At 65.8% G+C, this 56,558-nt stretch carries 52 protein-coding genes (1 of these 52 running past the window's edge); 12 read left to right on the forward strand and 40 right to left on the reverse strand.

Annotated elements, in window-relative coordinates; all coding sequences use genetic code 11:
• Nucleotides 1-1,881, reverse strand: the 5' portion of a protein-coding gene (locus tag QCE63_RS25795; RefSeq protein WP_404990177.1) for a hypothetical protein. 342 nt of this gene lie to the left of the window's left edge; the window shows 1,881 of its 2,223 coding nt (coding positions 1-1,881); it begins with the start codon at nt 1,879-1,881; its stop codon lies off the left edge, out of view.
• A gap of 249 nt (nt 1,882-2,130) precedes the next feature.
• Here QCE63_RS25795 and gmd point away from each other — a divergent pair, with 249 nt between their 5' ends.
• Together gmd and QCE63_RS25805 are read left to right on the forward strand one after the other, a co-directional pair.
• Entirely contained in the window at nt 2,131-3,174 is a 1,044-nt protein-coding gene (gene gmd / locus QCE63_RS25800) for a GDP-mannose 4,6-dehydratase (RefSeq protein WP_309837036.1), read from the forward strand.
• A 6-nt stretch (nt 3,175-3,180) separates the two neighbouring features.
• Nucleotides 3,181-4,098: a GDP-mannose 4,6-dehydratase gene (locus tag QCE63_RS25805; RefSeq protein ID WP_309837038.1), complete on the forward strand. Its 918-nt coding sequence runs from the start codon at nt 3,181-3,183 to the stop codon at nt 4,096-4,098.
• 51 nt (nt 4,099-4,149) lie between these two features.
• On the opposite strand, the gene QCE63_RS25810 is transcribed toward QCE63_RS25805, so the two are convergent.
• The 10 genes from QCE63_RS25810 to QCE63_RS25855 are packed head-to-tail and all read right to left on the reverse strand — an operon-like array spanning nt 4,150 to nt 16,842.
• Nucleotides 4,150-5,316, reverse strand: a complete 1,167-nt coding sequence (locus tag QCE63_RS25810; RefSeq protein ID WP_309837040.1) for a glycosyltransferase family 4 protein — start codon at nt 5,314-5,316, stop codon at nt 4,150-4,152.
• A 22-nt stretch (nt 5,317-5,338) separates the two neighbouring features.
• Complete coding sequence (locus tag QCE63_RS25815; protein WP_309837042.1) at nt 5,339-6,523, reverse strand: glycosyltransferase family 4 protein; 1,185 nt, start codon at nt 6,521-6,523, stop codon at nt 5,339-5,341.
• Nucleotides 6,486-8,012, reverse strand: a complete 1,527-nt coding sequence (locus tag QCE63_RS25820) for a glucose-6-phosphate isomerase (RefSeq protein ID WP_309837044.1) — start codon at nt 8,010-8,012, stop codon at nt 6,486-6,488. The genes QCE63_RS25815 and QCE63_RS25820 overlap by 38 nt, the downstream gene beginning before the upstream one ends.
• Nucleotides 8,009-9,142 (reverse strand): glycosyltransferase, encoded by a 1,134-nt coding sequence (locus tag QCE63_RS25825; RefSeq protein ID WP_309837045.1) that lies wholly within the window; start codon nt 9,140-9,142, stop codon nt 8,009-8,011. The genes QCE63_RS25820 and QCE63_RS25825 overlap by 4 nt, the downstream gene beginning before the upstream one ends.
• Nucleotides 9,139-10,110: a glycosyltransferase family 2 protein gene (locus QCE63_RS25830; protein ID WP_309837342.1), complete on the reverse strand. Its 972-nt coding sequence runs from the start codon at nt 10,108-10,110 to the stop codon at nt 9,139-9,141. Before QCE63_RS25830 ends, QCE63_RS25825 begins: the two co-directional genes overlap by 4 nt.
• A gap of 19 nt (nt 10,111-10,129) precedes the next feature.
• Nucleotides 10,130-12,343 (reverse strand): polysaccharide biosynthesis tyrosine autokinase, encoded by a 2,214-nt coding sequence (locus tag QCE63_RS25835; protein WP_309837344.1) that lies wholly within the window; start codon nt 12,341-12,343, stop codon nt 10,130-10,132.
• Nucleotides 12,344-12,376: 33 nt separating this feature from the next.
• On the reverse strand, nt 12,377-13,561 hold the full coding sequence (locus tag QCE63_RS25840) for a polysaccharide biosynthesis/export family protein (RefSeq protein WP_309837047.1): 1,185 nt from the start codon (nt 13,559-13,561) through the stop codon (nt 12,377-12,379).
• Nucleotides 13,540-13,983: a low molecular weight protein-tyrosine-phosphatase gene (locus QCE63_RS25845; RefSeq protein ID WP_309817800.1), complete on the reverse strand. Its 444-nt coding sequence runs from the start codon at nt 13,981-13,983 to the stop codon at nt 13,540-13,542. Before QCE63_RS25845 ends, QCE63_RS25840 begins: the two co-directional genes overlap by 22 nt.
• A gap of 7 nt (nt 13,984-13,990) precedes the next feature.
• Nucleotides 13,991-15,397 (reverse strand): UDP-glucose/GDP-mannose dehydrogenase family protein, encoded by a 1,407-nt coding sequence (locus QCE63_RS25850; RefSeq protein ID WP_309837048.1) that lies wholly within the window; start codon nt 15,395-15,397, stop codon nt 13,991-13,993.
• Between the two features lie 47 nt (nt 15,398-15,444).
• The gene (locus QCE63_RS25855; RefSeq protein WP_309837049.1) at nt 15,445-16,842 is read right to left on the reverse strand and encodes an undecaprenyl-phosphate glucose phosphotransferase; all 1,398 of its coding nucleotides are present in this window, start codon (nt 16,840-16,842) and stop codon (nt 15,445-15,447) included.
• 355 nt (nt 16,843-17,197) lie between these two features.
• Between QCE63_RS25855 and QCE63_RS25860 the strand changes: the two genes are divergently transcribed.
• Nucleotides 17,198-18,709, forward strand: a complete 1,512-nt coding sequence (locus QCE63_RS25860) for a mannose-1-phosphate guanylyltransferase/mannose-6-phosphate isomerase (RefSeq protein ID WP_309837050.1) — start codon at nt 17,198-17,200, stop codon at nt 18,707-18,709.
• 43 nt (nt 18,710-18,752) lie between these two features.
• Here the strand turns inward: QCE63_RS25860 and QCE63_RS25865 are convergent, their stop codons facing one another.
• Nucleotides 18,753-19,586, reverse strand: a complete 834-nt coding sequence (locus tag QCE63_RS25865; RefSeq protein WP_309837051.1) for a transposase — start codon at nt 19,584-19,586, stop codon at nt 18,753-18,755.
• Nucleotides 19,587-19,916: 330 nt separating this feature from the next.
• Nucleotides 19,917-21,047 (reverse strand): acyltransferase, encoded by a 1,131-nt coding sequence (locus tag QCE63_RS25870; RefSeq protein WP_309837054.1) that lies wholly within the window; start codon nt 21,045-21,047, stop codon nt 19,917-19,919.
• A 253-nt stretch (nt 21,048-21,300) separates the two neighbouring features.
• Here QCE63_RS25870 and QCE63_RS25875 point away from each other — a divergent pair, with 253 nt between their 5' ends.
• Entirely contained in the window at nt 21,301-22,422 is a 1,122-nt protein-coding gene (locus QCE63_RS25875) for an acyltransferase (protein ID WP_309837055.1), read from the forward strand.
• A gap of 55 nt (nt 22,423-22,477) precedes the next feature.
• On the opposite strand, the gene QCE63_RS25880 is transcribed toward QCE63_RS25875, so the two are convergent.
• Nucleotides 22,478-23,194 (reverse strand): DUF899 family protein, encoded by a 717-nt coding sequence (locus tag QCE63_RS25880; protein WP_309837346.1) that lies wholly within the window; start codon nt 23,192-23,194, stop codon nt 22,478-22,480.
• A 29-nt stretch (nt 23,195-23,223) separates the two neighbouring features.
• A complete protein-coding gene (locus QCE63_RS25885) occupies nt 23,224-23,883 on the reverse strand; it encodes a glutathione S-transferase family protein (protein ID WP_309837056.1) in 660 nt (219 codons plus the stop codon).
• A 555-nt stretch (nt 23,884-24,438) separates the two neighbouring features.
• Between QCE63_RS25885 and QCE63_RS25890 the strand changes: the two genes are divergently transcribed.
• Nucleotides 24,439-24,591, forward strand: coding sequence for a hypothetical protein (locus QCE63_RS25890; RefSeq protein WP_309837057.1), 153 nt, complete (start codon nt 24,439-24,441; stop codon nt 24,589-24,591).
• 70 nt (nt 24,592-24,661) lie between these two features.
• Nucleotides 24,662-25,369, forward strand: coding sequence for an MgtC/SapB family protein (locus QCE63_RS25895; RefSeq protein WP_309837058.1), 708 nt, complete (start codon nt 24,662-24,664; stop codon nt 25,367-25,369).
• On the opposite strand, the gene QCE63_RS25900 is transcribed toward QCE63_RS25895, so the two are convergent.
• A complete protein-coding gene (locus QCE63_RS25900) occupies nt 25,370-26,074 on the reverse strand; it encodes a glutathione S-transferase family protein (protein ID WP_309837059.1) in 705 nt (234 codons plus the stop codon).
• A gap of 175 nt (nt 26,075-26,249) precedes the next feature.
• Here QCE63_RS25900 and nudC point away from each other — a divergent pair, with 175 nt between their 5' ends.
• Nucleotides 26,250-27,173, forward strand: a complete 924-nt coding sequence (gene nudC, locus QCE63_RS25905; protein ID WP_309837060.1) for an NAD(+) diphosphatase — start codon at nt 26,250-26,252, stop codon at nt 27,171-27,173.
• A 112-nt stretch (nt 27,174-27,285) separates the two neighbouring features.
• Complete coding sequence (locus QCE63_RS25910) at nt 27,286-27,870, forward strand: histidine phosphatase family protein (protein WP_309837061.1); 585 nt, start codon at nt 27,286-27,288, stop codon at nt 27,868-27,870.
• Here QCE63_RS25910 and QCE63_RS25915 read toward each other — a convergent pair.
• The 8 genes from QCE63_RS25915 to QCE63_RS25950 form a co-directional block, all read right to left on the reverse strand.
• Nucleotides 27,848-28,603 (reverse strand): ribonuclease activity regulator RraA, encoded by a 756-nt coding sequence (locus tag QCE63_RS25915; protein WP_309837062.1) that lies wholly within the window; start codon nt 28,601-28,603, stop codon nt 27,848-27,850. The two genes, QCE63_RS25910 and QCE63_RS25915, sit on opposite strands and share 23 nt — an antisense overlap.
• A 7-nt stretch (nt 28,604-28,610) precedes the next feature.
• Nucleotides 28,611-30,344: an L-arabinonate dehydratase gene (gene araD, locus QCE63_RS25920; RefSeq protein ID WP_309837063.1), complete on the reverse strand. Its 1,734-nt coding sequence runs from the start codon at nt 30,342-30,344 to the stop codon at nt 28,611-28,613.
• A 39-nt stretch (nt 30,345-30,383) separates the two neighbouring features.
• Complete coding sequence (locus QCE63_RS25925) at nt 30,384-31,055, reverse strand: MarC family protein (protein WP_309837064.1); 672 nt, start codon at nt 31,053-31,055, stop codon at nt 30,384-30,386.
• Nucleotides 31,056-31,165: 110 nt separating this feature from the next.
• Nucleotides 31,166-31,627: a hypothetical protein gene (locus QCE63_RS25930; RefSeq protein WP_309837065.1), complete on the reverse strand. Its 462-nt coding sequence runs from the start codon at nt 31,625-31,627 to the stop codon at nt 31,166-31,168.
• A gap of 13 nt (nt 31,628-31,640) precedes the next feature.
• Complete coding sequence (locus tag QCE63_RS25935; protein WP_309837067.1) at nt 31,641-31,982, reverse strand: hypothetical protein; 342 nt, start codon at nt 31,980-31,982, stop codon at nt 31,641-31,643.
• Between the two features lie 83 nt (nt 31,983-32,065).
• Nucleotides 32,066-32,824, reverse strand: coding sequence for a flagellar brake protein (locus QCE63_RS25940; RefSeq protein WP_309837068.1), 759 nt, complete (start codon nt 32,822-32,824; stop codon nt 32,066-32,068).
• Nucleotides 32,825-33,038: 214 nt separating this feature from the next.
• Nucleotides 33,039-34,031, reverse strand: coding sequence for a hypothetical protein (locus tag QCE63_RS25945; protein WP_309837069.1), 993 nt, complete (start codon nt 34,029-34,031; stop codon nt 33,039-33,041).
• 229 nt (nt 34,032-34,260) lie between these two features.
• Nucleotides 34,261-35,346: an alpha/beta fold hydrolase gene (locus QCE63_RS25950; RefSeq protein ID WP_309837071.1), complete on the reverse strand. Its 1,086-nt coding sequence runs from the start codon at nt 35,344-35,346 to the stop codon at nt 34,261-34,263.
• A gap of 189 nt (nt 35,347-35,535) precedes the next feature.
• On the opposite strand from QCE63_RS25950, the gene QCE63_RS25955 reads away from it, so the two are divergent.
• Nucleotides 35,536-35,973: a DUF2000 domain-containing protein gene (locus QCE63_RS25955; RefSeq protein WP_309837072.1), complete on the forward strand. Its 438-nt coding sequence runs from the start codon at nt 35,536-35,538 to the stop codon at nt 35,971-35,973.
• Between the two features lie 2 nt (nt 35,974-35,975).
• Here the strand turns inward: QCE63_RS25955 and QCE63_RS25960 are convergent, their stop codons facing one another.
• Nucleotides 35,976-36,803 (reverse strand): AraC family transcriptional regulator, encoded by an 828-nt coding sequence (locus QCE63_RS25960; RefSeq protein WP_309837073.1) that lies wholly within the window; start codon nt 36,801-36,803, stop codon nt 35,976-35,978.
• Nucleotides 36,804-36,811: 8 nt separating this feature from the next.
• Nucleotides 36,812-37,444 (reverse strand): TetR/AcrR family transcriptional regulator, encoded by a 633-nt coding sequence (locus QCE63_RS25965; protein ID WP_309837074.1) that lies wholly within the window; start codon nt 37,442-37,444, stop codon nt 36,812-36,814.
• Nucleotides 37,445-37,618: 174 nt separating this feature from the next.
• On the opposite strand from QCE63_RS25965, the gene QCE63_RS25970 reads away from it, so the two are divergent.
• Complete coding sequence (locus tag QCE63_RS25970) at nt 37,619-37,891, forward strand: hypothetical protein (RefSeq protein ID WP_309837076.1); 273 nt, start codon at nt 37,619-37,621, stop codon at nt 37,889-37,891.
• A 37-nt stretch (nt 37,892-37,928) separates the two neighbouring features.
• Here QCE63_RS25970 and QCE63_RS25975 read toward each other — a convergent pair whose 3' ends face one another.
• The 8 genes from QCE63_RS25975 to QCE63_RS26010 are packed head-to-tail and all read right to left on the reverse strand — an operon-like array spanning nt 37,929 to nt 44,772.
• Nucleotides 37,929-39,218 (reverse strand): MSMEG_0569 family flavin-dependent oxidoreductase, encoded by a 1,290-nt coding sequence (locus tag QCE63_RS25975; RefSeq protein ID WP_309837078.1) that lies wholly within the window; start codon nt 39,216-39,218, stop codon nt 37,929-37,931.
• Nucleotides 39,219-39,241: 23 nt separating this feature from the next.
• Nucleotides 39,242-39,526 carry an MSMEG_0570 family nitrogen starvation response protein gene (locus tag QCE63_RS25980; protein WP_309837080.1) on the reverse strand — a complete coding sequence of 95 codons (285 nt, stop codon included), beginning with the start codon at nt 39,524-39,526 and terminating at the stop codon, nt 39,242-39,244.
• Nucleotides 39,505-40,716 (reverse strand): MSMEG_0565 family glycosyltransferase, encoded by a 1,212-nt coding sequence (locus QCE63_RS25985; protein WP_309837081.1) that lies wholly within the window; start codon nt 40,714-40,716, stop codon nt 39,505-39,507. Before QCE63_RS25985 ends, QCE63_RS25980 begins: the two co-directional genes overlap by 22 nt.
• The gene (locus QCE63_RS25990; RefSeq protein ID WP_309837083.1) at nt 40,704-41,654 is read right to left on the reverse strand and encodes a sll0787 family AIR synthase-like protein; all 951 of its coding nucleotides are present in this window, start codon (nt 41,652-41,654) and stop codon (nt 40,704-40,706) included. The genes QCE63_RS25985 and QCE63_RS25990 overlap by 13 nt, the downstream gene beginning before the upstream one ends.
• A complete protein-coding gene (locus tag QCE63_RS25995; RefSeq protein WP_309837084.1) occupies nt 41,651-42,211 on the reverse strand; it encodes an MSMEG_0567/Sll0786 family nitrogen starvation N-acetyltransferase in 561 nt (186 codons plus the stop codon). The genes QCE63_RS25990 and QCE63_RS25995 overlap by 4 nt, the downstream gene beginning before the upstream one ends.
• Before the next feature lie 2 nt (nt 42,212-42,213).
• Nucleotides 42,214-43,284 (reverse strand): MSMEG_0568 family radical SAM protein, encoded by a 1,071-nt coding sequence (locus QCE63_RS26000; protein ID WP_309837348.1) that lies wholly within the window; start codon nt 43,282-43,284, stop codon nt 42,214-42,216.
• Complete coding sequence (locus QCE63_RS26005) at nt 43,277-44,284, reverse strand: Nit6803 family nitrilase (RefSeq protein ID WP_309837085.1); 1,008 nt, start codon at nt 44,282-44,284, stop codon at nt 43,277-43,279. Before QCE63_RS26005 ends, QCE63_RS26000 begins: the two co-directional genes overlap by 8 nt.
• A gap of 5 nt (nt 44,285-44,289) precedes the next feature.
• On the reverse strand, nt 44,290-44,772 hold the full coding sequence (locus tag QCE63_RS26010; RefSeq protein ID WP_309837086.1) for an MSMEG_0572/Sll0783 family nitrogen starvation response protein: 483 nt from the start codon (nt 44,770-44,772) through the stop codon (nt 44,290-44,292).
• 27 nt (nt 44,773-44,799) lie between these two features.
• Here QCE63_RS26010 and QCE63_RS26015 point away from each other — a divergent pair, with 27 nt between their 5' ends.
• Nucleotides 44,800-45,129: a hypothetical protein gene (locus tag QCE63_RS26015; RefSeq protein ID WP_309837087.1), complete on the forward strand. Its 330-nt coding sequence runs from the start codon at nt 44,800-44,802 to the stop codon at nt 45,127-45,129.
• Between the two features lie 30 nt (nt 45,130-45,159).
• On the forward strand, nt 45,160-46,551 hold the full coding sequence (locus QCE63_RS26020) for a PLP-dependent aminotransferase family protein (protein WP_309837088.1): 1,392 nt from the start codon (nt 45,160-45,162) through the stop codon (nt 46,549-46,551).
• Between the two features lie 12 nt (nt 46,552-46,563).
• Here the strand turns inward: QCE63_RS26020 and QCE63_RS26025 are convergent, their stop codons facing one another.
• The 6 genes from QCE63_RS26025 to QCE63_RS26050 all read right to left on the reverse strand — a co-directional run bounded on the left by QCE63_RS26025 (nt 46,564) and on the right by QCE63_RS26050 (nt 56,123).
• On the reverse strand, nt 46,564-47,490 hold the full coding sequence (locus QCE63_RS26025; protein WP_309837089.1) for a hypothetical protein: 927 nt from the start codon (nt 47,488-47,490) through the stop codon (nt 46,564-46,566).
• 49 nt (nt 47,491-47,539) lie between these two features.
• Nucleotides 47,540-48,289 (reverse strand): hypothetical protein, encoded by a 750-nt coding sequence (locus QCE63_RS26030; protein ID WP_309837091.1) that lies wholly within the window; start codon nt 48,287-48,289, stop codon nt 47,540-47,542.
• Between the two features lie 157 nt (nt 48,290-48,446).
• Nucleotides 48,447-49,316, reverse strand: a complete 870-nt coding sequence (locus QCE63_RS26035) for a hypothetical protein (RefSeq protein ID WP_404990178.1) — start codon at nt 49,314-49,316, stop codon at nt 48,447-48,449.
• Nucleotides 49,317-49,342: 26 nt separating this feature from the next.
• Entirely contained in the window at nt 49,343-51,772 is a 2,430-nt protein-coding gene (locus tag QCE63_RS26040; RefSeq protein WP_309837092.1) for an NfrA family protein, read from the reverse strand.
• Nucleotides 51,769-53,949, reverse strand: a complete 2,181-nt coding sequence (locus QCE63_RS26045) for a glycosyl transferase family protein (RefSeq protein ID WP_309837093.1) — start codon at nt 53,947-53,949, stop codon at nt 51,769-51,771. Before QCE63_RS26045 ends, QCE63_RS26040 begins: the two co-directional genes overlap by 4 nt.
• Nucleotides 53,946-56,123, reverse strand: a complete 2,178-nt coding sequence (locus QCE63_RS26050) for a cellulose biosynthesis cyclic di-GMP-binding regulatory protein BcsB (protein ID WP_309837094.1) — start codon at nt 56,121-56,123, stop codon at nt 53,946-53,948. The genes QCE63_RS26045 and QCE63_RS26050 overlap by 4 nt, the downstream gene beginning before the upstream one ends.
• Nucleotides 56,124-56,558: the final 435 nt, after the last annotated feature.

Below are 56,558 nucleotides of genomic sequence, written 5' to 3' on the forward strand. Positions count from 1 at the left end.
CAGACGTCGGCCCACTTCCTTCCAGTAACGGCGGTCGTAGGGCGCGTCGGCCGTGTAGCCCGTGATGTACATCGTGTCCGTGGCCGCGTCGTACACCGCGCGGCGCAGCTCCGTGAACGGCGCGGGCACCGGATAGGTCTGCATGCGCGCGTAGTCGTAGATGGGATTGCCGTGCGCATCGAGGCCGCCGAAGCGGATGCGGTGAATGCCCTTCACGTCGCTGGTGCGCCAGATATCGCCCTTCGCATCGACCCACCAGCCCCAACCGCCCGTGATGCGCGCGGCGCCCGGATTGCGCTGGAATTCGCCGGCTTCGAAGCGGCCATCGCCGTCGAGATCCCGCCAGATCCATTCGCCGCCTTCCGGCCGGTTCGGCACGTTCTGCACCGGACGCGGCCGCCCGGCGATGAAGCCCGAAGGAATCGCCAGTTCGCCGTCGTGCGTCGCGTCGAAGCGATAGATCTTCAGGTGATCCGCGACCATGTCCGTCAGGTACAGGAAGGTGCGGCCTGCGAGGCGGCGTGCGATCGGCAGGCCCGGCCATTGATCGACGTGAAACACCGGGTCGTCGGGATACTTGAAACGGCCTGACAGAAAGCCCGCGTAGCGCCATTCCTGCCCCGGCGGCTTCGACAGATCCAGCTCGAAGCGCTTGTTGCCCGTGTACACGCTGTCGGGCCGGGCGGGATCGATCCACGCGCCATCGACGAACAGCAGACCCTGCATCTGCCAGCGCAAGGCGCCGGCCGGGGAATAGCTCTCGAGCGTTGCGCCAAGACCCGCGCCGATGCTGCCGTCGCGCGTACCGATGCCGTTGCCCGACACATAGACGTTGCCCGAAGCGTCCACACCCACGCCTGTCAGGCCATTGAAGCGCAGCGGTCCCGGCTTGCCCGGCACGCCCGAAAAGATGCCGCCGCGTTCGCCCAGCGCGCCCGTTTCGCGATACGTCCCGCCCTGCTTCGCGAAGAACAGCACTTGCTGACGTGGACCGTTATCGGCGACAAGCAGACGACCTTGAAGGTCGAGCGCGATATCGACGGCGACAGTCTCTTCGGCCATACGCGGCGCGTCGGTCAGCAACGCGCCCGACGCACTGAAATGCGCGATGCGCGGATGCGCGCCGAGACTCTCGACGATGCCCCACAGCGAGCCGTCCTGCGCCAGCGCGATGCGCCCCGGCTGCGGCGCGTTCCATTGCGACTTCCGCTGCATGGAGCGCGCGTCGTAGCGCTCGATGCGATCCCGCGCCGTATTGGCCACATACAAAAGCGCATCGTTCGCCGCAAGCCCGCCAATGTCTCCGCGCGCGGCATCGTCGGTGGTGTCGTCGATCTTCAGGAAACTGCGGGCGAGCGTCGCGGCCGGGTCCTTGGCGCTTACGAGCGCACGATCCGCATCGGGCGCGCCATCGAAGGGCATGGCACGCTTCGGGTCGTCGATGTCACGCCGCGACACGCCAATCCAGTACCGCCCCGCAGGCGGCCACACGCCTGACCTGACGAGCCGTCCTTTTTCATTGCCCACGCCCACCGCGACGAACACGCTGCGCGCATTCACCGCCACCGCGTTGCCGCCGGATGCGCCCCAACCATGCGTGCCGCCTGCATAACCGAGCATCTTGCCGTCGCGGTACACGCTCGCTTCGGCGCCGCTTTCGTCCCACGGCGAATTGGTGAACACGCGGCCATCGGGCGCAACGGCGATCGCGGTGATATTGATCTGCGTCCAGGTGCCGTCGCCGAAACCGGAGGTATTGCCGATCCACGACGTTCTGGCATCGAGCACGCGCGGCGCCGCAGCCCCGGCATGCGACCCGGTCAATGCGGACGCGATGCAGAGGACCGTGCAAGCCAGTTTCGACGACACAATGCGCGGCAATCTTCCCTCCCTGAACACGGCCTGGACGACCCGTTTCGACGACTGGAGGTTAGAGGCCAAATAAAGCTAAAAAAACGAAAATATTGTCCGCACGGCGACGACCGCTTTAATCCGCCTGGCGTATCGCCATCGTCAAAAAAAGATCTCGCGCAATTAAAAAACACGCATGCCGCAAATGAAAATCGCGCGGATATTTTTTCGATTTCTTTTCCCTAGAATCGGCTCATGACATCTTCAGGAGTGGAACTCATGGCCTCGCAGCTCAAAGCGATCATCACCGGCGTGTCAGGACAGGACGGCGCATATCTCGCCAAGCTCCTGCTCGAAAAGGGATACGAAGTGGTCGGCACGTATCGCCGCACGAGTTCGGTGAACTTCTGGCGCATCGCCGAACTCGGTATCGACCGTCATCCGAAACTCAGCCTCGTCGAACACGACCTGACCGATCTCGGCTCCAACCTGCGTCTGCTCGAAACGGCCGAAGCCAGCGAGTTGTATAACCTCGCCGCGCAGAGTTTCGTCGGCGTGTCCTTCGATCAGCCTTCGACGACCGCGGGCGTCACCGGTCTCGGCGCGCTCAATCTGCTGGAAGCGATCCGCGTGATCGATCCGAAAATCCGCTATTACCAGGCGTCCACGTCCGAGATGTTCGGCAAGGTGCAGGCCATTCCCCAATGCGAGGAAACGCCGTTCTATCCGCGCAGCCCCTATGGCGTCGCCAAGCTGTTCGCGCACTGGACCACCATCAACTACCGCGAGTCGTATGGCATCTTCGGTTGCAGCGGCATTCTGTTCAATCATGAATCGCCGTTGCGCGGGCGCGAGTTCGTGACCCGCAAGATCACCGATACCGTCGCGAAGATCCGCCTCGGCAAGGAAGAACTGCTCGAACTCGGCAATCTCGATGCGAAGCGCGACTGGGGCTTCGCGGCCGAATACGTCGAGGGTATGTGGCGCATGTTGCAGGCGAGCGACCCCGATACCTATGTGCTCGCGACGAACCGCACGGAGACCGTGCGCGACTTCGTGCGCATGGCGTTCGGCGCGGCGGGCTATCAGCTGGAGTGGGCGGGCAAGGGCGAACGCGAGCGCGGTATCGATGTCGCGACGGGCCGCACGCTGGTGCGGGTGAATCCGAAGTTCTATCGTCCGGCTGAAGTGGACCTGTTGATCGGCAGCGCGGACAAGGCGCGCGAGAAGCTCGGCTGGCAACCGAAGACCACGCTGGAGGAACTGTGCAGGATGATGACCGAGGCGGACCTGAAGCGCAACGAAACCCAGACCGGCTTCTGACGCGCCATGGCGAGACGCGCACTCATCACCGGCCTCAACGGCTTCACCGGCCGGCACATGGCCGCCGTCCTGACGCAGTCGGGCTATGACGTCTGGGGCACGGTCACGTCGTCGCCGGAAGAGGACGTGCCGAACGCCATCGGCATATCCGTCGATCTGCTCGACATGGACGCGCTCAAGTCCTTCGTCGCCGATGCCCGTCCCGATGTCGTCGTGCATCTGGCCGCCGCCGCCCATGTCACGGCCAATGCGCCGGGCAAGACGTATATGGTGAATATCGTCGGCACGCGCAACCTGCTCGCCGCGCTCAGCACGCTCGACAAGAAGCCGCGCGCGGTGTTGCTGGCGAGCACCGCGAACGTGTATGGCAATGCGGCGGTCGAGACCATCGACGAAGAGGTGTCGATCCAGCCCGCCAACGATTACGCCGTCAGCAAGCTGGCGATGGAACACGCGGCCCGGCTCTGGCTCGACCGTCTGCCGCTGGTGTTCGTCAGGCCGTTCAACTACACGGGCGTCGGGCAAAGCGAGGAATACGTGCTGCCGAAGATCGTCGGGCATCATGCGCGGCGGGAAGCGCGCATCTCGCTCGGCAATCTCCACGTGAGCCGCGATTTCTCGGATGTGCGGGATGTCGTCGCAACTTACGGGAAGCTGCTCGACGCCGCGCCCGCCGGTCAGACTTTCAACGTCTGCTCCGGCCACAGCCATTCGCTCGGCGAGATGTTGCAGATGCTCGCGCGCATCGCGGGCTACGAGATCGACGTGTTCGTCGATCCGCGCTTCATGCGGCGCAATGAGATTGCGCGGCTGGTCGGCTCGAATCGCAGGCTGCGGCAGGTGATCGGGCACGTGCCGCATACGCCCATCCACGACACGCTCGAATGGATGTACGACTCGATGAGCGCGCAGGTCGCGGCTTAGTTGGTGCTTCAAGCTTCAGGCCGGCCTTTCACAACGCCGGCCTGAAGCACATCAGTGCATCGGTCCTTCCGCAATCGCTTCCTCATAGACCGCCGCCACACGCTTTGCAATCACCGAGCGGTCGAAGTGCTCCCATGCATAGCGCCGGCAGGCCGCCTCGTCCGGCAGGTCGAGCGTGCCGTCGAAGGCCGCGATCAGGCCATCCGCAATCGCATCGACACCTGTGGACGCCAGCACCAGATCTTCCGACAGCCCCCGCACCGCCTCCGGCAAACCGCCCACCGGCGTCACCAGCACCGGCGTTCCGGAAGCCAGCGACTCCACCGTGATCAGCCCGAAGCCTTCGAGCGCCACCGTCGGCACGATACTGATGTCCGCCGCGCGATACAGCGAAGCCAGTTGTTCGTCGGGCACGAAACCGAGCAGGCGGACGTTGTCGTCGAGACCGGCGGCATCGATGCGGGCCTGCAACTCTTCCGCGAGCCGCCCCTTGCCCGCGATCAGCAGCAGCACGTCCGGCACCTTCTGCTTGACGCGCGTGATGGCCTCGATCAGCGTTTCGAGCCCCATGCGTCGCACCAACCGCCGCACGGCGAGCACGATCGGCCGCCCCGCCGGCAACTGCAACTTCCTGCGGGCTTCGGCGCGGCTCAGCTTCTGGTCGAACTGCGCAACATCGACACAACCCGGCACCACGCGGATCCGTTCTTCCGGCACGCCGTAACGCGCGCTCAGAATCTGCCCGAACGCCTCCGAGAGCACGATCAGCCGCGACGAACGCGCATACACGCGCCGCTCCAGCATGAGCTTCGCGCGCTGACCGAGGGTATCCGCGCCTTCGACATGACTCTCGTCGGCCCACGGCCCCTGGAAGTGGGAGACCTGCGCGATGCCGCGCGTCACGTCGAGGCCGGGAAACGTGTACAGCGCGAAGTGCGACGAAACGACGTCGGGCCGCTCCATCTCGAGACTGGCGCGCAAGGCACTGCGCGCGTTCATGAGGCGGCGCGGCAGCGACTGCGCTGCCGGGCCGAAGCCGCGGATGGCGCCGCCCGAATCGACCGCCACGCGCGGCGAGCCGGCCACGACGCCGCGCACCTGGACGCCCGCCGCCGGCAGCGCGCCGACCAGCGTGTAGTACATGCGGTCGAGACCGCCCGCGCGTTCCGGAAACCAGTGCATGCCGATTTGCAGAGACTTGATGGATGGGGTGCTCATGTCTGTTTCCTTCATGTTGATTTCAGACGCGCGATTGCGCTGACGCCGTGTTCAGCGACGCCACCGTGCCGTTGCGCTCATGCCGCGCAAAGCTGCGATAGAGATCGAGATAACGCCGCGCCATGCGCGCCCAGTTGAAGTCCGCCGCGAGCGCGCGCGCCGCCACGCCCATGCGTACGCAGCGTTCGCGCGACGCCGCCAGTTCACCGATGGCGCCCGCCAGCGCGACGGCATCGTCGGGATCGGCAAGCACGATGCCGCAGTCCTCGCCGATGATCTCCGCGCCGCCCGCCGTGCGCGCCGTGATGACCGGCAGGCCGGCGGCGAGCGCCTCGAGCAGCGAAAGACTCATGGCTTCGTAGCGCGACGGAAAGACGAAGGCATCGACGGAATGCATCAGCGTCGGCATGTTCTTGACGAGCCCGAGAAAATGCACGCGATCCGCAATGCCGAGCGCGCGCGCCTGCTCCGGGTAGGGGCTGCCGGGCAGATACCCCGCGACCACGAGCTGCACATGCGGCGGCAGCGACACCAGCGCGCGCAGCACCGTTTGCAGGTTTTTGCGCGGCGTGCGCAGGTCGCCGACGAACAACAGCAGGAACGCGTCGTCCTGCAGGTTGAACGCCGCGCGTTCAGCAGGGGCCGCCGCGAACGCCTGCGTATCCACGCCGTTGTAGACCACCTGCACGCGCTGACTCTCGATGCCGCCCGCGCGGATCTCTTCCGCCACCTTCTCCGATACCGCCGCGATCACCCGCGAACGCCGGTACGCCCAGCCTTCGAGCCACGCATTCAGGCGGCTGTAGATCACCTGATACGCGGACCACGCGCCGCCGCGCAGCCGGAACGGGTAATACGGGCTGCGGGTCCAGCCGCCATGCACGAAATGCGCGGTGTTGACCTCGGCGCGCGCCCAGGTGATGAAACCGTTCACGTGCAGCACGTCGTAGGCATCGCGATGCGCGCGCAGCCACAGCGCGCTCTTGATCGCGAAGACCTGTTGCTTGACAAGGCGCGTCGGCCAGAAGCGCCCGGCGATCACGGGCACCCAGCGCAGCCGCGCATGATCGAGCAACTCGGGCGCGACGTGCGATGCCACGAGAATCACCTCGTGCCCCTCGGCCAGCGCCGCGCGCGCGATTTCATAGTTGACGCGGCCCTGGCCGTCGTTATGCCGCACTACGTGGGTGACGATCGCGATTCTCATTGGCTAGCCTTTGATGTTGAAAGAAGAGAGCTTCGCGGCGGCGCACGAGCTTCGCATGATGGCGCGCGGCGATGATCGCAAACAGGCTCGTGAACAACAGCGATCCGCCCGTGCTGACGAAGGTGTTGGCGAACAGCAGGATGCCGATCATCGAAAAGGCGAGGCTCAGCGCGGCCTGCGCGAACTTGTCGTCGCGCAGCGAGAACGACGCGCGCCACGCCCGCACCAGCAACAGCACCACGCCCGCCATGTAGAGCAGTCCGCCCGGCCAGCCCAGCACGAAGGGCACATTCATCACGCCGCTGTCGAAGCTGCCGTATTTGCCGAGATCGCCGTTTGCGCTGGCCAGCTTGGTTGAGGTGCCGGTGGCGCCGAAGCCCTCGCCGGTGACGTCGGTGAACGCGGTCACCATGAAGTTCGTGTAGAACTCGTTGCGCGCGGCATAGCTGCTGTCGTTGCTCAGGTTGGTCATGGTCTGGAGGCGTGTGCCGAGCTTGTCCGCCACCGGCCCGACGGTCAGCAGCGGCACCGACAGCCCCACGAGCACCACCGCGCCGAGCACGATACGCAGCCGCACGCGGTTGCTCGCCTTGAGCAGTTGAAGCAGCATCGCGATGATCCAGCCGCCCCATGCCGAGCGCACCATCGACAGGGCGAACGAGACGAAGCCGAGCGCGCCCGCCAGCCAGCGCGCGCGCTGCGTGCCGGCCATCACGAAGGTGAGCCCCGCCATCACGACGAGCGCGAACGGGCCGGACGAGTTCATCGTGCTGAAGACGCGCACGCCGAGCGGCACCGGTTCGCCTTGCGAGGCCATCTGCGAGCCGATCATCCACATCGCGTCCCAGGCCGGCATGACGAAGAACTGCACGATGCCGTATGCGCCCATCAGCAGCAGGCCGTAGACGAAGGTATCCAGCAGCACCTTGCGGTACTTCGGATAATCATGCGCGTTCACCATGATGTGAAAGCCGATGAGCACCGGATACAGCCAGTTCGCGAGGTCGTAGGTGGCCGCCATCGGGCCGCTGGACGCCACGCCGATCAGGTACGCATACGCGATGCCGAGCAACATCAGCAGCATCGGCAGGCCGCGCCGCTGCGCCAGCACCTTGTACTGGCGCAACAGCGTGAGCCCGCAGATCATCGTGACGACGAGCGGCGCGATCTGGATCAGGCTCGTCGGCGTGAACGCGCCGCGGCCCCAGTCCGCGAGACGCCGAATTTCCGGGCTCAGGAACCAGACCCACCACATGAAGCCGACATAGCGCGCCGGACTGCGGAAGTAGAGGTAGAGCGCCGCGGACGTCGCCAGCAGCGGAAAAGCCAAGGTCAGCACCGTACCCTGGCGCGCCAGCACCAGCAGCGCGGTCAGCCCCCAGACGACCGCCTGCGCGGTCCATTCGGGCGGTCCCTTGCGCGTGCGGCGCGCGGTCTTGGTCCGGCCAGCGAGGTCGCGTGGCGCGTGAGGCAGCGGCGCGGCGTTCATCTCGTCAGCTCGCGCGGCGCGAACACCGTCTGCCCGTTCGGCGCGGCCTCGCTCGCGCCCTGCGCGTGCTCCAGCGCCGCGCGCGTCAGCCGCACATGCTGGAGCGCGAACTCGCGTGTCGTGTAATCGCGGGCCTTGAAATGGCGCATTGCGGCCTGCGCCCGCGCCAGCGCGAGCGCGGGGTTGCCGCGCAGTTCGTCGAGCGCGCGGCGCAGCGCCGGCGCATCGTGCGCGGGCACGTAAGACACATGTCCAGTGCCGAAGTAATCGCGCAGACCACCGACATCCGTGACGATCACCGGCTTGCCGAGCGCGACGGCTTCGAGCAGCACCGTCAGCCCCGAAGCATGCGTGTTCGCACGCAAGGGCACGACGATCACATCGGCCCAATCGTACAGTTCGCGCGCCGCGTTCAGCCCGATGGCCGGCGCAATGCACACGTTGTCCGCGTGCAGCGAGGCCGGCACGCGGCGGCGCGTCGCGATGCGCACGTCATAGCGTGCGTCGTCGCGCAGGGCCGTGGCGAGCGTGTGCCAGTCGCGATCGCGGTCATTGCCAATCGCCCCGACGCGCAGCGGCGCGTGCGGCGTCCATGCACGCGGCTCGGCGAGCGCGAAGTCCTGCAGGTTCAGGCCGTAGAAGACCTGCGCCGCCTCGCGGCCGAAGTATTCGCGCACCAAAGCGGCGTTCACGCTGGAATGCGTCGTGAGGATATCGGCACGCGCAATCAGCTTGCGAAACGCCCAGCGACGCACCGCCCCATAGCCCGGCCATTTGTCGAGCAGCCAGATCGACTGCGCGAGCAGCAACGGCCGGCCCATCGCGCGGCGCTTGAGCAGCAGCAACAGCGCTGCGGACAGATACTCCTGTTCCGTATGGGTCCATACGGCATCGCACCCGAGTATGGCCTCGCGATTACGCCACGTATGAATGAAATCGAAGCCGAGCGCGGCCTTCAAGGCACGGCGCAGGAAGCGCATGGGCTTGCGCTCGTCGGCGTCGCGTGAATAGGTCAGCGTGAATTCCGCCGACTCCGCATGGTGATAGCCATACAGGCAGCCGATGTTGTCGCCCTGCCGATACCGCGCCGGATCGGCGCCATGGAAGAGATGCACATGCACGTTCGTCATAGTGTCCTCGCAGCAGCAAGCGCGGGCGCGGCCGCCATGCGCGCACGGCGGGCCTCGCGGCGCGCCTCCCGGGCGCCGCTGCGCACCGCGCGCCAGCGCCGCCATGCATGCCCCGCGCCGCCGCGCATCGCGAGCAGCGCCTGCGCGATGCCCGGATAGACCTTCGTGCCGATCAGCGCATACCACCACCACGCCAGCTCGCGATGTCCCGCATCGAGCTGCTCGCTCAGGATCAGATGGAAGTTGTAGGCGGCGTCGCTCAAGGCGCCGAGGGTCTGCGCGTCGCGCCGGTCTTCGTCGAAACGCTCGGCGGGAAAGTGATCCACCGCGACCAGCGGGTCGTAGCGCACCGTCCAGCCCGCGCGTCGCACGCTCATGCTGAACGCCATGTCGTTGTGAACCTGGGCGCCCGCGCCGCGCAATCGCGTATCGAAACGCAGCGCGCATACCGCCACGCGCCGGTAGCTCATGTTGGCGCCCTTCAGCATGCGTACATCCCGCGCCGGTCCCACGCCGAGATGATGGTTGCCCACGATCCGGCCCGTGCGGCGCACCACGCCCACTTCTTGGCGCGCGCCGTCCAGCACGCGGCCCTTCTCGTGGACCCAGTCGCGCCCGCCGATTGCACCGAGGCGCTCATCCTCCACGAACGCGCGGGCGATGCGCGCGACCCAGTCGGGGTGCGGCGCGGCATCGTCGTCGGTGATCGCGACAATCTCGCCTTGCGCCGCCTCCAGCCCGCGATTGAGCGCCGCCACCTGACCGCCCGCGCCGGTCTCGATCACCCGCAACGTGAAGCCTTGCGCGCCCTTCATTTCGATCGCCAGACGCCGCGCCGTTGCTTCGTCCTCGGGACGCGCGATCACGAGCACTTCCTCCGGCACGCGCGTCTGCGCCCGCAACGCCGCCAGGCAGCGCTTCAGGTCCGCCGGTCGGCGATAAGTCGGCACCACCACCGAAATGCGCAAGCTCATGGTCTGTTCTCCGTCAGTGGCCCGCATACTCTTCCACCGCAGCGTAATGAGCGCGCCCGTAACCGCGCGCGCGCTGTGGCGTGCCGTTCAGGATTGCGCCCTGCACGGCGATGCCCGCCGTGCGCAGACGCCGCGTCGCCTCGCTGATCTCGCCTTCGTTGTGCGCACCCGAGCGCAGCACGAGGAAGTTCGTGCCCGCCAGCTTGCCGACGATCAGCGCGTCCGTGACCGCGAGCACGGGCGGCGTGTCGATCAGGATCGCGTCGTATTTGCGGCCGAGCGCGTCGAGATAAGGTTGAAGTCGCGGCGACATCAGCAGCTCCGACGGATTGCCCGGACGCTTGCCAGCCGCGATGAAATCGAGTGAGGGAATACGCGTCGCGCGGATCGCTTCCTCCACGCCGATCGATCCCGCCAGCAATTCCGCAAGCCCCGGCTCGCGCCCGCCGCTCAACGCGCGTTCGAGCTTGCCGCGCCGCATGTCGCCGTCGATCAGCAGCACGCGCTTGCCGGTGGCCGCGAGCAGCACGGCCAGATTGGTCGCGAGAAAGCTCTTGCCGACGCCCGACGCCGGCCCGGTCAGCATCACCACGCGATTGCGCGCTTCCATCAGCGAGAACTGGATCGAGGTGCGCAGGCTGCGCATGATCTCGACGCAGACGTCGTTGGGACGCAGCATCGCGAGGATCGGCGCTTCGGGGTCGTCGTGGCGGCGACGCTTCACATCGGTATCGAAGCGGGTTTGCTCGGCGCTGTGCGGCACGAGCGCGAAGATCGGCAGCGACGAGACGCGTTCAAGGCGCTCCGGATCGTCGATGCCCTTGAAGATCGCGCGGCGCGCGAACACGAAGCCCGTGCCGAGGATCAGCCCGAGAATCACCGCCGCCGACATGATGAGCACTTTCTTCGGCTTGACCGGATCGCCGGGACGCAGCGCGGCATCGACGATATGCACGTTGCCGCCCGTACCGGCCCGCTGCACCGACAGCTCCTGCACGCGATTCAGCAGCAGCACGTAGATGTCTTCCGCCACCTTCGCGTCACGCTGCAACGCCACCGCCTTCACTTCCGATTGCGGCAGATCGCGGAAGCGCGACGCATAGCGCTCGCGCTGCGCTTCGAGTTGCGCGAGTTGCTCGCGCGCCGTCGTGAGCGCCGGATGCAGATTGCCGTAGCGCTGTTCGAGCGTCGTGATTTGCAGGCGCAGCGCGGAAATCTGCGCTTCATAGCCGATGCTGCCTTCGAGATAGACCTTGGCTTCGTCGCTTGCGTTGATGACGCCCGCCTGGCGCTGATACTCGGTCAGCGCGGCTTCCGCATTGTGCAGGTCCGCCTTGAGCCGCGGCTCTTCGGTGCGCAGGAAGTCGAGCATCTTGCCTGCATCGGCCTGCTTGGTCTCGATGTGCTGACGCAGATACGACTGCGCGAGCGCATTCGCGATCTCGGCGGCCTTGTCCGGGTTCTGGTTTTCGAGCGAGATCTGGATCACGCCGGTCTGCTTGCCCTGTTCCGTCACCGTGATGCCCGACTGGAAGCTCGCAATGGCCGAGAGATCGTTCGCGCGCATCACCTTGAAGCGCGTGCCGGGCCGCGCCACGAGCTGCTTCACGAGCAGCGTGACGCCCTGACCGCTCGCCTCCGTGCCGGCCTGCCCCTGAAGCAGCGCGCGTCCCTGCGGATCCGCCAGCGCATAGCGCCCGTCGCCGAGCGCCGTGAGCATCAGTTCCTTGCCTTCCCACTGCGGTTCGACCTCGATCGAATCCAGCTGGATGATCTCGCCGCCCCACGCATACGACGCCATGCCGAACCACGGTTTCGCGGGCACGCCGGGCGTCGCGAAGCGCGCCGCGAGGCTGCCGAGCAACGGCAGCGTCACCGGCGCAACGGAGAAGTTGAGCTTGCATTGCGCCACCACCGGCGCCACCACGCCGCGGCTCTTGATGATCTCGATCTCCGCGTCGGTGGGCAGCGCGCTCGATCCCGAGTTGATCGCCTGGCCGGTTTGCGTCTGCGTGAGCGCCTGCGACGTGTTGTCGTTGGTCTCCACGCGCACGTGCGCATCGGCGGAATACACCGGTCTCGCCAGATAGCAATACACGGCTGCGCACAGCACCACGAAGGCGAAGACGCCGATCAGCCAGCCGATGTCATCGATCACGGCCTGGATCAGATTGCCGAGCACGACGTCTTCCTCGGCAGGCTTCTGCATGAAGGGATGCACTTGCATGTTCACGTTACGACTCCCTCTTTTCGATGCCCGCTAGCGCGTCAGCTGCTTCAGATAGAAGAGCGTCTGCAAGGTCGGCAACACCTGGTTGATCAGGCGGTTGAACTGCACCGCGCCCGCCGTGCCCACGTAGACCACGTCCTGCGGACGCAGCTGGAATTGCGTCGAGAGCAGCAGCGAGTCTGGCTGCGACATGTCGAGCCGGAAGATGTCGGGCCGCGCCGGATTGCTGCGCGCGCCGCGCACCACGTAGATCTGGCGCACGTTGGCGTCGGTGTCGAGCACGCCGCCCGCCAGCGTCAGCGCATCGGCGATCGACGCGCGGCCGCGCACCATGTTCACCGGCATCGGCGTCTTGACTTCGCCCATCACGAAGATGCGGCTGTCGTAGCGGTCCGGAATGTTGATGATGTCGCCCGATTGCAGCATCACGTTCTGCGAGATGTCGCCGCGGTCCAGCACGCTGTTGGCGTCGAGCACGTACAGCTTGCCGCCGCGCGTCAGCCGCACGCGCTGGAGGTCGGCCTCGGACGTCGTGCCGCCCGAGCGCGTGATGGCGTCCACCAGCGTCAGCGGGACGTCGCTCACGGCGAGCGGACCGGGCTGCTTCACTTCGCCCGTCATCGCGATCTTCTGGCTGCGATACGCCAGCACGCGCACGTCGAGTTGCGGGTTCTTGATGTACGGCGCCAGCGCGGCCGCCAATTGGTCGCGGATCTCGCCGGTCGTCTTGCCCGCCACGCGCACGCTGCCGACGAACGGAAAGAAGATAGTGCCGTTCGGCGACACGGTCTGGCCGTAGGGGTCCGCCTGTCCCGGCAGCGCCTGCGTGTAGGGCTGCCGCAGCGCGCCCGCGACCGTCTGCGTAGTGTTGCCGCCGGTGGAAAGCGTGCTGCCTTGCGGCGTCGTCAGTTCCGGGTGATCCCACAGCGTCACGCCGAGAATGTCCTGCGGTTCGATGCGATACACGTACTGCGCTTCATCGGCGAAACGCGCGGGCGGCAGCGGCTGCGTGACGTCCGGCGCCGCCTGTTCCTGCGCGATGACGTCCGCCGTGATGAGATGCACCGGATAGGTCGCGGTGGGCGTCAGATCCTTGTCTTCGAGCCGCGAGGTATTGAGGAAATTGCCTGGCGCCGTGCTGCACGCCGACAACAGCGCCGACATGAAAGACGTCAGCAAAAGAACACGGGGTATTAGCATATTTTGTCGAGCCATCCAAGCACCAGCCGTTCGATCAATCCAAAGCTCTCGCGATAGACCGCGTCATGCGCGCCGTAAGGGTCGGCGACTTCCGCGTCTTCCCATTTGCCGAGCAGATGCACCTTGCCGCGCGTGGTCGGCGCGAGTTGCGTAACCGCGCGCATCTGGCTGCGCTCGGGCACGAGGATCAGGTCCGCGCCGCGCGCCATGCCGCGGTCGAAGCGCCGCGCGCGATGCTGCGACGAATCGAGCCCCTGCTCCGCCAGCAGCCGCTGCATGGCCGGGTCGATGTCCTCGCCTTCGTGGGCGTAGAGCCCGGCCGAACGAAACTCCATCGGCCGGACGCCGCGCCTTGCCAGATGCGCGCGGAACAGCACCTCCGCAGTCGGGCTGCGGCAGATGTTCGCGTGACAGACGATCAGGACGCTTCCGAACATCGGCGCGTTATGCCAAGCCCGCCACGCTTGCCGGCACGGCGGCCTGGCTCATGCGCGTGCCGCGTCCGATCGCGTGATACTCGATGCCCATCTCGCTCAGCGTCTCCGGTTCGTAGAGATTGCGGCCGTCGAAGATGACGGGGTGCCGCAGACGGCGCTTGATCGCATCGAAATCCGGGCTCTTGAACACCTTCCATTCGGTGACGATCACGAGCGCATCCGCGCCGTCGAGCGCATCCTTGTGGTTCGCCGCATAGGAGAGCCGCGCGCGCGCTTCGGGCTGGCCCTGGAGGTCGAGTGCGAAGACGCGGCGGGCTTCGTCGGTCGCCACCGGGTCGTATGCGACGACCTTTGCGCCGCGCGCCAGCAACGCCGCCGCGAGCACGCGGCTGGGGGCGTCGCGCATGTCGTCGGTATTCGGCTTGAACGCGAGGCCCCACAGCGCGAAGGTGCGGCCCGTGAGGTCGTCGCCGAAGCGCCGCACGATCTTGTGCGTGAGCGTGTCCTTCTGCGCCTCGTTGACGTCCGACACCGCCTTCAGGATGCTCATGTCATGGCCGAACAGCGACGCCGTCTGGATCAGCGAACGCACGTCCTTCGGAAAGCACGAGCCGCCGTAGCCGCAGCCCGCATAGAGAAAGTCATAGCCGATGCGCGGATCCGAGCCGATGCCGCGCCGCACGGCCTCGATGTCCGCGCCGACGCGGTCCGCGAAATTCGCCAGCTCGTTCATGAAGGAAATGCGCGTCGCGAGCATCGCGTTGGCGGCGTACTTGGTGAATTCGGCGGACTGCACGTCCATATACAGCGTGCGTTCGTGATTGCGGTTGAATGGCGCGTACAGGCGCTTCATGCGTTCGCGCGCGCGTTCGCCGGGCACGTCCTCGTCGCAGCCGATCACGATGCGGTCCGGCCGCGTGAAGTCCTCGATCGCCGCGCCTTCCTTCAAAAACTCCGGATTCGATACGACCGAGAACATGTGCTCCACGCCGCGCGCGTCGAGCTCGTACTGGATCGCGGCCTTGACGCGCCGCGCGGTGCCCACGGGCACGGTCGATTTGTCGACGATGGTCTTGAAGCCGTTCATGTAGCGGCCGATGTCGCGCGCCGCCGCGAGCACGTATTGCAGGTCGGCGGAACCGTCTTCATCCGAAGGCGTGCCGACCGCGATGAACAGCATCTCGCCGTGCTCCACGGCCTGCTGCACGTTGGACGTGAACGCGAGGCGGCCGGCTTCGCGATTGCGGTCGATCACGTCCTGCAGGCCCGGCTCGTGAATCGGCATGCCGCCGCCGTTGAGAATGGCGATCTTGCGCTGGTCGAGGTCGAGACACAGCACGTCGTTGCCGATGTCCGCGAGGCACGCGCCCGTCACGAGCCCCACGTAGCCGCTGCCGATGATCGTCAGTTTCATGATCCAACTCCAGGTGTTGATGATTAGGCCGGTTGCACGGACCGGACTCAGTAGGCGTTCGCGCCCGCGAAGCCCTTCCACAGCGTCATCGCGACAATCTTCATGTCGAGACCGAAGGTCCAGTGCTGCATGTAGTAGAGATCGAGCTTCACGCGGCCCGACATCTTCTCGATGCGGTCCGTCTCGCCGCGAAAGCCGTTGACCTGCGCCCAGCCCGTGATGCCCGGCTTGATGCGGTAACGGTGCATGTAACCCTTGACGAGGTCCTTGTAGATGTCGTCGTGCTCCAGCGCGTGCGGGCGCGGACCCACCACCGACATCTCGCCCTTCAGGACGTTGATGAATTGCGGCAATTCGTCGAGACTCGTGCGGCGCAGGAACGCGCCGATCTTCGTCACGCGCCGGTCGCCGCGCTGCGCCTGCGTGATCTGGCCGGCGGCTTCGTGATGCAGCCGCATCGAGCGAAACTTGTAGATCCTGAATTCACGGCCGTCGATGCCCTTGCGCCGTTGCCGGAAGAACACCGGTCCCGGCGAAGACAGCTTCACGCCGATGGCGATCGCCGCCAGCAGCGGCGCCAGCGCGATCAGCACGCAGGCGGCGAAGACGCGGTCGAACACGCGCTTGGGCAGCACCTTGACGTCGGTGATGGGCGAGGCGGCGAGGTTGATCGCGGGCACGCCGAGCAGATCGACCACCGCATGACCGAAGAACGACAGGCTGCGCACATCGGGGATGAAGCGCACGTTGACGAAGTCGTCGCGGAACTCGGTCACGATGCGGTGAATCGTCGGCTCCTGCGAGATGGGCAACGCGAGCCACAGTTCGCGGACGGCGCGCTCGCGCACATGTTCCGCGAGCAGGCCGAAATCGCGTTCGATGCGCACGCCCAGCAGCGCGTCGCCTTCCATCGCGGCATGCGAGGCGGCTGGGCCTGCGCCCGGATCGAACACGCAGACCGGGCTGAAACCCGCGTCGGGACGGCCGCGCATCTGCTCGATCAGGAACGTCGCATACGGCGCCGAGCCGATGATCGCAACCGTCTTCTGGTTGAAGCCTTCGCGCCGCAGCAGCTTGAGGGTGGTATGCACCAGCGCCTTCGAGACGATCAGCAGGCCCACCGTGCAAGCCGCCCAGTAGGCGAGCCAGCCGCGCGACAACGAGTCCGCGCGATGAATGCTGAAGGTGAGCAGCACGCCCGCGCTTTCCACCAGCAGCCACGCGAAGGTCGCGCGCAACAGCAGGTCGTAGACCGGCTTGCCGCGCCAGGACTGATAAATCCCGAGCGCCGGAAACGTCATGATGCTCAGCACGCAGGAAAAGCCGAGCAGGGTGCGTTCGACGTCGTCGAGCCAGACGAACTCGCCTGAAGCGAGCGCGGCGGCAAGCAACGCGCCGAACACTGCCATGGCCAGATCGGCGACTCTCGATATCACACTCAGCATTGCATTCCCCTCGGGACGAAAGCACACGTTTATCTGTTGTGCGCGTCATGTCGGTTCGCATGACGCAGTGCATGCGTGATATGGAACTGGAATAAATATGGCGCTGCAACACACAAAATATGCGGCTTCAATCAGGCGGATTTATTTGCGGTTTTTTTATGGGTGAGCGCCTTTGTCCGTGGCGGTTGCGAGCGATATCGGCATGGGGGAGAAATAAATCGCGCATGCCATTGAGATGCTTGTGCGCATCACGAAGAACGCGGATTTTTGATTCGTTTTTTCCTTTTAACGCGCGGTTTTCTCCATGCTAAATATGGCGGGTCCGCTTTTGCGATCACGCGCCAGGAGGCAAACCATGAATGCAACAGACACCGCGCTTGCGAGCGCATCCACGATCGACGCCGGCATCGGCGTACGCCTCAGCATTCAGCCCGTGATTCTCGCGGGCGGTTCCGGCACCCGCCTATGGCCGATGTCGCGCGAACACTTTCCGAAGCAGCTCATCGGGCTGATCGGCGAACAGTCGCTGCTGCAGGCCACCGTCAGCCGGCTCGACGGTCTCTCCGCCGCCGGATTGCGCGTCGCCGATGCGGTGGTCGTCTGCAACGAGGAACATCGCTTCACCACCGCCGAGCAGTTGCTCGGCCAGGGCCGACGCGCGCGGCTCGTGCTCGAACCGGTGCCGCGCAATACCGCGCCCGCGCTCACGGTCGCCGCCATGCACGCGCTTCGTGAAGGCGAAGACGCCGTGCTCGTCGTGATGCCGGCCGATCATGTGGTCGCCGATCAGGACGCGTTCCATCGCGCCATCGGCGAAGGTGCGCGCTGTGCGGAAGCGGGCGCGATCGTCACGCTGAGCGTCGTGCCGACCCACGCCGAAACCGGCTACGGCTACATCAGGATGGGCGCCGCGCTGCCGGGCCAGCGCGCGTGCAGTCTCGAACGCTTCGTGGAGAAGCCGCATCTCGAACTCGCGCAGCACTATCTGGCTTCCGGCGAATACGGCTGGAACGCGGGCATTTTCATCGTGCGCGCCTCGACCTGGATCTCGGCCATCGAGCACTATCAACCGGCCATGTATGCGGCCTGCGTGGCGGCGTTCGAAGGCGGCGACGACGATGGCGAATGCCTGCGTCTAGAACGCACGGCGTTCGCGTCGTCGCCGTCGGATTCAATCGACTATGCCGTCATGGAGCACATCGCCAGCGAGCGTGGCGACGACCACTTCATGGGCGCGGTCGTGCCGCTGGATGCAGGCTGGTCGGACGTGGGTTCGTGGGACGCGATCTGGAACATCCTGCCGAAGGACGATGCCTCGAACGTGGCGCGCGGCCGCGTGATGTTCGAAGGCGCGACGTCCACCTATGCGCATTCGGAAGGTCGGCTGATCGCCTGCGTGGGCACGCGCAATCTCGTGGTCGTGGAGACGGCGGACGCCATTCTCGTCGCGGACAAGTCCTGCGCGCAGGACGTCAAGGCCATCGTGGGACGCATCAAGTCGGAGCGCGGCCGTGAAGCCGCCGATCATCGCAAGGTGCACCGGCCGTGGGGGCATTACGATTCGGTGGATCAGGGCGACCGCTTCCAGGTCAAGCGCATCGTCGTGAAGCCGGGCGCGCGCCTGTCATTGCAGATGCATCATCATCGCGCGGAGCACTGGATTGTCGTGCGCGGCACCGCGCTCGTCACGCGGGGCGGCGAGACCTTCATCCTCGCGGAGAACGAGTCCACGTATATTCCCATCGGCGTGCAGCACCGGCTGGAGAACCCGGGCAAGATGCCGCTCGAAATCATCGAAGTGCAGTCGGGAACGTATCTCGGCGAAGACGATATCGTGCGCTTCGAAGATACGTATGGGCGTCAGTGAAGTGACTTTTTGAGGACGCGCGGGGCGCGCCGGTGGATGCGGGTCAAAGCCCGCTTTCGGCCGCCACGCGCTCCTCGCCGGCATGGACTTCGCGCGCCGCCCGCGCCACGTCCGCGCGCGTGGCTTGCGCGGCGATCCAGCGCCGCGCCCATTCCAGCGCATAGCCCCTTGCCTCTTCCCTCGACTTGAAGCGCGGTCCGATGAGCCCCGAACGCTCGACCCGGCGACCGTCCTTCACGATCTCCGCCCAGCCGCGATACATGCCGCCGGACACGTCGCGCGCGATCGGATAGATGCTGTAGCCGCGCGGGTCGCCGACCGGCGCGCAGGCCGGCTCGAACGGCGCCGGGGTTTCATATGGCCGCGCGGGACGCGGCGCGCGAACGCGCGGCACGATGGCCGGCGACGCGCTGGCCTGAGCGACATCGCGCGCTTCAGGCAAACGGCGCGGCACGCCCGCGACCCGGCCGGGCGGCAGGACATCGCGCGACTGCCACGACTCGGGGTTCTGCCAGAACACGCCTCTCAGACGGTCGCAGTCGTACGTTGGCGCGACCGGGCGCGGCGCGGTCTCCACGACGGGCTGACGCGGCACGTAGGCGAAGGAGCGGCCGGCATTGGCCAGCACTTTGACGATTTCGATCAGCGTGCCGTTCATCTGCCAGTCGACAAAGCGACGCCGGCACGTAGGCACGGTCGGATAGTGACTGGGCAACTTCGACCAGGTTTCGCCGGTCGTGAGAATCCACAACACCGCATTGACGATGGTTCGCGGATGCGCCCGGGGGCGGCCGCGACGGTGTTCGCGCACCTCGCTTTCGCCGATCAGAACCGAGACCATCGCCCATTCGTCATTGCTGAGTTCATTGAAAAACATTGCTTTGCTCCATGCAGTCGGACTTCGCTGCGGATATCGGACGTCGCGCTGATGAAATCAGAGGAAAGCCGCACAAGTCCGGCTCCCTGCACACTCTGCCCAAGGATCTCGAGGGTCTCGCAAACGTTTGCTCAAACAACAAAACGGTGCACCCGGTGAATGGTCAATCTCTCATGGTGCAGGAGATGACTCAATTCGGCGCACGATGCCTGGTCTCGCTCGTGTATGAAGATATAGTGCAGGAAGCATACCATTACTAAGGTTTGCCCGAATATGACAAACACCTAGGTTTCCGTCGACGTTAAGATTTTTTTCGCTTAACACTACTCTTTAGCGAATAAGCGACCCGGGACGGGACTCGGCGGGCCGGTTTTCTTGCGCCGGGAGACGGTTCTTGAGCCGCAGAACAGGCGCTTCGATGAACCGCCAGGACAGTTTGGCAAGCATCAGCGTTAGCAGAAACGAAGCGGCGAAGCTTGCCGCATGCGCCCATCCCGGTGTGCCGGACGACCCGAACAGGGCGGCCACCCGGGTGTTGCGGGTGAAGTCCGGCATGAAGCCGTGATAAAGATAGAAGCCATAGCTGATCTTCCCCAGCGCCGCCAGCGGCTTCCATTCGAGACATCCCAGCAGCATGGCGCTTCGGCTGCATGCAACGGCGCACACAAAGGCTGCGATGCATGCCCCATAGGTCACATAGAGCGCGGTGAAGCGCAGCGGGTCGGCCATGCGCTCCCACGCGGGCTCGACGCCGCACATGAACGCGATGCCTCCAGCCAGCGCCAGCGCCACGGGCAGCGAGCCCAGACAGTGCCTGATGGTCGCGTTCCGGCGCACCCATGCCCCGCCGATACCGCCGAGCGCGAACAGCCAGAAGTTCGCGAGCGGATGCGTGTAGATCACGATGTCCGGCGTTTGCACCGCCTTCATCCATAGCAGCGTGACGACGCCCGCGGCGCAGATCGCGCCGCAGATCCGCGTGTGCCATTTCGCGCCGATGGCCAGAAGCAGCGGTGCGAAGAACACATAGAACTGCTCTTCGACCGACAGGCTCCACAGATGCGAATAGCGTCCGGGCCAGTAGTGCAGAATATCGGCGATCCAGAAATTGGACAGATAAGCGAAATGAAACGGCATGCCGCGGGCCAGTTCAGGACCGGCGAGCCCCGCTGTCATCAGAAGCGCCAGCGTGACGAGCAGCAGATAGTAGACCGGGAAGATCCGCAGCGTGCGCCGGTAGAGAAAGCGCTTGAGTTCGGCGCTGAAGGAACTCGCGCCGGCATCGACGCGCCGCCGTTGCGTCGTCAATATGTCCGCGATCAAAAAACCACTGAGCGCGAAAAAAATCCACACACCGAGGTGTCCAAGCCCGCTGTCTGCCGCCATGGCCTTGTGATGGATGAAGACCAGCAGGACGGCAAGCGCGCGCAGGCCGTCGAAGCCGCGAATTCTTTCGTTCATGATTGCGCCCGGTCGATGATGTCAGACGCGGCCGCCGAGGCCGCTTCGCGAGCGCCCTATGCTAGATCGTGCAAAACAAGAAAAAAATCCTTGGCGAATTTCTTTAGCGCGCCGCGCAATCGGCTTAGCACTTGTCTTTGGATTTTTTTTAACGCCCTGAAGCATTTTCTTTGCAAAGTTTTTGACGGAGACTCGATCGCCTCAAGCCGGCATGCGCAGGACGCCCGCCCTACACTCATTGAAAGGCTTTTTGATGAAAAATCATGTTCAGGAGCTGACCGGATTGCGCTGTGTCGCGGTCATGATGGTGGTCATGGGTCATGCACAGCACATGATCCCGGGCGGCTATCGCGGTGCGCTCGCGCCCTTGCGCCTGTTCTCGGACGGGCGTCTTGGCGTGATGATTTTTTTCGTCCTCAGCGGCTACCTGATCACCGGCATCCTGAAGGCCGAATGGCAGTCCAGCGGCACCTTGCGCCTGGCGCCGTTTTACATGAAACGCGCGCTGCGCATCTGGCCGGCGTTCTATACCTACCTTGCCGTCATTGCGTTGCTGTCGTTCGCCGGGCGGGTCGATGTCGATCCCAGCCAGTTTGCGGTGGCCGCGCTGCATGTCTGGAATTTCTCCGGCGTCGCCGGCATGAGTTCGATCAACGCGCTCCACCCCGACGGCGCCTGGTATCTCGGCCACTTCTGGACGCTCGCGCTCGAAGAGCAGTTCTACTGGTTCTGGCCGCCCCTGCTCTATTTCATTCTCGGACGCGGCAGCCAGCGTGCGCTCGTCGCTCTCCTCGTGCTCGTGCCGCTCGTCAGGATCGGCACGTACTTCGCCTGGCCGGGCCTGCGCGGGCAGTTGAGCATGATGCTGCACACGGGTATCGATCCGATCCTGACCGGCTGCTTCGTAGCCCTCAACCGCGATGCGCTGAAAGCGCGCGTCGCGATGCTTCCGTGGGGCGCGCTGCTCCCGTCCGCCGCGGTCCTGCTGCTGCTCTTCGGCATGCCCGTGCTGCACGAGCGGTTCGGCGGCCTCTGGAGCGCAACCTACGGCGCAACGGTGGAAGCGGCGCTGGTCGGCTTCGTGATTGTCGTGCTGATATCGCGCAAGGCGTTCTGGTTCTCGCGCCTGTTGCGCAGCGCACCGTTTGTGTACATCGGCACGATTTCGTTCAGCCTGTATCTATGGCAGCAGTTGTTCAGCGACATTCACTCGCCGGTGGCGTATCGCTTTCCGCTGGGCATCGTCGGCGCGCTGGTTGCGGCAAGCCTCAGTCATGTGCTGATCGAAACACCCTTCCTTCGTCTCAAGGATCGCCTGACGATGCGCAAGCCCGCGGGCGTGTACCCGTCCGCGCAGGCCGAGGGATCGAAATGAGTGTTTCGCTCCGACGCCAGCCAGACGCTTCGTGCACAGCGGCGTCCCATCACGCTCATTCGCGCGGCCCGTAATCCAGCTTCGGATACCAGTCCTTGCCGCGTCCTTCGGGCGTCATGTCGAGCACGTTCCATAGCGGCATCAGATCCGGCGCGCCGCGCGGATCCTCGCCCGGATCGACGGTATCGAAATCCATCTCGCCGCTCCAGAATTGCCGGATCACGCCTTCGCGGCGCGTGAACACATGGAGCGCCGGTTCATCGCCGCCTTCCTTCGACAGCGCGAAATAATCCTGGCTGAACGCGCCGTTCAGGTCCGAGAAGAGACGCAGGTGGCGCCAGCCACGCTCCTGCGCGAACGCGGCAAGCCGTGCATACGGCGAACGCGCGATCACCGCGAGCCCGATCCGCTGGCCGATGTCGCGCGCCTCGCCCTCCCATGCGGACAGCAGCGACGTGCACATCGGACAGGGCCGCTCGCGTTGCGGCCCGAACATCCAGCTGTAGGTGACGAGCGTGTCCTTGTCGCCGAACAGCGCGGCAAAATCCACCGCGCCCTGCGCCCCTTCGAAGCGGTAGTCGCCGTTCACTTCGCCGCCCGGCGGCAACGCGCGGCGCAGCTGCGCGACGCGCTCGATCTGCCGCCTCAGTTCGATCTCCTCGGCCAGCAGCGCGGTGCGCGCCCGGCGATACTCGGCGCTTTCATTGGGCAGCCGCATGGTGGCGCGCTGTGCGAGTTCAGCGGCGGGAATGAGGGTGCTTGCCGTGCTCATGTCGCTCATGTCGATTCTCCTTCAGTGATTCAATCGCGATCGGGCGCGCCGAGGGGAAACAATCCGCGATACGGCCGGGCTTCCTCCACCGCCCGCGCAAACGAAGGCCGCGCCAGCAGCCGCTTGCGATACGCGATGACGTTCGCCAACCCAGTGTCGATGCGATGCACCCAGTCCGCGTAGAACAGGAACGGCGCGGCGCCGCAATCGGCGAGACTGAACGCGTCGCCCGCCGCCCATTCGCGCGAAGCCATCAGGCGGTCGAGATACGCATACGACGTGTCGAGCATCGCGCGGGCATCGGCAACGCCGCGCGCATCGCGCTCGGGCGCGGTCCGCATGGCGTCGAAGACGATCTTCTGCTGCGGCGTCGCCACGTAGTTGTCGAAGAAGCGGTCCATCCAGCGCACGTCGAGCGCGGCGCGCGGATCGGCGGGAAGCAGCCGCACCGGCCCAGGATGAAAGCATCCCAGATATTCGATGATCACCGTCGCTTCCATGACCGGCCGGCCGTCATCCACGAGCAGCGGGAAGCGCTTCATCGGCCAGAATTCGACGAGCTCGCGCATGGACTGCGGATGCTCCGGCGTCAACGCGCAATAGTCGAACGCCGTGCCGTTCTCGTACAGCGCGGTCAGCACCTTCTGGCAATAAGAAGAGAAAGGGTGGGCATACAGTTGCAGGGTCATCGGCTGATCTCCGGGCAGTTGGGCATGCTTACTCCTACGACGAGCATCCCGCGCCGGAATCGACATCGATCTGGAATATTTTGTGATGCGACGCAGCGCTGAACCTTGCGTTTCGCCGCGCCTGCCGCGCGGATCAACGCACACGGCCGTTCATGCATGGCAGCGATCCGGGTTGACCGACATCATGAGCCGCGACTAAAATCGCCCCACTTCAAAAAGCCCAAGGTGATCCTTTGGATACCTGCAGTAGTCGATCTTCGACCTGTTTCGCCGCCTGACCGCAGGACGCCGCTCCCCGCTTTTCTTCAAGCTCAGCCGCCGTCTTGCCATCGGGCAGACGGTGCGCGTCGTGGTTTTTTTCCTCGTGCACCCATTCGTCAGCGCCACCGGGCGCGATATCGCGATTCGCGCATGACACGCGTCGCCGTATCGCTATCCGTGCGCTTGCGTGCGCCGCTCCTGCGTCCGTCGCAGGACTGAGCGCGCGCGTCCGTAGTCATCCTGGCGATCCATCGGACCGCCGCTACGCGCCACCCATGGCGCACAGAGAAAACCATGAACCTGCTCCTGCTTTCGGACCTGCCGCGCGTCGAGGAATCCCGTCCGCATTACGACGCCATGCTCAACCTCGAACCCCGGGAAACGCGCTCTCAGAAGCTGACGCGGTTTTTCCGGCGCTTCACGTCGCGCCTGTTCCGGCGCGCCTAGTCACGCCTCCGACACGCTCGCGTGCAATCCTTGCCGGTTTGTTCCCGGAAAGCACCCGGCCTTCTGACCGATGCATCTCGACTTCACCTTGCGGCTGCTGGCCGCGTTCGCCTGCGGCGTCGCCATCGGATTCGAACGGCAACTGCGCCAGCGCACCGCCGGACTGCGCACGATCACGCTCGTCGCCAGCGGCGCCTGCCTGTTCGTCACGCTCGGCGTGCTGACGGGCAACGGCGTCGCGGGCGTCACGCAGATCGCCGCGTATGTGGTGTCGGGCGTCGGCTTTCTCGGCGGCGGCGTCATCATGCGCGAGAAAGGCTCGGTGCAAGGCATCAACACGGCGGCGACGCTGTGGTGTTCGGCGGCCGTCGGCGTGTTGTGCGGGTCGGGGCATTACGGGCCGGCCATCGAGGGCACGGGCATCGTGCTCGTCACCAACACCGTGCTGCGCGAAGTGAGCCGCATGATCAACGCGACGCCGGTGTCCAGCGCGGATTTCGTGCGCGAGTACGTGTTGACCGTCATCGGGCGGCAGGAAGACGAGATTCATATCCGCACGCAACTTTCGAACGCCATGGATGCGCAACCGCTGTCCTTCCTGAGCCTGACGAGCGAAGACATCGAGGACGCGCCGCCGCGCGTGCGCGTGACGGCGACCGTGCGCATGCATCCGAAGGATCAGGCCCGGCTCGAACGCATGGCAAGCCGCATGAGCATGGAGCGCGGCGTGTCGAGCATCAGCTGGTCGGGCAAGAGCGTGGAGACGGCTCCCGAATGATTACGGCGAACGGCTCTGTCCCATGCGTTCGCGCATCGCGTGACAGTGCTCGACAAGCTTGGCCTGCGAAACGACGAAGCGCTTGAGCGGCGTATCGATGTCATAGAACAGGATGTTCGCGATGAAGCCATACACGGCCGCGTCGATGCTCGCGGGCGCGGCGCCGAACATGAACGGTCCGTCCGCCAGCAGGTTCGTCACGGCCTGCAAGTCGCCGATGCCGCGCGCATACGCATCATCCGGCTCGTAGCGGCCGATGCCCTGATAACGGTAACGCTCGAAGTTGTAGTGCCGCGCGTGCTCCAGCACGTCCGGATCGGCGTCCGGCAGCGCCGCCAGAAGCGCGGCGCGGAACAGCGGCCAGTAACGGTCGTCGCGCCAGCGCGAGTAGGACATCACCCAGTAGAGATCGTCGAGCGTGCGGCGGACCAGCAGGTCGAGATCGTGTTGCGGGGGCGTCAGCGGATCGTCGAGCGTCAGCGCGTAGCGCCGCTTCAGGTGCGCGATGATGCTGTCGCTGTCGCCGATGGTCGTATCGCCATCGACGAGATAGGGCAACTGGCCGCGCGGCGCGGCGCTCGTATCGATCACATGACGAAGCTCGAAGGGCAGACCTGACAGTTTCAGGAACGCGAACACCTTCAGTCCGAACGGGTTGTTGTCTTCCAGGCCGAACAGCCCGGGATACGAATAAAGGGTGATCATCGGCGTCTCCGCAGGCGGCTTGAGCAAACGACGGGGCGGCAGGCGACGCCCTGCACGGACGCGCCAAGTCCGCTACGATGCCTGACTGGCCTTGCCGCTTCCCGTCCCATGGACGCACGGCTTGCGGCATGTCCGCACCCCGCGCGCACTACGCACAACACGCTCGAAAAATACTATGCCCACGCCGCCTCATGCCATCGGTTTTACACTCGATCCGCTCGACCGCGTGTCGCAGAAGCGTGACGACGACGCCTTCGTCGCCACGCTGCGCGACGATCCCGCCACGCGTTTCCTGCTGTTCGTGAACAACGTGCCGCTCTTCAAGCGCGCAAACGGACACGATCCCTTGTTCGATACCCGCGAGGCCGCCCGCTTCGGCACGCCGCTGCAAAGCGTGTTTCTCGGGCGTGAGGCGGACCGGCGCTCGCTGTTCGCGCGGTCCTTCGAAGAAGGCGCGGCGGAGTTGGCGGGCGAAGGCGTCGAAGCGGTCGAGCTGCGTCCGGTCGCGATGCAGGGACTGGTTTCGCCACTCATGATCAGCGCACTCGGCGAAGCGCGTTCGATGCTCGACTGGCATCGCCGCCACGGTTTCTGCGCCAACTGCGGCCAGCCAACCGATTCCGCCGGCGCCGGCTGGCGGCGCATCTGCGGCCATTGCCATGCGCAGCATTTTCCGCGCGTCGATCCTGTCGTCATCATGCTCGTGACGGACGGCGAACGCTGCCTGCTCGGGCGTCAGCCGCAGTTCCTGCCCGGTATGTATTCGGCGCTGGCGGGGTTCATCGAACCGGGCGAGACCTTCGAGCACGCGGTCTATCGCGAAGTACTCGAAGAAGCGGGCATCCGCTGCACGGACGTGCGCTATTACGCGTCGCAGCCCTGGCCGTTTCCATCGTCGCTGATGATCGGCTGCTTCGCGCGTGCGACCGAAACGGAGATCGTCGTCGATCAAAAGGAACTGGAAGACGCGCGCTGGTTCACGCGCGCCGAAGTGGCCGGCATGCTCGACGGCACGCATCCGCAAGGACTCTCGGCGCCCAAGCCTTTTGCCATCGCGCATCACTTGCTGAAAGCTTTCGCCGCTGGCGAGCTGGATTGAACGGCGCGCACGTTCGCGGCGCGCGCCGGGCGTTCGGTGCAGAATGCCCGGGGCTGCGGCGCGGCATGCAGAAGCGCAAGCAAGGACATTAATCAGACACCGGGTGAACGACATGAACGTGAAAGACGGCGTCCAGATCTGGCTGATCAGGCATGGTGAAACAGAATGGAGCAAGTCGGGCCAGCACACCGGCACGACCGATATCGCGCTGGCCGACGAAGGCCGCAAACAGGCGGCCGCGCTTGAACCGCTGCTGGCGTCACAGCCTTTCGATCTCGTGCTGACCAGTCCGATGAGCCGCGCCATCGAAACCTGCAAGCTCGCCGGTTTGGGCGAGCATGCGCGGGTCGAGCCGAATCTGCACGAATGGAACTACGGCATCTACGAAGGCCGCAAGACGCCGGATATCCGCCAGGAGATTCCGGACTGGTCGGTGTGGACCTCGCCCATTCCGCAGGGCGAAAATCTCGCCGATGTCGGCCGGCGCGCGCAGGCGCTCATCGACACGCTGCTCGGCACTGGCGCGCGGCACATCGCGCTGTTCTCGCACGCGCATTTCTCGCGCGTCTTCGGCGCGCAATGGGCGACGGGTTCGCCGTCACTGGGCGCGCATCTGACCATGGACACCGCCGCGATGAGCGTGCTCGGTTTCGAGCGCGACGTGCGCGCCATCGTCAAGTGGAATCTGTTGCCCTAGCCTGGTCGCGCTGTTGGCACCATTCGCGGTACGCGGAGAGCGTCGCTTCGTCGGGCGGATAGGTGCCGCGTAGCACCGCGCCATCCGCCACGCGCGCCGCGAGGAATTCCTCCAGACGTTCCTGCTCGGCCGCATCCCGTGCGACCTCCTCGGCCATGTGACGCGGCACGATCACCACACCATCCACATCGCCGACGACGATATCGCCCGGATACACCGCCACGCCGCCGCACGCCACCGGCACGTCCATGTCCACGGCGTGATGCTTCGCGAGATTGAGCGTCGCGCTCGCGCCCGCGCAGAACAGCGGCAGGCCGACATCGCCGATCGTGCCGCTGTCGCGCACGCAGCCGTCCGACACCATCCCGGCGACGCCGCGCACCTTGAGACGCATCGTGAGAATCGATCCCGTCGACGCAACGCCGCGCTCGCCACGGCAATCCTGCACCAGCACGCTGCCGGGCGGCGCGCTTTCGACCGCCTTGCGCTGCGGATGATCCGGGTTCTGGAACACGCCGACGTGGTCCAGATCCTCGCGCGCCGGAATATTGCGCAGCGTGAACGCCGGGCCGACCATGTTCGGCGCGCCGTTTGCGGGCTTCACCAGCGGCGCGACGCCTTGCAGGAAGACATTGCGCAGGCCGCGCTTGAAGAGCTGGGTCGTGAGCGTCGCGGTGCTGACATGGCGCAGCAGGTCGAGCGTTTCGTCTGAAATGGCGATGGTCTGGGTCATGGCGGGATCAGTGAATGTCGGGTTCGTCGGGCGTGGCGGGCAGTTGTTCCAGGAAGTCGAAATCGCAGCCCTTGTCGGCCTGGGTCACGTGCAGTTGGTGCATCACGCCGAAACCGCGCTCGAACGGCCGCTTCGGCGGCTGCCACGCGGCCCGGCGCGCGGCGAGTTCGTCGTCGCTTACAGCGAGATGCAGACGCCGCGCCGGCACGTCCAGTTCGATCATGTCGCCGTCGCGCACCAGCGCCAGCGGCCCGCCGACAAACGATTCGGGCGCCACGTGCAGCACGCAGGCGCCATAGCTCGTGCCGCTCATGCGCGCATCGGAGATACGGACCATGTCGCGCACGCCCTGTTTCAGCAGCTTCTGCGGGATCGGCAGCTGGCCCCACTCCGGCATGCCCGGCGCGCCCACCGGCCCCGCGTGTTGCAGCACGATCACGGAATCGGCGCTGATGTCGAGCGTTTCGTCGTCGATGCGCGCGGCCATGTCGGCGTAATCGCGGAACACCATCGCCGGGCCGCGATGCCTGAGCAGGCGCGCTTCCATCGCCGCCGGCTTGATGACCGCGCCATCCGGTGCGAGATTGCCCGTCAGCACCGCGAGGCCGTCGCAGGGCACGAGCGGGTTATCGCGGCGGCGGATCACGTCGTCGTTGAAAATCTCCGCGCCCGCGAGGTTCTCGCCCAGCGTGCGGCCATTCACCGTGCGCTGCGTGCCGTCGATCAGCGGACCCAGCTCCGCCAGCAAGGCCCGCAAGCCGCCCGCGTAGAAGAAGTCTTCCATCAGGTACGCGCCCGCCGGCCGGATATTGCCGAGCACGGGCGTCACGCGCGCCAGCTCGTCGAAACGGGCGGTCGTGAGCGGCACGCCAGCGCGCCGTGCAATCGCCACCAGATGCACGATCGCATTGGTCGAGCCGGACAGCGCCAGCACCGTGGTCACGGCGTTGTCGAATGACTTCGGCGTGAGTAGGTCGGACGGCTTCAGGTCGCTCCACACCATCTCGACAATGCGCTGTCCCGTCAGCGACGCATGCTGCGCATGCCGCGAATCCACCGCCGGTATCGAGGCGTAGCCCGGCAAGGTCAGGCCGAGCGCTTCGGCGGCGCTGGTCATCGTCGAGGCGGTGCCCATCGTCATGCAGTGTCCCGGTGAGCGCGCAATGCCGCTCTCGACGCCCTTCCATTCGTCCTCGCTGATCTTGCCCGCGCGCAGTTCGGCCCAGTACTTCCAGGTATCCGAGCCGCTGCCGAGCGTGCGGCCCTGCCAGTCGCCGCGCAGCATCGGGCCGGCGGGCAGAAAGATTGCTGGCAGGTTCATGCTGATCGCGCCCATCAGCAAGCCGGGCGTGGTCTTGTCGCAGCCGCCCATCAGCACGCAGCCGTCGAACGGATAGGAGCGCAGGACTTCCTCGGCTTCCATCGCGAGGAAATTGCGGTACAGCATGGTGGTGGGCTTCTGGAATGGCTCGGCGAGCGTCATCACCGGCATCTCGACCGGAAAGCCGCCGGCCTGCCACACGCCGCGCTTCACTTCCTCCACGCGCTGGCGGAAGTGCGTATGGCACGAGTTGATCTCGCTCCACGTGTTGAGCACGCCGATGACCGGCTTGCCCAGGTAGTCCGACGGGTGATACCCCATCTGCGCGGTGCGCGAGCGATGGCCGAACGAGCGCAGATCGTTCACGCCATACCAGCGATGGCTGCGCAGCTCTTCCGGCTTCTTGCGATGCGTGGTCAAGCGGTGTCTCCTCTTTTGCGGCGATATCCCGTGAGCCGTCTAGTGAAGTTTGAGCGGCACGGAGGCGAGCAGTTCGGAGAGTCCGAGCCAGAGAATCTGCACGCCGATGCAGAAGATCACGAAGGCGAACAGCCGCACGGCCACCTGCGTGCCAACCGTGCCGAGCAGCCTTTCGAGATGCCCAGCGAAGCGCACGCACACGTAAATGCTTGCGCACAGGATCAGCAGACCGAGGCTGACGCCCGCCAGATGCACCGGCTGCAGGCCGTGGCGCGGCGAGCCGGTGCCCAGCGCGATCGCAACGGCGATCGCGCCCGGTCCGACGGTAATCGGCAAGGTCAGCGGATAGAACGCCTTGGCGCGCAAGGACGCGCCGCTGCGCGGCTTGGGCGCGGTGTCGGCGGGATCGTCGGGGTCGGCGTCGGGGGCCTGGAGCAGCGTCCAGCCCGCCATCGCGACGACCAGCCCGCCCGCCACGCGCAGCACCGGAATCGAGATGCCGAAGAACGACAGCACATAAGCGCCGATGGACAGCGAAGCCAGCAGGATCGCAAAACTGTTGATGGCGATGCGCCGGGCGAGGTCGGCGCGGTCGGCGTCGCTGATGTGCGGCAGCATGCTCAGCACGACGAGCGCGGTGGCCGGCGGGTTGATGATCGGGAACAGCCCGGCGACGATCACAAGAACCGTCTTGGCGAATTCGTTGAGCATGGGCGTCGTGGTCCGCGTGTGTGTTCGTTATGAATCACGCTCGTGCAAGCCGGGACATTGTGCACGTCGAGCAACGCGCTGCGCCAGACAAACGTCCGTCGCCGGAAAACTCAGTCGAGATTGAAGGCGGTTATTTTTACGTCGGACTGCTTGCACGCCTTGTCGCGACAGACGCCGCCGAACCAGATCTCGCCGTTGCCGATCATCGCGCCCTGGTCGCGCACGAAGAGCGCCGCGTACTTTTGCCGCGCGACGATATCGACGAGTGTCGGCGTGAAAATGGACGGATAGCGCGCGATGAACTCGCGCTTGGTACGCAGCGTGGTTTCCGTGCCCGCGCGATGCACCGCGACCGGATACGACACCAGCTCCGCGACGGCTTTTTTGTCACCGGCCGCTACTGCATGCTGCAAGCGCTCGAAGAACGCCCGATACGGTTCGTGCGCGCCGAACAGCGCGTCCATGCGGGCATCGACATCGGTTTCGGTCTGTGCGCCTTGCGCGAAGCTGGCGGCGGGAAGCGCCAGCGTCGCAGCGAGCCCTATGCCGGCGAAAAGCCTGCTCCAGTTCATCCTGTCTCCGTGGTCAAGCGAACGGCGCCATGAGGACCAGCGCGCATTCGGTGAAAAACGAGCCGAGCCCCACGCCGATCAGCACGCGCGCGATGACCGTCCAGATGCGGTTGTTGACGTTGCCGGCGCAGCGCCACGCAAGCGCGCACCACAGGAGATACAGCGCGGAGCAGGCCGCGAACAGGCCCAGCATGGCGGGCCAGAACCAGACTGTCAGCAGCAGGAAGGGTTCGGGAGAGATGCCGCTGGCCCAGAGGTCGAGATAGACGAACCACCACGCGAGGTGAATGGGCACGCCAAACAACCACCAGATTTTCCAGAAGCGCTCTTCTCCGCGCCAGGCTCGACGAAGCATGCGTCACGTCAGAGTGAAGGAGGCACGCATTTTACCAATGGATGCGTGCCGCGCCGGAAGCGAAACCCGAATGATCGGATCGATCAAGCCGACAGGCTGCGGCGCCGGGCTTCCATGCGCGTGATGAGCCGCTGCAATACGCTTTCCGCCGCGCCCGAGAGCCGCGTGAAGCGGAAGCCGACGACATAACGCACATCGCCGCGCGGCGTGGTCACACTGCGCGGCGAGACGAGTTCGATATCGATCGACAACATGGTGCCCGGTCCCAGATGCAGCACGACGTCCTGGAACACGGTGCCGATCCCGGTTTCCGCGAGACGCGGCGCATCCATGCGCAGCGCGATCCCGCCGAGCGACAGGTCGTGAACTTCATAGCGGAACACCGCGCCATCGGCGAAAGCGCCTTTCGCGTAGTAGGGATCGAGAATCGGCGTCGGCACGCGGAAGTATTCGCGCCGCTGGAAGTGATAGAGCTTCTCGGGAAACGAGACCTCGAACGCCTGACGCCCTTCGTATTCGACGGCGCGCGCCGCCTGCGTCGTGAACTCCACCCGGACGCCTTCGGGCGCGGCCTTGAAATACAGTTGCCTGGCTTCGAGCAGCGCGCGGTTGTCGGATTCGACGCCGCCCCAGTCGAACACGATGCGCGCCTCACGTGCGTCCACTTCGAGCAATTGCGTGACGATTTGCCCGTGCGGGCTGGTGACGGTGAGCATGTCGCGGCGCAACACGAGATTACGCAGGACGACGGATATTTCGGCGGGGATTTGTCGCGCGAAGCGTTCGTGGTCTTCGGCGAATTTCTCGATGTCGGATGTATGCGGCAGTGACTCGGCGAGCATGGTGATCCAATCTAGTTATCGGTGTTGGGACAGCGGACAGCATGCTACTGCGAAACCCTCATACGGCATATGGTGCACTAAAAAAAACGCGGCCAGAAGGCCGGTAACAAGTAGATTTCACCGCCAATTCAGCGTTTTGCGGCTTGGTCAAGCCCATTTATTACGGTTTGCTTTCGCCCATGAGAAAGGCCGGGCGTCGTGCCCGGCCTATACATCACATCAGCTTGTCGACTTCGCTGGTCAGCGCGCGACGCCGCAACGGCGCGAGTGCCGCGCCGAGCCGTTCACCGTGTGCTTCGTTGATGACGCGACCGAGGATTTCGCCGAACCGCGGTTCGTCCACGCCCGACACGATGTACTGCCAGCGATACGCATCGAGCAAACCCGCATGCACACGCGCTTCTTCATCGGAGGACAGCGCGCGATCCAGTTGCATCACGAAGTAATGCGCGTCGGCGGCGGCCTGCGCCTGCAACATGCCGTCGATCGCGCCAACCAGATCGATCAGGTCGCCAATCGCGGCATCCCGTTCCGCCGCGCCGATGCGCGCGTCCTCGCGCATCCATTCCAGTTCGTCGATGATCGCGTGCTGCGACTCCTCTTTCCAGTGAAACAGGAAGATGTCCTTGAAGAGCGGCGACAGGCTGCTGTCGCTCTCCATGCTCTGGCGGTAATGCACCTGCGTGACGATCTCGATGCAGCACGTCAGCGCCAGAATCGACCAGGTGGATTTGCCGAGCACGAAACGCGCGACGTCGTCCGCATCCGGGACGAAGCGATAGCCGGGCGGCAGCGCCTCGGCCGCGAGCGCCTCGACGCGGCGGAACAGTTCCTGATGCTTCAGTTCCTCGTCGGTGAAGCGAACGATCGCTTCGAGCGCCGTCTGGTCCGACAGCGCATGCTCGCGGCCGACTTCGAGCATCTTCGCGCCGATGAAGCGCTCGATCATGCCGAACATGTTCGCGTAGGTCCGGCCCTGCACTTGCGACATCAGCCGGTGTTCGGACGCGCTCAGGAACGGCAACCGGTACACCTCGCTGAGACCATGCGGCATGAATGTATGGGCGGGATCGAAATGACGTCCGCGCAGTACGTCCTGATCGATATCCCAGCGGATGCGGCGGGACACTTCGATGCACTTCGCATAGCGCTGTTGCGTGCTGCGGGGCATGGCGTGTTGTGAGGTTTCGTTCAGAACGGCGTTCATGTGTGCGGACTCCGGATGATTCAGTGTCGATCAGGGCAGGCAGGCGGCGCAAAAAAAACGGCCTGGCGGGAATGAACAGATCGGCTGGTGGAATCTTGAATCGTCGCGTCTCCGTTCTGTGGAGCATTCTCGGCAGATGGACGCAGTCGCACATGAGGCGCAGGTCCCGGACGGCGACCGGGAAAGACGGCATGGGACACGGAAACCCGGGACCGGTGTCCCGGACCGGTCAGGCGGAGGGTGCGTCGAAGCCCGCGCGGCGGGCCAGCACGATGGCCTGCGCACGATTCTCGACTTCGAGCTTCGCGAAGATGCTGGTGATGTGATTGCGCACGGTCTTCTCGCTCAGCGCCAGACGCGCGGCGATCTGCGCGTTGTCGCGTCCGCCCGCCAGCAACTCGACGATATCCCGCTCGCGCGGGGTCAGCGTCGCGAACGCGGGATCGTCCGCCTGCGCCGACGGCAGGAAAGCCCGCTCTTCCTCGCGCCAGCGCCGCCAGGCGGCATCGGTTTCCAGCAAGAGATGGTTCTCGCTCTCCAGCGGCACGAAGCGCGCGCCGGGAATCTGGCCGGCGAGCAGACGGCTTTCGTCGAAAGGCACGCGTGCGTCATTGCTCGCATGCAGCACGAGCGTCGGGCACTGCACGCGCGGCAGCAGGTCCACCACGTCGATCTCGTTGAACACGCGCATGATGCGCGCCGCATTGCGGGGCGTGGTCGTGAGCCGTTCGAGTTCGTTGAACCAGTGATGCTGTTCCGGCGTGCCGCCCGGGATGAATTGCGTCGTGAAGAACTGGCGGAACGCGGGATTCTGCTTGCCCCAGCCCAGTTCAGCGAGCTTCACGAGCATTTCCGCTTCCTCTTGCTGGGCCGGATCGCGGGTGCGCTTGAGCCGTCCGCGCGCATAACCGCCGTGCAGCACGAGATGCGTAACGCGCTCCGGATGCGCCACCGCGTAGGCAATCGCGATGGACGCGCCCTGCGAGATGCCCAGTAGCGGAAAGCGTTCGAGGCCGCTCGCGTCGACCACCGTTTCCAGATCGTGCAGCCACGCATTGAAGGAGATTTCGCCGACGTCGCGGTCCGAGAGGCCGCAGCCGCGCTGGTCGTAGCGGATCAGCGTATGACGGCCGCACAGTTCGACCATCAGATGGCTCCAGACCGGACTCGCGAAGTCCAGTTCCAGATGGCTGAGCCAGTTCGCGGCCTTGACGATTGGCGGACCCGAGCCGCACACCGCATAGGCGATGTGTACGCCGTCGCTCGCGGTGCAGAGACGGATGTGCTGGCGGGGCGTGGGCGGGCGCGTCACCATCGTTCGAAAATGTAAGTAGGGACTACGTACAGGCACGAACGCCGCGCTGAACGCGCGACTGTTCATGCTTGCGCGTATTGGAATGGAAAGTCAAGAACGTAAGGCAAACGCCGGCGTGCAACAGGATTCAAGACCTGCCCGCACGCGCCGGGGCATGATCCGGGCTTTATCGATGAAAGAGGACTGTTCGTGACGGAAGCCAATCATTCGGATCAGCCGGCGCGCCCGCAGCGTTGCGTGATCGTGGTCGACCAGGACCTGCCCGCGGGCAAGGCGGCCAATGCAGCGGCCGTATTGGCGCTGACGGTCGGGCAGCGTCATCCGGCGCTGGTCGGCGAAGCGCTCGTCGATGCCTCGGGTTGCGCGCATCCCGGTCTCATACCGATCGGCATCGCGGTGCTCGGGGCGGATCAGGACACGTTGTCGGCGATCCGTGACAAGGCGATCGCCGCCGCCTGCGACGTCGTCACCTTCCCGGTGCAGGGGCAGCAAACCACCGACTACGGCGCGTTTCGCGAGGCCGTCGCCGGTGTTGTTACCGGGGAGCTGCGCTATGTCGGACTCGCGCTGATCGGCGACCGCAAGCCGGTGAGCAAGGCGGTCGCGAATCTCGGTTTGCTCAAATAGATTCAGGTCCGCGTGGCGATCTTGTACGCGCCCGGCGTCACGCCGAGCATGCGACGGAAGGTGCGCGTGAGATGCGCCTGATCCGCAAAACCGGTGGCGGCGGCAATATCCGAGAGCGCGCCGCCGCGACGGATCATCTGCATCGCGCGGCGCACGCGGGCCTGGCGCTGGTATTCGTGCGGCGTCATGCCGGTTTCGCGGCTGAAGGCGCGGAACAGTCGAAACGGCGGCAGCCCCGCCGCCGCCGCGATCTCCTCCAGATGCAGTTGCTCGCCGATACGCTCGTCCAGAAAACTGCGCGCCGCCGCGACCGCACGCGGCTCGCGCGGCGTGACGGCAATGCCCGCGCCCTCCTTCAGATGCCGCCCGACGAGCCGCGCCGCGAACGCCAGATAGCGTTCGTCGCGTTGCAGCGACGGACCGTGCATCTCGGACGACCGATGCACGTCGAAGAGCGCCGCGCACAACGCCGGATCGCGGATGATCGGCCCGACGACGCCGCCCGGCCGCCCCGCCGCGCGCGCGTCGCCGGTGAGCGCGCGGAGATGCGCGACATCGACGTACAACGTGCGCTGCGTCCAGCCTGCTTCGTCCACCGGCCAGCCGGCGTGGGGTTCGTCGGCGTCGATGGCGTACAGGTCGCCGCGTTGCGCGACGAACTCCGTGCCGCGCATGCGGATGCGGATCGCACCGCCCGTCAACAGCGCAAAACACGCGGTGTCGTGGGCGTGGACGTCGTAGGAGAAGTCCGCGAAGCGCCCGCGCAACAGTTCCGCGCCGAGTTCGGGCGCGCGCCAGATTTGGGTGTCGGCCTTGGGCGTCGGCTTCATGAGGGTGTTCAGCGCTTTACGCGCAGCGGCAATGTGCCGATGAACTGATCGATTGCGGCGAACAGCGCCGGCTTGCGCACGCCGTCCTGCGCCTGAATCGACAAACCGGCAAACAGCGTCATGCACAGCGCGGCGAGCGCCGGGACATCGGTGCGGGCGTCGAGTTCGCCGGATTCGACCGCCTGCGCGAGCCGCGCCGCGACCGTGCTCGCGACCTTGCGCCGGAGCTTCTGCAACTCGGCGCGCAACTGCGCGTGTTCGGCGCCCACCGACATCGCGCCGAGAAAGATCATGCAGCCACGCGGATGCGACGTGCCGGTGAACAGCTCGGTGCTGGTGCGGAACATGGCTCGCAGGCCGTCGCGCACGGATTCGTGCGCCTGCAGATTCCGCAGCGCCGCGCCGCCCTCGGCCGCGACATAGAGTTCGACCGCCTCGCGGTACAGATCTTCCTTGCTGCCGAACGCCGCGTAGAGACTGGGGGAATTGATGCCCATGGCGTCCACGAGATCGGCCATGGAACAGGTGTCGTAACCCTTCGACCAGAACACTTCCATGGCGCGCCGGAGCGCCGTCTCGCGGTCGAAGCTGCGCGGACGGCCGCGCGTCTTGAGTTGCGTTTGATGAGCCAGTGACGACATGTCTCGCTCCGCTGTATCAACCGGATTGCCCCGCGCGTCATTCCTGCGCACAGCGCAATTCTGAATTATGTGTCGATCATAACAAAATAACTGGACGCCGTCCCGTCCGGATGGTCAAATATGTGTATCGATCGTTACATAATCAGCCCGTTCAAATTTCAGGAGTGTGTCGTCATGAAAAAATCCTTGTCCACGCTGGCCGTCGCGTTGCTGGTCGCGAGCCCGTTCGCCGCTGCACCCGCCTTTGCCGAGAACAGCGGTGCGCCCGCGCCCTATTCCGTCTTCGTCGATCAGCCGACCGGCTATACCTTCGTCAAGCTGCCTGGCGGATGGAAGTTCGTTGGAGCGGTGTCGCAGGAGGAGGCGCAGCATGTGCCGTCGAACGTGTTGACTTCGGTGCTGCCGGCCGAGTCCGCCCGCTCGATCAACACCGCTTCCGCGAAGTAAGTCTGCTCAGCGGCCCGCGTCGGGTTTAACGCGCCCTTCACGCGGCCGCAATCGACACGCTGTCCGGCACGGAAGCCCGCTCAGCGCAGATTGCATCGACAACATACTGGGCATCGCGCGCGACGCCCGAGAAGCGTCCCGATCCCCATGTATGCAGCCACGGCAGTCCGACGAAGTAAAGCCCCGGCACCGCCGTCACGCCGCGCGCGTGCGACGGATAGCCTCGGCCATTGAACACCGGCGCGTCGAGCCAGCCGAAATCCGGCGTAAAGCCGATGCACCAGACAATCGACGTAATGCCACTGGCGTCAAGATCGAGTTCCGCGCGCTCTTCGTGCGGCTGCCAGAGCGGCACATACGGCGCGGCAGGCGGCGCCTCGATGCCATGCTTCGCGATGAAGCCATCGATACTCGCGTTGATGCGGTTATAGATATCGTCCGCTTCGTCGAGGTTTTTGCGCAGATTGGTCGCGAAGCGCATCGTGCCGTCACGGAAATCCTCCAGCCGCCCGAATAGTTCCATGCCTTCGCGCGCGAACCGGCGCAAGTCGATATCGCGTCCGCCATCGCGCCCGGTGACGTAATGGTTGGTGTTGTCGCGCACGCCTTCACGCAGCGGATGATCGGTCACGGGCATGTCGTAATAGCGCATGTCGGCGAGCCAGTCCACCACGTCGCGGCCGCGATGAAAGCGCGCACAGCGTGGCGCTTCTCCCACGGCGAGATGCACCTTGCGGCCCGACAGATGCAGGTCCTCGGCGATCTGCGCCCCCGACTGCCCCGAGCCGACGACCAGCACCGCGCCGGGCGGCAAGGCGTCCGCGTGACGATATTCCGACGACTGCACCTGCGCGATGCCCGGCGGCAGGCGCTCGGCCATGCGCGGCACGATGGGCGTGTGATAGCCGCCGGAAGCCACGACCAGTTGATCGGCGGTGAAGTCGCCGCGCGTGCTTGTCACGTGATAGCGGCCCTCCGCATCGCGCGTCACGCGCGTGACCGCCGCGCCTTCCAGCACGGGCGCATTGACCTTCGCGATGAAGGCGTCGAGATAGGCGATGATCTCGCCCTTCTTCATGAAACCGTGCGGATCCGCGCCGTCATACGGATGCCCCGGCAGCGCGCACTGCCAGTTGGGCGTCACGAGACAGAACGTGTCCCAGCGCTGCGTGCGCCAGGTGTGCGTGACGCTGTGCTTTTCCAGCACGAGATGATCGATATGAGCCTGCTGCAGGAAATGGCTGACCGACAGCCCGGCCTGCCCTCCGCCGACGACGATCACGCTGACATGCTTCGGCGCAGCGCCGCTTGAATCGATGCTGGACATGGTGCATCCCCTGAACGAAAGCGTTAATCGAGCGCGAGCACGGTGACCCGTGCTTCGTGTGCATCGTGGAAACGGCGCGCATCTTCTTCGATGCGCGCAAGCTGATCGAGCGCGGCGGAGCAGGCGAAACCGTATTTCTCGCGCACCCGTTCCGAGCCGATGTGCAGGGCCTTGCGGGAACGCGCAACGAAGTCATCGACGGGATAGCGCTGGCCCGCCGTGAAGAACTCGCCGACGACGGTCGAAGGCGAATAGCAGTTCGCTTCGACGCCATCGGGCCAGCGAATCAGGAAGTGCATGACGGGCATGTCGTGGCTCCGTTGGAAGGTTGATCGGTTTCGAGCCATGCGCGATAGAGATCGAGATGCCGCGCGGCACTCGCTTGCCACGTAAAGCGCCGCAACAGCGCAGGCACGGCCTGAACGAAGTCGATGCCGCTGTCACCGTCGATCGCATCGACGAGCGCGGCGGCAATCGATGACGCGTCGCGTGGATCGGCGAAGGTGCAGGTGTGGTCGTCGAGATAGTCGGTGAAAGGCGCGATGCGCGACACCACGACCGGCCGTCCGCTTGCGAGCGCTTCGAGCACCACGAGGCCAAAGCCTTCGCGAAGCGAGATCATCGATACGGCATCAGCGAGGCGGAACAGCGCGGGCATCGCGGCGTCCGGCAGCGCGCCCGTCACGATCACCGGCGTACCGCGCGCGCCGACTTCGAGTTTTAACGCCGCCGCGCGCGCACGGAAACGCTGCGTGTAGTCATCGTGATCGAGCAGACTTGCGCCGCCCGCCAGCACGAGTTGCGCGTCCGGCCGCCGTGCGCGCAACAAGGCGAACGCTTCGAGCAGCATCGACGTGTTCTTGCGTTCCTCGATTCCGCCCACCGCGAGCACGACCGGTCCCTCGCCGATGCCAAAGCGCTCGCGCAGCGCGGGCGTGTCCGCATCGGCGCGAACGCCATAGCGCGTTGCGTCGATGCCGTTCGACACCGTGTGCGCCATCACGCCATAGGTCGAACGCATGACGCGCGTCCAGGCGTCGCTGACGCAGAACACGGCATCCGCGTCCTGCCAGGCGCGGCGTTGCCAGTGGTCGAGTTGCGGGTCGTCGAAGTGGTCGAGATGATGCACCGTGCGCACGAAGCCACGAATCGCACACTCATCTTTCAGTTCCGCGAGCGCGTTCCCGCCGATGCTGTCCTGCGCATGCAGCACGTCGAAGCTGTCCGGGCCCATGTCGACGAGCGTGCGCTTCAATGCGCGAATGCGCTGCGCGACCATGCCGGTCAGCCCGGGCGTCTCGCCGTCGATACGCGCCAGCGCGATCCGGCACGGCGACGCGCGAAACATCGACTCGCCCGGCCGTGCGGGTGCGAAAACAGTGACTTCGTGTCCGGCTTCGTGCAATGCGCGCGCCAGTTCGAGCGTATGCACGACGCCGCCACGCGGATTCACCGAATGCGTCGGCAATCCGATTCGCAGTGCGTTCAGCGCGCGCATATGAACGGTTCCTCGCGAAGATTCCAGAGCAAGGCCGCATCGTCGCCGCGCATCACGACCACCTCGCGCGACGCGTCCACCTCGCCGATCACCGCACTCGCGATATCACGCGAAGCAAAGCGTGCGAGCACATCGCCGACATGCTCCTTGCGCACCGAGAGCACAAAGCCGAAGCTCGGAAACGCCGTGAGCCAGCGCTCGAAATCGACTTCCGGGGGACAAGGCACCGCGTCGAGATCGATACGCGCACCGACGTTCGAGCATTCGAGCAGCATCAGCGCCGTGCCGAGCGCGCCCGCCATGCTGATGTCTTTCGCCGCATCGCACAGGCCGTCTTCGGCCAGCGCGGGCAACAGTTCGAAATCGCCCCGCGCGCGGCCTTCCGGCGCGCCCACCGACGCGTTCCAGAACGGATATGGCTCCTCGAAACGCCCGCGCAGATCGACGGCCATGACGAGCGCATCGCCGGGACGGGCATCGAAGCTGGTCAAGAGCCTGCGCGCACGGCCGACGATAGCCACCGCGAGCTGCGCCCCTTCGCTGCGCACGTTGCTGTGGCCGCCGACGATCGGCACGCCATATACCCGCGATGCCGCCGTCATGCCCGCCAGCACCTCGCCTGCGGCCTGCGCGCTGCCGCTCCATAGCGCATCGACGACGGCGAGCGGGCGGCCGCCCATCGCGTAGATGTCGCTGACGTTCACCATGACGCCGCTGTAGCCCGCGAACCACGGCATCGTCTGGACGAAGTCGCTCACCAGACCTTCGATTGCAAAGAGCAGGAAGCCGTCGCCCTCGGGAATCGCGGCGCAATCGTCACCGATCGCCACATCGCGCGCGCCTGTTGGCAAGTGCGCGAGCACCCGCGAGATATCGCGCTTGTGGCAAAAGCCCCGGCTTTCTCTCAGTCGCTCGACCAAACCCGCCAAAGGCTTCACGGCAGCCTCCGCGCGAGCGCAACAAAACCGCTCTGCGGCGTGAGGCACGGCGGATAGGCATCGAGCTGCGCGCGCATCAGATGATGCGCGCGGCCGAACAGCGTTTCCTCCTGCTGCGTGTCCCAGCGCAGACGCCGGAACAGCGGCACGTTCTGCTCCTGGACATGCGCGAGAAACGTCTCGCAGCCGAGCGCATGCGCGCTCGACACGGCCAGCCGGATGAGCGTCGAGCCGATCTTGCCGTGTGAACGGAATGCCGCATGCACCGCCAGCCGCGAACCGAGCCACACGCCCGGCTCGCGCTCGTGAATGCGCACCGTGCCGACGACCTGATCCGGCATGCCCCCGACACAACTCAACGCGACCAGCAACTGGGCGCGCGCGTCGATCTCGTCGCGATCATCGCCAACGAACACGCCCTGCTCGATGCAGAACACCGCGCGCCGCAACTTGTACGCTTCCTCCGCTTCCCAGGGCAGCGTCGCCCATTTGACGCGAAATTCGACCGGCGTGTAGTCGAGATCGAGTGCATCGCCTTCCATGGCTTCGACGAACATGGTCAGCCCTCGTACGATGACAACGACGAGCACGCGCCGCACTTGCCGCAGCCCGCCTTGATATCGGCGGAACGCATGCCTGTTTCGCCGAGCATGGCGCCGATGGGCGCCAGCACCGCACGCATGAACTCGGGCGCAGGCGCGGGATGATCTTCGAGCGGCGTGCCGCTGATCGGCACGAAGGGCACGACGAACGGATACACGCCGAGCCCGATCAACTCGCGCGCCATATCCACGATGGCCTCCGCGCTGTCGCCCAGTCCCGCGAGAATGTAGGTGCTCACCTGGCCCCGCCCGAACACCGCGACCGCCGCCTCGAAGGCTTCCATGTAGCGCGTCATCGGCACCGTCGCCTTGCCCGGCATGATGCGGTCGCGCACGGCCGGCGTGACAGCTTCCAGATGCATGCCGAGCGTATCGATGCCGCTCGCCTTCATGCGCTCGAACCAGCGGTCGTCGTCGGGCGGCTCGCATTGCGCCTGAATCGGCAGGTTCACGGCGGCCCTGATCGCAAACGCACTCTCGCACAACACCCGTGCGCCGCGATCGGGCGTCGGCGGCGTGCCGGTCGTCAGCACCATGTGCTTGACGCCGTCCAGCAACACCGCCGCGCGCGCCACTTCGGCGAGCTGCTCCGGCGTCTTGTGTGCAATCGTGCGGCCCGCGGCCAGCGACTGGCCGATCGCGCAGAACTTGCACGACTTGCGGCGGCTCTCGTAGCGGATGCAGGTTTGCAGCACGGTGGTGGCGAGCACGTCGGCGCTGTGCAGCGTCGCGATATGCGAGTACGGCACGCCGTCGAGCGTCTGCATCGCGTAGAAACGCGGCGCTTTCGGAAAGCTGATGCTGGCGATCGGGATGGCGTTGCGCGTCAGCGCGCTGATGCCGTGCGCGTCCGGCTGACCCGCGACGAACGGCGAATCCCATGCGCTGCTGGTATGCACGGGCACCATGATGGTCACCCCGTCCACCGTCACGGCCTTGTGGTCCGACGGCCCCGCGCCGCCGCGCCGGCTCGACACGCCCGCGTGCGGATCGACCAGCCGCAGGCCGGCCGACTGCAATTCAGTCATCAATTGCCGGCTCGATGCCGGCAGGTTCTCGCGGGCGTTCATCGTCGTGGGTGTCCTTGAAAGAGGTGACGGGCGATGCCGGGCGGTCGTTGATCGCGAGGCTCAGCAACTCCGGCCGCGCGTAGTGACCGACCGAATCCATCATGCGTTTGCGCTTCGTGATGAGCGCCATGTCGAGGTCGGCGATCACCATGCCTTCGCCCTCGCGCAGCGGCTCGGCGAGATGCTGGCCTTCCGGCGACACGATCGCGGTATTGCAGCCGCCGCGCAGCGCGCGTTGCAGGTTGGGATCGGGCGTGATGGCTTCGATCTGCGTGTCGGTCAGCCAGCCGGTCGCGTTGACGACGAAGCAGCCCGACTCCAGCGCGTGATGGCGGATCGTCACTTCGATCTGCTCCGCGAAGATCGGACCGACCAGCGAGCCGGGGAACTGGCTGCAATGGATCTCTTCGTGCTGCGTCATCAATGCGTAGCGCGCGAGCGGGTTGTAGTGCTCCCAGCACGCGAGCGCGCCCACGCGTCCCACGCCGGTGTTCACCACTTTCAGGCCCGCCGCGTCGCCCTGGCCCCAGATCATGCGTTCGTGAAAGGTCGGCGTGATCTTGCGGCGCTTGAGGCGCAGCGTGCCGTCGGTATCGAAGATGAGTTGCGTGTTGTACAGGCTGCCGTGATCGCGTTCGTTCACGCCCAGCACGACCACCATATTGCATAGCCGCGCGTGCTCGGACACGGCCTGCGTGACCGGGCCGGGCACCACCACGGCCTGCTCGTAGAGCTTCATGTGATCCGCGCCCGATGCCACCGGCGCGCGCACGAACGAGAAGTACGGGTAGTACGGCACGAAGGTCTCGGGAAAGACGATCAGCCGCACGCCCTGCGCCGCGGCTTCGTCGATGGCCGTGCACACGCGGTCGAGCGTGCCGTTCGGGCGCTCGAAGTCCGGCGTGATCTGCACGGCCGCCGCGCGCACGACGCGCGGTGTCGAAAGGGCATCGGGCATGATCGTCACACGGTCCAGGTATGGATGATCAGCGCGTTGTCCTTGCGATGGAGCAGCTGGATATCCAGCACGTCGAGCGGGTTGATCGGGCGGATACCTTCGATCAGCGATGCCTCGCCGTGTCCATACAGCGCCTGCAACGCGAAGCGGCACGCGTAGACCTTGCCGCCTTCGGCCATGAACTTCTGCAGTTGCTTGTTGAAGTTGAGATGGCCGGGGAAGGCTTCGTCGCCGAGCGTCGGAAAACCGCGTTGCAGACCGAGCGTCACGCCGGGGCCGTACAGCAGCACGGAGGTGTCGAAGCCCTTGCGTTGCAGACGCGTGGCCTGCAACAGGTTCACGAAGCCGATCGACCCTTCGAACGCGACGGTGTGAAACGTGACAAGCGCCTTCTCACCGGGCTCGGCCTTCACGTCCTCGAAGACTTTCTCTTCGTAGTCGACCAGAAAATCGCCGTTCTTGTGAAGCGGTTGATGGACTGCGGGCATGACATTCTCCGATGAGTATGAGGTTCGATGCCGGCGCGCTGTCTCACGCAGCGCGCCGACGAGCTCTCAATTGCAACGGGTATGCCAATGATTGGCCCGCGAAATGCAATCACTTTGCAATCAAGCAAAACGAACTTGCTCGACGGAACCGAAAATATTTTGCCGGAGCCTTGCTGGAGGGCCTTTCGTGAGGCAAGCCGCGAACCGCGCGCTGAAGCCGCGCGCACGATTTCAGCGCAGACGGGCGTGGGCATGGTGCGTCGTACACCGAAGGCGTGCATCGATGCGATCAATGCAATCAAGTCCAATCCGGCGATCCGATCTTTTCCCTTCGATTGTTTTGACATGCAAAGATAAAGCGAACCTGTTGCGAGGATCATCGCGGACATGAATCAGCCGGCACATCACTGGATCAGGAAACTCGAAGAGAGCAGGAAGCCTGCTTACCTGACGATCCCTGATCTGATCGAGGAAGATCTCGCGAGCGGCCGCCTGCGCCCACGCGACCGGCTTCCCGGCTTGCGCGATCTCGCCGGCCTGCTGAATCTGAACTACACGACGGTCGCGCGCGCGTATGCGGAAGCCCGCAAGCGCGGCCTGCTCGACGCCCGCGCCGGCAGCGGCACCTTCGTGCGCGGCAGGACGCAGACCTTGCCGCTGGCGGGAGGCGGGAGCGTCGAGATGTCGATGAACATGCCGCCTGAACCGCCCGCGCTCGCGGCGCGCTTGCGGGCTTCGGCGACGCGGCTGATGGAACGCGCCGATCCGTTCCAGCTGCTGCGTTATCAGGATTTCGGCGGCTTGGCCGCGGATCGCGCGGCGGGGCGCGACTGGCTGCGCCCGCGCGTGCCTGCTTGCGAAGCCGATACCGTGCTCGTGTGTCCGGGCATTCACGGGGCGTTGGTGGCGCTGGTGTCGCAACTGGCGCGGCCGGGCGAGATGATCTGTCTGGACTCGCTGGCCTATCCGGGCATCAAGGCGATCGCCTCGCAACTGGGCGTGCGTCTGCAAGCGCTGGCACGCGACGACGACGGACCGCTGCCGCACGCGTTCGAGGCGCTGTGCAGGACGGAGAAACCAGGCGGCTTCTACTGCAATCCGACCTTGCAGAATCCGAGCACGCTGACTTTGACGCGTCGGCGGCGCGAGGCACTCGCCGACGTGGCGCTGCGCTACAACGTGCCGATCATCGAGGATGAGCCCTACGGCATGTTGCCGCCCGATGCGCCGCCGACACTGGCCGAACTCGCGCCCGAACTGACCTATCACGTGACCGGGTTGTCGAAGACGCTGGGCGCGGGATTGCGCGTGGCTTACCTGAGCGCGCCCACGCCGCGCCAGACGCAGCGGATTGCAGGCGCCTTGCGCGCGACCTCGGTGATGCCGAGTCCGTTCACCGTGCTGCTCGCGACGCAGTGGGTCAATGACGGCACCGCCGCCGACGTGCTGAACGCGATCCGCGACGAAGCCGCCGCGCGGCAGGCGATTGCGTCAGCGGAACTGCACGAATTCGCCTTCGATGCCAACCCGCACGGTTTTCATCTCTGGCTGCCGGTGCCATCGGTATCCGACTGGAGCGCGCCGGAACTGGCACTGCAGTTGCGTAGCCAGGGGATCGGCGCGGTGGCGGGCGCGGCGTTCTCCACCGATGGCAATCCGCCGAACGCGTTGCGTTTGTGTCTCGGCGGCCCGCAGGACCGGGAGGATTGCAGGGAAGCGCTTCGACGTGTGGCGGACATGCTGGGCGATCCGCATCATTTGCATGTGCCGATGTTGTGAGGGGGAGTGGGGCTATTGGAGAGAGGGCAGCGCCCACTCATAGATTTCCCGGGCCAGTTCCGTTTTGGACGGCAGACTGACGACACGGAAGCCGTCGCGCTTCAGTTTCCATGCTTGTTCCTCGATGACGTCGAGAATGCCTTGGTAGTCGCGTGCGTCGAGTTGCTGCTTGTCCGGCAGCAGCAGGAAGAGCCCCATGTCCTGCAAATTTCGAATCCGCGAATACGTCGTCAGGTCGCGGCTGGATTTCAGCACGTTGAATTCGACAGTACTGGCGTTCTTGTACACAGCCGACACGACGCTTCCGCACGCGGTGCGGGTCTTCAGGTTGAAGTCGAGAAAGTGCTTCACGCCGCGGTCGTCCACAAACTCACCCGAACCGCTCTCCGTGCCAAGCACGAACTTTTCGTAGTCGAGGTGAGCGATTCGCTTCAACTCCTGGTCCACGAGTGCGCGCACGCGTGACGTCTCCAGCGAGGCGAAGTCTCGCCGGCCCGCTCTGATCTTCGGCGCCATGACAGTGACTTCCTGGAACAGACGGTCGAGGGTGGATTCGACATCGTCGCCGGAGGTATAGGCAGGCGTTGACACACGCAAGGTGGCCGAGTCGAACGTGACCGCGTTCATCGCAGTCTGGTTGCGAGCGGCGCGATGCAGCGATTCCTCGACATGCGTCATGATTTCGCGGATAGCGTGTCGCGGAAAGGCGTCCCCATAGACGCAATCGAAGCTTTTGTAGTCTTCGAGAAGCTGAAACCTCAGCGCCTTGCCTTCGGGCTGCACAATAACGCCGACGCTGAAGCATTGCGGAACGAAGACGTCCGGCTGTAGTTCGACAGTGCCCCATGTGCCTGAGAAGGATGGCTTGATGGTTGCCGTGGCCAGACGGGCCAAATGCTCGGGGTTTCCGAGGTCGTGGAAGTGGGATGAAAGGCTCATGCGATGCCTTCCAGCCTCTGTGCGAGCCAGCCTGCGGTAGCCCGGGATTTCAGATACCCCATGATGCCTTGCGCCAGCTCAGGCGCTGCGCCAGGCGAAAGCACGTTGATGACTTGCTCAGTGAAGCCTGTGCTGATGACAGAGCACGTTCATGCGTGCCTGCGGAAGCAGTCATGGCGGCATGAAATGCATTCCACTCTGCCGCGGAGAGATGCCGCTTCGCCTCATCGACGAGACTTCGGGACTTATACGAAATGCCCATGGAAAGCCACAAGAGGTCGTGAAGCAACGTCTCGTGGTCGATGGCGATGTAAGCACCGTTCGAGGTCTGGATGAGATTGCCGAAGTTGCGGTCACGGTTGTCGGTCCAGATGTTGAATGCAGCGATATTTCGAACTTCCTGGCTCTGCAGACAGCGTCTGCGCGAAAGCCAGAAGGCCCACTTGTGAACTTGCTTGACGGACTTTCCCGCAACGACCTCGCAGCACCACGCGGCACACAGGTCGAGCCCGTCGGTCCACGCGGGCAACGGCATGTCTTTCCGCAATCTATCCATGGGAACGAGCATGATCGCGCCGAAACCCGGCACCGCCACCCCCACCGATGCCGCCAGCACCCACCCTACCGCCTCGCACAAGAGCGCTGGTGTATTGGGCTTGAGAAGTTTCACGAAGCAACTGCGCAACTGCCCGGAAGCGTCGCGGATGGCAGCGAGATGCGTGGTGCCATTGGACCCGTCACAGGCGGGAATGCCGCGGAATTCACACCACGCGGAGCTATCAAAAATCGGAACTGGCATTGCGGACTACCTCAGACATCCTGAAGACTTAGGGCTTGATGCGTGGCGAACCGCCATTGGGCTTTGACAGCGCTCAATCTAGCATGCCGACAGCACTTGCCATCACCACTACGCAATACCCCGAAGGAATTCGGATTCTTCGCTCCACACTCGCTTATCACCGCCTCCCGTAAGCATCCAGCAACTGCTGCACGAGCTGGTTCGACACATAATGCGGACCATCGAACAAATAGATCCGATAACCCCGATACGCATCGATCTGCGGCTTCAGTTCCGCCGCCGTAGCCGCCCGAAATCCCCCTCCCACCTGCGGCCGGAACGCCTCCGCAATGATCCTGACGCGCGCGCGCCCCAGCTTCGCCGCCAGTTGATCCGCATACTCCCGTGCGACGCGCGGCTCACGCGCATACACCCCGCAACCGTCCTGCAGCAACACGCCGACGTCGCGCGGCAGCCATTCGTCGAGCCATGCCGCCAGCGCCACGCCGCCCACGTTCGCGCGATCGTAGACGCTGATCCACAACGGCCGGGGCAGCGCATCCAGCATCGCGCGCAGCGCACCCGCGTTCTGCCACGTCGGATCGATCTCGACGGGAAAGTAGTAACCCGTGACATGCACCGGCGGACGGGCATCCACGAGCTGCATCGATTCGTTGAACAACTGCGCCGTGTTCGCGCGCGCTGCGGCTTCGTCGAAGCGGCCCGCCAGCCCGATGATCACGTCGCGGGCCCACGGCTCGTGACCGATGCGCTCCCAGTCCGGCAGCCGCGCCGCCGCGCGCAGGCCCGTTCCCGGCAGGAACGAGAGACCGTCCACCGCCGTCCACTGCACGATGAGTTCGTGCGCGCCCAGCTTGTCCCAGTCGCCGTGCGGGTCCGAGTGCGCGTTGTCGGGTTGCCAGACCATGCCGTGCACCAGCCGTGCCGGCGCGGTATCGGCGCAAGCAACGGAAAAGGCGCAGCACGCGGCCGCCAGCACGGCGCAGCGCGCGGCCATCAGCGGATGGAAATGAAGAAACGGGAACATGGCGCGGAAAGCGGAAAGCAGTGGCGTCAGTACGAGAATACCGCACCGAAGAACACGCCCTTCGCGCGGTCGTCGCCCGCGACTCTGAAGCGGTATTGCACCGATACATCGACGAACGAGCGCGGCGCGTCATACCTGCCGCCGCGAAACGCCCAGCGCGCCGACACGCCCGCGCCGATGCCCACCGGCACGCTGTGATCGATCGTCGAGTCGTAGTCCATGCCGACCACCGCATGCGGAAACACGGTCAGGCGCGGACTGAGCGCATCCACGCGATAGCTGCGGCCGAGCCGCGCGTTGGCCGTCGCGTAGGTCGAATGGTTCGCGATGTAATGGCCCGCCTCGCCGTACACCGTGCCGGTCCACCAGCTCGGCACGTCGAGCCGGCGCGCGTCGCCGAAGCCGTTCGAGTAGGCGGCGCGCGCCAGCCAGTCCGAGCGCACGTCCGAACCGAGCGGCAGGATCTTCTCGATCGCGAAAATCGCATTGGCCGACGCGAACGGCTTCACCCGCGCGCCGAACGCCGCTTGCCACGTCGACGCTCCGGACGGCCCGCCGCCCTTCACGCCGAAGTTCTCGTAGCTGCGCGCATAGACTTCGAACATGCGGTCGCCGAGACTGCCGAACGGACGCCAGTACGCCTCCACGCCCGCCTGCCAGTTGTTCGACACGCCCAGCACCGGTGAAAACGCAACGCCTTGTTGCGCGCCATTGCCGCGATAGTTCACCGCTGCGCTGAAGCCCCAGTCGCGCGTGGCTTCAGCGTGCGCCGCGCGGGCATCGTTCAGCGCCTGTGCGGAGAGCGCCTCGTCGGCGGGACCGTCCGCGCTGCGGTCGATCGCATGCTCCAGATAGCGCGCGCCCTCGCCTGCACGATGCATCCCGAGCGCCGCGTAACCCGCATCGGCTTGCGCGGATGCAGGCAACTTGCCGTCGCGGTCCGCAAGCGCGAAGTAATGCAGCGCGAGGGCATTGTTCCCGGCGCGTTGCGCGACGAAAGCCGCCTGCACGTCGGTCAGCGTGTCGAGCAGTTGCGCGTCGATGACGCCGCGCGCCGCGTCCGACGCCTCACGCGTGCGGCCCACCGCGACGAGGTCGTCGATCAGCGCGATACGCGGCTGCGGATCGTCCGGCACGGCGGCAATCGCGGTGCGCCAGTTATCCGCCGCCGCGCCGCGCTCGCCGCGTTGCTCCGCCAGACGCGCCGCGCGGGTCGCGGCGAGCGCCGGATCGTGCGCGTAGACATCGCACGATGCGCCGAATTCATCGGCGCGACACTCGAAGGTCGGACGCGCCTGCGGATCGACTCGCGCGGTCTGCGTCAGGCCGCGTTGTGCCAGTGCCTGCGCACGATGGCGACGCAAGGCGATCGCGGCATCGGTGTCGTCTGCGGCCTTCGAGCGTGCCGAAGGCAGCGCATCGAGCGCGCTTTGCGCGTCGCCTTGGGCCAGTCTCACGTCTGCGACGATCGTCCGCGCCACGCGTGCATCGCGGTCCTGGCGTTCATCCTTCGAAGGAACAGACAAGGACAGCACCCGCGCGAAGTCCCCATCCGCGCCGCGCGCCGCGCGCGCATAGCCGCGCAGCGCCCACGCGAGGGCATCGTCCGGATTGCGTGCAATGGCGTCATCGGCTGCGGCTTCCACGCCCGCCAGATCATCGCGCGCGAACATCGTCTCGATCAGCTGCATACGGAAATCCGCGCGCCCCGGCGCGTACACCAGCGCCTGCTGCGCGTGCCGCTGCGCTTCATCGAGATCGCCCTTCTCACGCGCTACATACGCCGCCCGCGACTCGGCCGGCGCGAGCCGGTCGCCGATGAAGCGGCGCCGCGTACGCAAACCGTCGCTGTCGCCGAAGCGCGCCGTGGCATCGACGGCGGCGGCCCACGCGGCTGCATCGTCGCTACTGGCGGTGAGGGAATCGATCAGCAGAACGCGCAAGCGCTCGACCTGTGGCGCGAGCCGCACCGCCTCGCGGCTCGCGCTCGCCGCGACCACATAGTCCTTCCGGCCATACGCCCCATAGGCAGCCCGCGCGGCCTTGAGCGCCGGCGCCGGCAGATCGCCCGGCACGCCACCCATGCCGCCCGACGCGATCAGAATCTCGATCTGCCGCCGCCGCGCCGTCAACGCAGGCGTCGGCCCGAACTGCGCGACGGCGTCATCCAGCACGCGTTGCGCATCCTTCAGACGCCCGCGCGCCGCCAGCGCATTCGCCAGCAGCAGACGCAATTCGGGCACGTCGGGCCGCTGGCGAATCGCTTCGCGCGCGCCTGCAACGGCATCGGCGTAACGGTGTTGGTCATAGGCCGCGAAGGCCTCGCGCGCCACCCGATACGACGCGCCGCTCAACGGCAGCGGCAGGTTCGCATCGGCAAACACGGCGGAGGGCGCGCACACGGTCGCGGCGGCCCATGCCGCGATGCCCAGGCGGCGGGAGAAGCGCGCCGTCACGACTGGGCAGTCCGCGCGCGATGGCGGCGGCGCTGCTCGCCGATCGCGACGGTCAACGCTTCGTGCGTGATCACGCCTTCCGCCACCAGATAGTCGCCGATCCGCCCATGCCGCTCCGGCCGATACTGCTGCAACGCCGTCTCGAACGCGCCACGCGTGACGAGTCCCATCTCGATCATGATGTCGCCGAGCAGCGGCACGCCGTCGGCCACGGGTTCATCGGCGGGTTGGGGCCAGCGCTCGTCATCGACCGCTTCCGGATGGACCAGCCTTCCCACTGCGCGCAGCATCCGCAGACCCGCCGTGATCTCGCTCTCGCGCACCACCTGCAAGCTCACCGCGCGGCCCGCCGCCGTACTCAATTCCGCGAGCGCGCCGTCGTCGAGCAGGCTCGCGCAGACGAACAGCGCGTGCCCGTTCGCGTCAGTACCCTGAGGCAGCGCACGCAGCCGCACGAGCGTATCCGGCGTTGCCACCTGCGTGAGATCCATGCGCGCCAGATCGAAACGGCCGCGCGGCAAGTCCGCCTGAAACGCGAGGGCTTCCGCGAGCGTCTCTTCATCGAGCCAGCCGCGCGTGATGAGCACGCGCCCGATCGGCGCCTCGCGCGCATGCTCGGTGCGGCGCGCCTCGTCGAGCCGCTCGGGATCGATCGCCTGCCACGACACGAGCAGTTCGCCCAGTTCCTGACGCGTGTCGCGCAGGCCTTCGTTGCTCGGGAAATCGTGCATCGTCTTGTCCCACGCGAGCCTGCGCCCCGTCAGCGTATGCACGATGAACAGCCGCCACGCGCGCGACACCGCCATGAAGTTGATGACGTTGCCGATCACCATGCGCGGCACCGCGAGCACGCCGTGCTCCCAGCCATACAGGCGGGTCGTGAAGATGATGCGTTGCGTGACGCGCAGCACGAGCGCGATCGAATTCGCGATCAGCAGCGCCTGGAGCCAGCCCGAATCGATGAACGGCGACGGAAAGAAGCGCGTCGCGATGCCAAAGTAAGACGCGGCGGCGAACAGCATGAACTGCCCCGCGAGCAGATACGCGAGCATGCCGACGAAGGCCGTCACGACGCCCTTGCGATCGCGCAACAGCAGATAGCGGTTCGCCAGCGAGCCGCTCCAGCCGGTCAGCGCCCAGCCTTGCAGGCCGATGCCGAGCGTCCAGCGCGCACGCTGCCGGTAGGCGGTGCGGAAGGTATCGGGGAAGAACTCGCGCACGCACAGCGGCATGGTCATGCGGATCTCGCGTTCGGGGCCGAGGCCGAACCAGCCCTTGCGGCGCGTCGTGAATTCGACCGGAAACAGCGGAAAGATGGACTGCATGCCGAGCTTGAGGATGCGCGCGCCGATGTCGTAGTCCTCGGTGAGGCTTTCGGTATTGAACGGCTGCTGCTCCGTCTGCTCGACCAACGCGCGCATGGCGCGCCTCGAGAAGCACGTGCCCACGCCCGCCGAAGGCACCGCGCCGGCCAGACTCTCCCGCACGACGAGATCCTTGCCGTGCCATTCAGCGAACTCGTCCATGTAGGTGCCCGCGACGAGTTCGAACCAGTGCCGTTCCAGCGACGCCACCGGCAGCTGAATCATGTCCTTGCGCGGCAGGAGATAGTTGAAGAACTTCAGCTCGACGGGATGCAGCACGTCTTCGCTGTCATGCATGACGATGCCCGCGAACTCGATGCCCGCCTCGAACTCGTAATGCATGATGGCCTGGACCAGCCAGTTGAGGCAGTCGGCCTTGCAGGTCGGGCCGTCGTGCGGCACTTCCACGCGATGCAGATGCTTGTAGCGATGCCGCATGCGCTCCACTTCGGCAATCGTCGCGGCATCGTTCTGATAGGTGCCGACGAACACGGTGTATGCGCGGTAATCGAGCACGCGCACCAGATCCTCGATCATCGCGGCGATCACGTCCTGCTCGTGCCAGGCGGGCACCATGATCGCGATGGGCTGTTCATCGCGCGCATAGAGTTGTTCGACCGTGAGCGGCGCGTAACGGCGCTCCACCGTCACGCGTCGCCAAACCTTGCGCGTCCAGTACCAGACGTCGATGAAGAGATCATCCACGCTCGACAGCAGGATGATGGCCGCAACCGTCGCGGCCATGTACTCCAGTCCCTGGTAGTAATCGGCGAGCAGGATGCCGCCGTACCACCTGAGCGTCTCCAGCATCACGCGCGGTCCTCGTCCTGCGCGCGGCGCTGCCCGTTCTGGTGTTTGCGCCGCGCCCGTCCCGCCAGCACGATCAGCGCGAGCAGCAGCACTACCAGCACGGCCGGAATGCCCCAGCGCGCCCAGTGATGCGTGACCCAGTCGGTGCTGTTTGCGGTTTCGTCGGAGAGATCGTCGGGGTTCACGGTGTCGAATTGCTTGAGCACGCCGCTGCCGTCCACCACCGCGATGTTGCCGCGCGAAAGCTGGAGCTTGTCGGTCAGCACGGGCGCCGCGCCCGCCGAGCGATAGACGATGCCGCTCTGCCCGCCCGCGCTCGCCACGCTCACCACCGCGACGCGCGAGAGACCCGACAGGTCGAGCAGCGTGTCGCCGGAGGGCGAGCTCAGCGACAGACGCTGCGCCGAATACAGCGCGGGGTTCTTCTCGCCGTCGAAGCTCACGTCTGCGGCGAGGAACGGGCCGTCCGGCTGCGTGGCGGCCTGCGTGGACGCCACGGCGAACTTCGCGGTGGCCGGCGCGATGCCCGCCGCGCCGGTCAGCACGGCCAGACGGGGCACGCTGGCGAGTGCGTCGTCGAGATAGGCGCGCGGCACGTACACCGTCGCCGACGACGCATAGCGCGCCGCCATCCCCGCGAAGCTGTCTTCCGGCGTGGCCTTCGCAAGCCGCAGATGGCTCGTCGGCAAGACCGCGACCGGATACGCCTGACGCGCCTGGCAACCGGCATCCGGCTGACGGCGAAACGACACGCGCAACTCGTTGGTACGCGCGAGCGCATAGCGCGGAATCGACGCGATGAGCCGCTGGCGCGCGCCATCGACATTGATGAGGCGCGCGCCGATCATCACGTCGTTGAAGTAGACGGTGGCGGTCGCGCCGCCGTTGGAGAGTGTCGGCGACGCCGCCAGATCCAGCACCACCTGCGCCGGCAGGCGTCCGTTGCCCGAGGCGGCGGCCAGGTCGAAGCGCGCCACCCACGAAGCGTCGGTCTGCACGTCGATGCTGCGCGGATCGCCGCCGAGATCGGACAACGGAACGTTGTCGCCGCGCGCCTGCTGCTCCACGTCGATACGATGCACGATCACCCGGTCCGATACATCGATTGGCCGCCAGCCGTGCGCCAGCGCGCCGATGCCGCGCGTGTCGCCCACGACGATCAGCGCCCGGCCGCCCACGTGCGCGACGCGCACTTCGCCCGGCGCGAGCGGCGCCGTCAGTTGCGAGGCCGTGCGCGTGCGCCAGGTATCGAAGGCGGCGAGCGCGTCGGCGGATGCCGCGGTCACTTGCAGCCGCAACGCGTCGAGCGCCGCGCCGAGCGTGCGGCGCATCGTTTCATCGGCCACCACCACGTCGGGGCCGAACGCCGTGCGCGGACTCAGCGCGACCAGCGCGCCCAGTTCTGCCTGGTTCGCGAGCACATGCTGGCCGCCGCCGGCCAGCGCGGCGAACGCGGGGATCGCGCGCAGCGGCGCGGGGACATCGAGCGTGCCCAGATCGACCGTATCGCCCGGCGCCGGCAGCGCCTGCATCACGGGCCGCTTGCCGTCGCGCTGCAAGAGCGCGTCGGTGCGCCACGCGGTGTCGTAGGCGCTGCCAGACAGCTTGCGCCCCGACACCGCCAACACCGGCGCGTACGGTAACGCGCTCCATGCGGTGCGCAGGTCCTGCACGTCGGCGGGATCGAAGCGGAAGGTGAGACGCGTGGCCGGATCCACGCGCAAGACATTGCCGATCGCCGTCTGATCCGTGCAATCGTTCTGGTTGATCACCGATGCAAAGCCCAACCCCAGGCGCACGAAGCCCGCGTTGCGCGGCGCGCCGTCCACACCCAGATTCAGCGACACGCCGCCCGCGTCCTGCGTGAAGGCGCGGGCCAGCACCGGCGAGCCGTCGAGCGAGAGCAGCATGGTCACGCGGCCGCCGTCGCCGCGCACATACCCGCCATCGAACTGCAGAGCGGCGTCCTTGAGCGGCACGCCCGCGGGCACCGGCAGGAAGAATTCACGGCGCGTATCGGGCGCATTGAGCGCGACGCTTTCCAGCAGGCCGAGTTGCCGGAGCGTGACGGTGCGCGTTTCCTGTACATCGGCGGCGAGGTGCGAGAACGCGTCCGCGAGGCTCGGGTCCGCTGGCGCAGCGGCAAGCGCCAGGCGCGGCACGATGTTCGCAAACACGGCGCACGCGGCGATGAAGGTCCGTACGGCGCCTCGTTGACGCCGCTTGAAGTTGTCGTAGATCAAATTACTTGACTCGCATTTGACGCGATGCGGCGCATTGACGAAGTCAATGCGCCGCCGGCGGCCGGTAGATACCGGTTGCCGCCGAGCGTGAATTGACATCGCGAACGCCGCGATAGCGTGAGACCCGAATTCCGGCGAATGACTCAGTGCTGGGTGTTGCTCGACAGAAGCGTCGTGGAAAGCCGCAAAGCGCTTCGATCAATCCATGAGGGCACGGCGCTCCCGTCGTTCCGGGAAGGCCAACCGCAGTCGCGCGCACGGACAATCCGCAACGGCCCTGCGTGTCAACGAGATGGACGCCCGGACTGATTTCGGGCGATGACGGCTCGCCGCGCATGCCACGGAACGAATTGCCGGCTGCTCGTTCCG

It is taken from the genome of Caballeronia sp. LZ065, assembly GCF_031450975.1.
GTDB lineage: Bacteria > Pseudomonadota > Gammaproteobacteria > Burkholderiales > Burkholderiaceae > Caballeronia.

What these genes read in the sequence shown, in the direction of transcription:
- gmd (WP_309837036.1), top strand. Translation starts at nt 2,131, where the DNA reads ATGGCCTCGCAGCTCAAAGCGATCATCACCGGCGTGTCAGGACAGGAC.
- QCE63_RS25805 (WP_309837038.1), top strand. Translation starts at nt 3,181, where the DNA reads ATGGCGAGACGCGCACTCATCACCGGCCTCAACGGCTTCACCGGCCGG.
- QCE63_RS25810 (WP_309837040.1), bottom strand. Translation starts at nt 5,316, where the DNA reads ATGAGCACCCCATCCATCAAGTCTCTGCAAATCGGCATGCACTGGTTT.
- QCE63_RS25815 (WP_309837042.1), bottom strand. Translation starts at nt 6,523, where the DNA reads ATGAGAATCGCGATCGTCACCCACGTAGTGCGGCATAACGACGGCCAG.
- QCE63_RS25820 (WP_309837044.1), bottom strand. Translation starts at nt 8,012, where the DNA reads ATGAACGCCGCGCCGCTGCCTCACGCGCCACGCGACCTCGCTGGCCGG.
- QCE63_RS25825 (WP_309837045.1), bottom strand. Translation starts at nt 9,142, where the DNA reads ATGACGAACGTGCATGTGCATCTCTTCCATGGCGCCGATCCGGCGCGG.
- QCE63_RS25835 (WP_309837344.1), bottom strand. Translation starts at nt 12,343, where the DNA reads ATGCAAGTGCATCCCTTCATGCAGAAGCCTGCCGAGGAAGACGTCGTG.
- QCE63_RS25840 (WP_309837047.1), bottom strand. Translation starts at nt 13,561, where the DNA reads ATGGCTCGACAAAATATGCTAATACCCCGTGTTCTTTTGCTGACGTCT.
- QCE63_RS25845 (WP_309817800.1), bottom strand. Translation starts at nt 13,983, where the DNA reads ATGTTCGGAAGCGTCCTGATCGTCTGTCACGCGAACATCTGCCGCAGC.
- QCE63_RS25850 (WP_309837048.1), bottom strand. Translation starts at nt 15,397, where the DNA reads ATGAAACTGACGATCATCGGCAGCGGCTACGTGGGGCTCGTGACGGGC.
- QCE63_RS25855 (WP_309837049.1), bottom strand. Translation starts at nt 16,842, where the DNA reads ATGCTGAGTGTGATATCGAGAGTCGCCGATCTGGCCATGGCAGTGTTC.
- QCE63_RS25860 (WP_309837050.1), top strand. Translation starts at nt 17,198, where the DNA reads ATGAATGCAACAGACACCGCGCTTGCGAGCGCATCCACGATCGACGCC.
- QCE63_RS25865 (WP_309837051.1), bottom strand. Translation starts at nt 19,586, where the DNA reads ATGTTTTTCAATGAACTCAGCAATGACGAATGGGCGATGGTCTCGGTT.
- QCE63_RS25870 (WP_309837054.1), bottom strand. Translation starts at nt 21,047, where the DNA reads ATGAACGAAAGAATTCGCGGCTTCGACGGCCTGCGCGCGCTTGCCGTC.
- QCE63_RS25875 (WP_309837055.1), top strand. Translation starts at nt 21,301, where the DNA reads ATGAAAAATCATGTTCAGGAGCTGACCGGATTGCGCTGTGTCGCGGTC.
- QCE63_RS25880 (WP_309837346.1), bottom strand. Translation starts at nt 23,194, where the DNA reads ATGAGCACGGCAAGCACCCTCATTCCCGCCGCTGAACTCGCACAGCGC.
- QCE63_RS25885 (WP_309837056.1), bottom strand. Translation starts at nt 23,883, where the DNA reads ATGACCCTGCAACTGTATGCCCACCCTTTCTCTTCTTATTGCCAGAAG.
- QCE63_RS25890 (WP_309837057.1), top strand. Translation starts at nt 24,439, where the DNA reads ATGAACCTGCTCCTGCTTTCGGACCTGCCGCGCGTCGAGGAATCCCGT.
- QCE63_RS25895 (WP_309837058.1), top strand. Translation starts at nt 24,662, where the DNA reads ATGCATCTCGACTTCACCTTGCGGCTGCTGGCCGCGTTCGCCTGCGGC.
- QCE63_RS25900 (WP_309837059.1), bottom strand. Translation starts at nt 26,074, where the DNA reads ATGATCACCCTTTATTCGTATCCCGGGCTGTTCGGCCTGGAAGACAAC.
- nudC (WP_309837060.1), top strand. Translation starts at nt 26,250, where the DNA reads ATGCCCACGCCGCCTCATGCCATCGGTTTTACACTCGATCCGCTCGAC.
- QCE63_RS25910 (WP_309837061.1), top strand. Translation starts at nt 27,286, where the DNA reads ATGAACGTGAAAGACGGCGTCCAGATCTGGCTGATCAGGCATGGTGAA.
- QCE63_RS25915 (WP_309837062.1), bottom strand. Translation starts at nt 28,603, where the DNA reads ATGACCCAGACCATCGCCATTTCAGACGAAACGCTCGACCTGCTGCGC.
- QCE63_RS25925 (WP_309837064.1), bottom strand. Translation starts at nt 31,055, where the DNA reads ATGCTCAACGAATTCGCCAAGACGGTTCTTGTGATCGTCGCCGGGCTG.
- QCE63_RS25930 (WP_309837065.1), bottom strand. Translation starts at nt 31,627, where the DNA reads ATGAACTGGAGCAGGCTTTTCGCCGGCATAGGGCTCGCTGCGACGCTG.
- QCE63_RS25935 (WP_309837067.1), bottom strand. Translation starts at nt 31,982, where the DNA reads ATGCTTCGTCGAGCCTGGCGCGGAGAAGAGCGCTTCTGGAAAATCTGG.
- QCE63_RS25940 (WP_309837068.1), bottom strand. Translation starts at nt 32,824, where the DNA reads ATGCTCGCCGAGTCACTGCCGCATACATCCGACATCGAGAAATTCGCC.
- QCE63_RS25945 (WP_309837069.1), bottom strand. Translation starts at nt 34,031, where the DNA reads ATGAACGCCGTTCTGAACGAAACCTCACAACACGCCATGCCCCGCAGC.
- QCE63_RS25950 (WP_309837071.1), bottom strand. Translation starts at nt 35,346, where the DNA reads ATGGTGACGCGCCCGCCCACGCCCCGCCAGCACATCCGTCTCTGCACC.
- QCE63_RS25960 (WP_309837073.1), bottom strand. Translation starts at nt 36,803, where the DNA reads ATGAAGCCGACGCCCAAGGCCGACACCCAAATCTGGCGCGCGCCCGAA.
- QCE63_RS25965 (WP_309837074.1), bottom strand. Translation starts at nt 37,444, where the DNA reads ATGTCGTCACTGGCTCATCAAACGCAACTCAAGACGCGCGGCCGTCCG.
- QCE63_RS25970 (WP_309837076.1), top strand. Translation starts at nt 37,619, where the DNA reads ATGAAAAAATCCTTGTCCACGCTGGCCGTCGCGTTGCTGGTCGCGAGC.
- QCE63_RS25975 (WP_309837078.1), bottom strand. Translation starts at nt 39,218, where the DNA reads ATGTCCAGCATCGATTCAAGCGGCGCTGCGCCGAAGCATGTCAGCGTG.
- QCE63_RS25980 (WP_309837080.1), bottom strand. Translation starts at nt 39,526, where the DNA reads ATGCCCGTCATGCACTTCCTGATTCGCTGGCCCGATGGCGTCGAAGCG.
- QCE63_RS25985 (WP_309837081.1), bottom strand. Translation starts at nt 40,716, where the DNA reads ATGCGCGCGCTGAACGCACTGCGAATCGGATTGCCGACGCATTCGGTG.
- QCE63_RS25995 (WP_309837084.1), bottom strand. Translation starts at nt 42,211, where the DNA reads ATGTTCGTCGAAGCCATGGAAGGCGATGCACTCGATCTCGACTACACG.
- QCE63_RS26000 (WP_309837348.1), bottom strand. Translation starts at nt 43,284, where the DNA reads ATGACTGAATTGCAGTCGGCCGGCCTGCGGCTGGTCGATCCGCACGCG.
- QCE63_RS26005 (WP_309837085.1), bottom strand. Translation starts at nt 44,284, where the DNA reads ATGCCCGATGCCCTTTCGACACCGCGCGTCGTGCGCGCGGCGGCCGTG.
- QCE63_RS26010 (WP_309837086.1), bottom strand. Translation starts at nt 44,772, where the DNA reads ATGCCCGCAGTCCATCAACCGCTTCACAAGAACGGCGATTTTCTGGTC.
- QCE63_RS26015 (WP_309837087.1), top strand. Translation starts at nt 44,800, where the DNA reads ATGCCGGCGCGCTGTCTCACGCAGCGCGCCGACGAGCTCTCAATTGCA.
- QCE63_RS26020 (WP_309837088.1), top strand. Translation starts at nt 45,160, where the DNA reads ATGAATCAGCCGGCACATCACTGGATCAGGAAACTCGAAGAGAGCAGG.
- QCE63_RS26025 (WP_309837089.1), bottom strand. Translation starts at nt 47,490, where the DNA reads ATGAGCCTTTCATCCCACTTCCACGACCTCGGAAACCCCGAGCATTTG.
- QCE63_RS26030 (WP_309837091.1), bottom strand. Translation starts at nt 48,289, where the DNA reads ATGCCAGTTCCGATTTTTGATAGCTCCGCGTGGTGTGAATTCCGCGGC.
- QCE63_RS26035 (WP_404990178.1), bottom strand. Translation starts at nt 49,316, where the DNA reads ATGTTCCCGTTTCTTCATTTCCATCCGCTGATGGCCGCGCGCTGCGCC.